Below are 44,566 nucleotides of genomic sequence, written 5' to 3' on the forward strand. Positions count from 1 at the left end.
TAGTCGAAGGGACTCGGAAGCCGCTGATAGCGGTAACGATTGGCCAGGCCGGCACGCTCCTGCAAGCGCTCGAAACGCCCCAGCGCCGTCAGGGTCGCGGAGGTGACCACGGCACCATGGCAACGCCCCCAGAGGGACCTGGCCAGGGTGTGCGCGGCGGAGACCGGGCTGGCCGAGAAGGTCAGTTCCGGCTCGCTGCCGACTCGCTCCAGCGTCAGCCAGCGTGCCCGCGGCGGTTCGTCCGCGGGGTCCGGCTCGGCGAAGGCTAGCCACAGGGCATGAGCCTCCAGAGCGCGGCCATGCAACAGTGCCACCAGCGGCAACCAGGGCTCGGCCTGCTCCCGAGGCAGCCCGGTGGATTTCTCCGGGTCCAGGCTCTCGCGCAGGATATCGCTCATGGACTCCAGAGTCCGCGATAGCTCGGCGAAGATCGTCACCAGGGCCCCGGACGCCTCGCGCAGGGCATCGGGGACACGGCCCATCTCGAGGCGGTGCTGAGCGCCTTCCTCGGCATCGCCGAGCCCTTCCGGCCGGCCGGCCAGCTGGTGGCCCAAAGAGAAAACCTCTCCGAGATGTGGCTCGAGTGCCTCGATGGCCTGTGGCAAACCGGACAGCAGGCGCGCGAGCGTCGGCTGCACGCCAAGTTGCTGGTTCAACTCGGTGAGCGATTTCTTGAGACTGCTCAACCAGCGCAACCCACCGCCCACGGCAAACCGATGGGTAAAGTGGTTGATCGCCTTGTCCGGCAGGTGGTGGCCCTCATCGAAGATATAGAGGCAGTCGCCGGGGTCCGGCAGCACGACGCCGCCCCCCAGGGCGAGGTCGGCCAGCACCAGGTCGTGATTGGCGACGATGATATCGGCGCTGTCCAGATCACGGCGGGCGCGAAAGAAGGCACAGGCCCCGAAGTGCCCGCAACGGCGATTGGTGCACTGCCGATGGTCGACGGTGAGCTTGCGCCAGTGGGCATCGTCGATGGCCTCGGGCCAACTGTCGCGGTCTCCCTGCCAACGGCCATTGCCATAGGCTTCGCCGAGGGACTGCACCAGTTTCTGGAAGTCATCGCCGCCACTGTCCAGTGACTGCTCGAAAAGCGACAGGGTCGCATTGTCCTCGCCGCCATCCATGGCCTGGTCGAGCCGCGCCACGCAGACATAGCGCCCGCGCCCCTTGGCAAGGGCATAGTCGAAGGCCAGTCCACTGTGCGCCTTGAGCGAGGGCAGGTCCTGGTGCAACACCTGTTCCTGAAGCGCCACGGTCGCGGTGGCCACCACCAGCCGTTTTCCCCTGGCCTTGGCCACCGGCAAGGCAGCCAGCAGGTAGGCCAGGGTTTTGCCGGTCCCGGTCCCCGCCTCGAGCACACAGACATGCTCATCGCTGGTGCGCCGTCCGGCCTCATCGGTCTCGATGCCAGCCAGGGTGCGGGCGATCTCGGCAATCATCAGCCGCTGGCCGTAACGCGGCGTGAGGTCGAGGCCCTCGAGCACGCGGCGATAGGCGGTCTGAATCTCGTCCTTCAGGACCTCGTCAAGCATGATGCATCCAAGCTTTAAGCCGTAAGCTGTAAGCTGTAAGAGAAAACCCACCACACGGGAAGTGCGGTAACCTGAGACCGGCAGTACCAACACGTACCAGGTAGAAAACCTGCTCGCCGCTATAAGCCCTGATACTGCTGCCGCCCTCTCGGGCGGCATGGATTTTGATTTTACTTAAGGCTTACAGCTTATCGCTGACAGCTGAATCAGAGCAGCCCTTCCGGCGGGTGCTCGCAGGGCAGCTTGTCATTGATGAAGCGTTCGATCTCCGGCAGCGAGAAGGCGTCCTCCTCGCCCACAAAGCTGATCGACACGCCCTTGGCGCCGGCCCGGCCGGTACGACCGATACGATGGACATAGTCCTCCGGGTCTTCGGGCAGGGTGTAGTTGATCACGTGGCTGACATCCTCGATATGAATGCCGCGGCCTGCCACATCGGTGGCCACCAGTACCTGGATCTCGCCCTCGCGGAATTGCTCGAGGGTACGGATGCGCTGATTCTGGGGCACATCACCGGACAGCATGGCGACATTGATGTCCGCCTTGCGCAGCAGGCCATCGAGCTTGCGCACCAGGTCGCGTCGATTGCCGAACACCATCACCCGATCGAAGCTTTCCTGCTGCAGCAGCTTGACCAGCAGCCGCTCCTTGTCGTCGTCACCGACCAGATAGACACGCTGGTCGATGTCGGCGGCGTTATCGACGGTCACCTCGATATCCACATGGGCCGGCTCATGGGTCCATTGCCCGGCCAGATTGAGGATGTCCTCGGTGAAGGTCGCCGAGAAAAGGAAGGTCTGACGCTCTTCCGTCTTGGGCGTATGACGGATGATGCGCTTGACATCGGGAATGAAGCCCATCGATAGCATGCGATCCGCCTCGTCGAGCACCAACGTCTCGACCTGGGTGAGATCGACATCGCGCTTCTGGTGGAAATCCAGCAACCGACCGGGGGTGGCGACCAGAAGGTCCACCTTCTTGCCCAGACCGTCACGCTGCTTCTGATAATCCATGCCGCCGACGACACTGGCGACATTGAGGTTGGTGAAGCGTGCCAGGGCCTTGGCATCCTTTTCGATCTGCAACGCCAGTTCCCGGGTCGGCGCGATGATCAGTGCACGGGGCGCACCGGGCTTCTGACCATCGGGAGCCTCTTCTTCCAGGAAGTAGGCCAGGATGGAAATCAGGAAGGCGGCCGTCTTGCCGGTCCCCGTCTGCGCCTTGCCCACCACATCGCCGCCGAGCAGGGTGCGGGTCAACGCCTCGGCCTGGATCGGCGTGCAGTATTCGAAGCCCTGGGCATGGATGGCCCGCATCAGCGGCAGCGGCAGGTCGAAGTCGTGAAAGCGCCACTTGCCCGCCACCGCGGGCACCTGGAACTGGCGAAGATCCCAGTTCGACTGGCGGCGGCGCGGCTTGCGGCGGCGACGCTTGGGCTTGCGGTTCTGGGCCGGTGCTGTGGTCTGTTCCGACTCGCTCATAGGCTGTGCTGTCTCGTCCGTGTTGTGGATGGATGCGTGACACAAACGGCCATTGTACCAGTTCTCGCGGCTCGAGGGCGCGTCCATCGCTGTCGATGGTGCGCCCGGGCCTGCTAGAATGCCGACATTATCCAAGGAGCCAAGCGTCATGACACGCCGAAAGAAGACCCGCTCGCTGTCCGACAAGGTGACGATCCGCACCGGACGACGCAAGGACTACAAGCAGTGGCGTCACGACAACCCCGACCAGGTCGGTCCGTCACGGCGTTTCAGTCAGAAGAAACGCCAGCAACGCAAGCTGCAGGCCGCCCGCAAGCAGGCCCGCCAGGAAACGGGTCGAACGATCGACATCCACCCTGATAATTCCCGCAACAAGGACGACTGACGATGCGCCTGGTGTCATTCAACATCAACGGTATTCGCGCCCGCCTGCACCAGCTCGAGGCCCTGGTCGAGCGCCACCGCCCGGCGGTGATCGGCCTTCAGGAAACCAAGGTCCAGGACAGCGAGTTCCCGATCGACGCCGTGGAGGCACTGGGCTATCGCGTCTACTTCCATGGACAGAAGGGGCACTATGGCGTGGCCCTGATGTGTTGCCGAGAACAGTGCCCGGAAGAACCCGAGCTCGTCCAGTATGGCTTTCCCGATGACGAGGAAGACGCCCAGCGTCGCATGATCGGCGTACGCCTGCGCAGTGCCGACGGTGAGCCGCTGACCGTATGGAATGGGTATTTCCCCCAGGGCGAAAACATCGAGCATCCGGTGAAGTTTCCGCACAAACGACGCTTTTATGGCCAGCTCGCCTCGCTGTTGAATGGGCAACACCGACCGGACGAACGCCTGGCGATCATGGGCGACTTCAACATCTCGCCCGCGGATATCGATATCGGCATCGGTGAATCCAACCGCAAGCGCTGGCTGCGCGAAGGCAAGACCAGCTTCCAGCCGGAGGAACGCGAGTGGCTGGGCACCATCAAGGCCTGGGGACTGGCAGACAGCTACCGACATCGCCACCCCGACGTCGACGACCGCTTCAGCTGGTTCGATTATCGTTCGAAAGGCTTCGACCGCGACCCCAAGCGTGGTCTGCGGATCGACTATATCCTGACCACCGCTCCCCTGGAGGCGCGCATCATCGATGCCGGTATCGACTATGATCTGCGTGGCATGGAGAAGCCGTCGGATCATGCGCCGGTGTGGACCGAGTTCGATCTGAGCTGACGCCACGGGAAGGGGCGGCTCGCTCAACCATCCGCTTCTGCGTCGTCCCCTACCCTGTCGTCAGACACATGACGGGGCGTCTCGAGCCCGGATTCTTCGGGCAGTGCCGTCAGCCAGTCGCTCGCCTCGGCGGCACCGCCCTGGCGAGCACGCGTCAGAGCAGTGCGGGCCAGAGCAAGGCGGTTCCAGTCGGCGGCCAGTTGCCCCAGTCGTAACCAATCCTCGGCAGCATCGCTGCGCTTGGCGACCTCTTGCCAGGCGCTCAGTGCCCGGTCACGGTCACGGGCCGCCTGCCAGGCCTCGGCCAGCAGGCGGTGATTCTCCAGAGAATCGTCCAGGCTGCCCGCCTCCAATGCATGATCCAGAATCTCCGCCGCCCTGGCCGGCGTGCCCGCCGCCAGATGCAGTCGAATGCGTTGCATCAGGTCGTCCGTGCCGCTCAGCACACCGCGCCGCCAGGCCGTTTCCCAGAGCGCCGCGGCTCGCCCCGGGTCCCCCATTCGCTGGGCCAGGCCCGCCGCACGGCGCCAGGCTTCGGGGTTCTCCTCGGCCCCTGCCAGCTGACGCTCCAATACCGCCAGGGCCGCCTCCTGACGACCGGCGCGCTGCAAGGCCGTCGCTGCTAACCCAAGACGCTGACGCGATGGTGACGCCTCACCATCCAGGGCGCGCTGCGCCCAATCGGCGGCCTGCTCCCAACGAGAGGCCTCGGCCTGCAACTGTGCCATCAGCCAATGCCCATCGGTATCGCCCTCATGGCGCTGGAGCCAGGCACCCAACAGTTCCCTGGCCCGCTCCGTCTCGCCGAGGCGGGCGCGCAGGCCGGCTTCCTGTCGCAGCCAGCGATCCGCCTGCGCACGCTCGATGCCCTCGATACTCCGTGCGGTAGCCAGGTGCTCGGCGGCCACCCGGGCATTACCACGACGGATCTCGGCATTGGCGGCAAGCTGCAGGTAGAGCGCGCGAGCCCAGCGATCCGAGGCATTGCCCCCCGCGAGCCGTTCGGCCTGGCGCGTCGCCCGGCGCTCGACATCCGCGGCATTGCCGTCGGCCAGGCTCGACTCGAGCCCCTGGAGGTCGTCGATGATCCCGCCGGGCAGTGTCGGCGCCGCCCAGGCCGGCGACGTCAACAACCAGACACCGACGAGTATCGCGCCACCATGGAAAAGATGTCGCATGCGGCTACCTCAACTGAAAATCGAAACGCTGACGGGCGCGTCGAGGCCGGTCGGATGTCTGGAACTGCCATTCGGCGATCGACCGCCTGGCGGCTCGATCGAACATCCGGGGCGGATCCGCCTCCAGTACCTCGACACTGCCCGAGTCCACGCTGCCATCCGGACGAATGATGAACTGCACCACGACATGCCCTTCGATCCCGCGGCGCTGCGCCCGCGGCGGATATGTCGGCTTGCCCCGTCGCGTCGCCTGGGCTGATGTTCCCACATCCACGGGCTCCTGCGAGGCCGCAGAGGCCGCCTTACTGGCCGATTCGGCGGGCACCGACGAGGCCTGTGGAGCCGGTTCAGCCGTCGGCTCCGGCGAGGGCTCCGGAGCCGGCTCGGGTTGCGGGGTCGGTTCCGGTTCCGGTTCCGGTTCCGGCTCAGGCTCGGGTTGTGGCTCGGGCGGCGTCTCCTGAAGTTCCGGCAGCGACTCGTCCATCGGCACATCGGGGACGTCCAGCGGCTCCAGTTCGGGCTCCGGTAGGGCAATCTCGCTGCTGACACTGGGTGCAGGCGCCGGCTGAGGAGGCGGTGTCGGCGCCTGTGCCGGTGGTGGTGGCGCGCTGGCCGTGGGGGCCGGGCTGGGCTCGGGCTCGAGCTCGGCCGGTGCCTCGGCCATGCTCATGGTCATGGTTTCCATACGAGGCTCGGGCTCCGCCTCGGGCGGCACCACCAGCAGTGCGAGCAGCATGAAGAGCACCAGTGCCAGTGCCGAACCGGCAACCAGAGCGAAGGGATGACGCAACATCAGGCCCCGCTCCGTTGCGCCGCCACCGCGACCTGCTCGACATCGGCCTCGCGCAGACGATCCATGACCTCGATCAGCACACCGGTCGTGGCATCACGATCCGCCTGGATCACCACCGACCCCTCGTCGCTGACCATATCGGCGACCCGAGGGCCGACACGATGAATGTCCACGGGCTCGCCATCGACCCAGACAGCCCCTTCCGGCGTGATCGCCACCATGACCTGGGCATCGGGGCGCGGGGAGGCCGCGCTCGATTCTGGGCGCTCGATCTCGACGCCGCTCTCCTTGATGAAGCTGGTGGTGACAATGAAGAAGATCAGCATGATGAACACCACATCCAGCATCGGGGTCAGGTTGACCTCACTGGACTCGTCAACGGTGCCGAGTCGACGTCTACGCATGTGCGTCCTCCGCGGCGCGGGCAAGGCGATCATGCAACCGCTGATCCTCGCGCCGGATGATATGTTCCAGGCGGGTGATGAAGAGCAGGCCCACCACCGACACCGCCATCCCGCTCAGGGTCGGCAGGGTGGCTCGAGCCACGCCGTCTGCCATGGCGCGCGCCTGGTTGGCCTCGCTGACCGACAGGCTGTCGAAGACCGTGATCATGCCAGTCACGGTGCCCAGCAGGCCCAGCAACGGGCAGATGACCACCAGCAGCTTGAGCCAGGGCAAGGGGCCGCGCAGCGAGGCAATCAACTCGCGCACCCAGACCTCGCGCAGGGTCAGTGCACTCCAGCTGGCACGATCGCCTCGCGCGACCCAGCGATCCACCAGGTCGCGACGCGCCGGGCGATAGTGGAAGCGAAAGAACCACCAGCGCTCGAGCGCCACCGAAAACAGCAGCATGGCCACCCCGGCGATGACGACAAGAACCGGGCCACCGGCATCGACCAGCCGGACAAGGGGATCAAGCCAGGGCATCGGCATGGCGCTTCGTCGCCGCGGTTGCCGAGGCGGCGGCCTGATCGGCCTCCAGCCGATCCGCCAGCACCGCACTGGCCCGTCCTTCCATGATGCCGATCAGGGAGCGGCTACGGCTGGAAAGCGCGGTATGGGCGAACAACAACGGCACGGCCGTGATCAGGCCCAATACCGTGGTCACCAGGGCCTGGCTGATGCCGCCGGCCATCAACTGGGGATCGCCGGTGCCGAATACGGTGATCGACTGAAAGGTCACGATCATGCCGGTCACGGTGCCCAATAACCCGAGCAGCGGTGCCACCGCGGCCAGCATCTTGACCAGCGACTGGCCACGCTCGAGACGCGGCTGTTCGGCCAGCATGGCCTCGTCGAGGCGTGCCTCCAGCGCCTCGGGAGCATGTCCTGCGCCGAAGGCATGGAAACGTGACAGCACCCGCCCCAGCGGGTTGTCCTCGCGCAGTCGCTCCAGGTCGCCAAGCTGACGCTTGAGCGTGACCGTGACACGTAACAGGTAGAGGTACTGGCACAACGCCACCAACAGGCCGAGCACACCGAGCACCACCACGACATAGCCCACGGCGCCGCCCTGCTGGAAGCGCTCCAGCAATGTCGGCTGCTGGGCCATGGCCTCGAGCACCTGGCCGTCGGTCGGGTCCAGGGAGATCGTGTCGCCCTGCCCTGCCTGGAAAGCGTTCAGGCGATCGCTGACCGAACCGGGCGTATGCTCGAGCACCGAGAGGTCGCCCTCATTGCCGGTTCGCTGCAACAACTGCCCTTCGCTGAAGGCCAGCAGGCCACCGATTCGCGTCACCGGTCGTTCACTACGCTGCCCGTCCTGTCCGGCCACTGGCGCGGTCAGGTTGACAATCCGAGCCGTCTCGCGCGTCATCCCCATCAAACTGTCCGCCAGGGTTTCAACCTGCCGGGGGCGCAACACCCCGTCGTCATCCAGCCGCGGCGGCAACGATGCCTCGGCCCCCAGTGTGAGCCAGCTCTGGCCCAGATCATCGCGCAGCTCACCACTCGTGCTTGCCACCTCGTCGAAGACCGGCCCGAGGTCGCCGCCCTGCTCATCGATCTGGCCGGCCAGCTCTTGCAACTCGGTGTGTTGCGATTGCTGTTGCGCCTCGAGTTCCTGGCGCCGCTCACGGGCCTCGGCCAACGAGGCTCGCGCTGCTTCGAGGGCGCTTTCAAGGGCCTGCCGATCATCCACCAGTTCAGCCAGACGAGCTCGGTCACGGGCCTCGGCCGCTTCGCGCTCGGCCTGGAATGTCTGTAACGGATCTTCGCTGGCCTGTGCCAGGGCAGCGCCCGATGGCAAGGCCAGCAGAACGGAGAGGGCCAGCGTTCGGATCATGGGATGACGACCGATCATGAGGCATCCTCCGCCACTTGGGAGACAGGCAGATCCAGCATCGCCGGAGCACGTTGTTCGCGCACGATGCGCAGTCCCTTGCGAACTTCGGCCAGGGCCGACTCATCGAGGGATTGCCATTCGCCGGCTTCGACCTTCCAGACGGCGCCCTGATGGCCATCGGGGGTCAGGTAATACCAGCCGACCCGCCCGAGGCGCAGGAAGTCCACTTCCCGAGGGGGCTCACCCGGCAACTCGCCACGCCAGGCATCCAGCTCACGACCGTAGCCGAGCTCAGCACGCCATGCCGCCAGCACACGCTCCAGCTTCTCGGCACTGCTCAGGCCCGACGCCGAGAGCATGGATTCGAGCGATGCCACGCGGGCCAGGCGCTCGTCATGCAGGAACGGCATGTCTCGCTCGACCCAGGCGCGAAGGCGCTCGACCATCTCGCGCATCAGCCCGGGTAGTGCCTCACGCGTTTCGGCCAGCGTCTCGAAGCCGGACCGACGCTCGCCGAGCGTCTCGGTCTGACGTTCCACGATTGGCGCCAATTCCTCGTTGTAACTCTGCAGACGACGGGTCTCTTCCCTTGCCTGGCGCAGCTCGCGCAGTTGCTCCCGAACCACCTCGTCAGCATTGTCGATGCGATCCTGCAACTCAGCCTGGGTACGTTGGGCGTCGAGAGCCTCGTCGCGAAGCGTCGACTGGGCCGACGCCGAGGTCGCCAGGGCCAGGGCGAACCCCACCACCCCCCAGCGAATCCATGTTTGTCTGTACTGCACGCTCGTCTCCCGGAAGGTGCGCTGAACGCAGAGTACGCTACCTCAAACAAGAATTATTATCAATATTCTTGCCGTGTCGGCGACGCCACAAAAAAGGCCGGCCTCCCCGATGGGAAGGCCGGCCTATGAGGCTTGCGGTGGCAATGACCATCGCCTGCCTGGCGCTTTCTACAACTTGCTCTCGAGCTCGGGCGCGGCCTCGAAGAGATCGGCGACCAGGCCACCGTTCATCGAGAGCGCGACCTGGAAGATCACGATCTTCCGCGCTTACAGCTTGCTCTCGAGCTCGGGCACAGCCTCGAAGAGATCGGCGACCAGGCCATAGTCCGCTACCTGGAAGATCGGCGCCTCCTCGTCCTTGTTGATCGCCACGATCACCCGGGAGTCCTTCATCCCCGCCAGGTGCTGGATGGCGCCCGAGATGCCCACCGCAATGTACAGCTCCGGGGCGACGATCTTGCCGGTCTGACCGACCTGCATGTCGTTGGGCACGAAACCGGCATCGACAGCGGCCCGCGAGGCACCGATCGCTGCGCCGAGCTTGTCGGCAACGCCCTCGAGCAGCTTGAAGTTCTCGCCGTTGCCCATGCCGCGCCCGCCGGAAATGACCACCTTGGCGGCTCCCAACTCGGGACGGTCGCTCTGCGCCAGCTCTTCACCGACGAAGGAAGACAAGGCGTTGTCGACCACGGTCTCGACGGCTTCGATGCCGGCATCCGCTCCCTCGCCGACCGCGTCGAAGGCGGTGGCGCGCACGGTGATCACCTTCAGGGCGTCCTCGCTCTGCACAGTGGCAATGGCATTGCCGGCGTAGATCGGGCGCTTGAAGGTATCGGCGCTCTCCACGGCGATGATCTCGGAAATCTGCGAGACGTCCTTCAGCGCGGCGAGACGCGGCATGACGTTCTTGCCGGTGGTCGAGGCCGCCGCCAGCACATGAGAGTAGTCGTCGGCCAGTGCCACCAGCAGCTCGCCCAGCGGCTCGGCCAGCTGGTGAGCATAGACCGCATGGTCGGCCACGCGCACCTTGCCGACGCCATCGAGTCGGGCGGCAGCCTCGGCGATGGCGCCGACGTTCTCGCCGGCAACGAGGACGTCGATATCACCGCCGATGGCCCGAGCCGCGGCAACCACATGGGCCGTGGCCTCGGCCAGCTGGCCCTCATGATGTTCGGCGAGTACCAGAATGCTCATCAGATAAGCTCCTTTCAGAGAACTGTTTTCAAAGAACGGTCTTCACAGCGCTTGTTTCAAAGCACCTTGGCTTCGTTCTTGAGCTTGTCGACCAGCTCGTCCACGGAGCCCACCTTGATGCCACCCTGGCGCTCGGCCGGCGGTTCGACCCCGACCAGCTTGAGCTTGCCGGCGATGTCGACACCCAGGTCTTCCGGTGTCTTGGTGTCCAGCGGCTTCTTCTTGGCCTTCATGATGTCGGGCAGCTTGGCGTAGCGCGGCTCGTTCAGGCGCAGGTCGGTGGTGACCACGGCCGGCAGGGCCAGCGAGAGGGTCTGCAGGCCGCCATCGATCTCGCGGGTGACCTGCAGCGTGTCGCCCTCGACCTTGAGCTCGGAGGCGAAGGTGCCCTGGGCGCGCCCGGTCAGGGCAGCGAGCATCTGCCCGGTCTGATTGTTGTCGCTGTCGATGGCCTGCTTGCCGAGGATCACCAACCCCGGCTGTTCTTCCTCGACCACCTTGGCCAGCACCTTGGCCGCCCCCAGCGACTCGACGCGCTCATCGGTCTGCACGTGAACGGCCCGATCGGCGCCCAGCGCCAGGGCGGTACGCAACTGTTCCTGGGCGGCCTTGGGACCGACGGTGACCGCGACCACCTCGGTCGCCGTGCCGGCTTCCTTGAGCCGGACAGCCTCTTCCACGGCGATTTCGCAGAAGGGGTTCATGGCCATCTTGACGTTGGTCAGGTCGACGTCGGAATGGTCCGGCTTGACCCGGATCTTGACGTTGTAGTCGATGACGCGTTTGACCGCGACGAGTACCTTCATATTGTCCTCGCTTGGTTCCGTCTCGGAACCGGGTTGTGACGAAGGCGAAGCGCCCTTAGGGAAACACTGCTTAAATGCCTGCGCATGCAAATCGCTTCGTTACGCGGTGCTCGAAAGCTCGCCTAACCACTCGTTATGTCTCGCTTTCTGCGCTCCGTGCGCCTCGCGCTTCACTATGCTCGGCGATTTATTCAGCGTTTCGTTAGAACCGATCGGCATGCTTTTAGATGTTTCATGCAAGCGTTTGATAGGCACCGCACCGAAAAAACCCCTTCAATGTGCCACAGCCATGGTAACGGCAACAATCCCGCCATGCCGATCGAGCGTTCTTCTCGTGACATCCCCATCGTAAGGGGTGCCCCTTTACGGCTATTATGCCTATCATGGAGCACCCCTAGAAGCAAACGACCGTTTTAAATTGGCGCGACGTCAGAAGGTGAAGACCGCATGGGCGAATATCGACACCTGCAGGTTCCCTTCCTTGTCTGAAAGGCCGGAGAAGGCTGGCAGTGTCTGGACAGCGCCTCGAGGCCCGGGAAGAGGCACTGACGTCGTCACCATGGGAGGAGACATCAACAATGACAGAACACGTAGAGCGCGACAGCATGGACGTCGACGTGGTGATCGTCGGCGCCGGCCCATCCGGGCTCGCGGCGGCCTGCCGACTGATGCAGCAGGCCAATGAAGCCGAACAGGAATTGACCGTATGCGTGGTAGAGAAAGGCTCCGAGGTCGGCGCCCATATTCTCTCCGGCGCCGTCTTCGAACCCCGTGCCCTGCAGGAACTGTTTCCCGACTGGCAGGAACGTGGCGCGCCCCTGACCACCCCGGCCGTACGCGACGAACTCTACCTGCTCAAGGATGCCGAGAAGGCCCAGAAGCTGCCCAATGCCCTGGTGCCCAAGACCATGCACAACACCGGCGGCGACATCACGCGCTACGTGATCAGTGCCGGCAACCTGTGCCGCTGGCTGGCCGAGCAGGCCGAGGAACTCGGCGTAGAGATCTTCCCCGGTTTCGCCGCTCAGGAGATGATCGTCGACGAGGAGGAGACGGTACGCGGGATCATCGTCGGTGACATGGGCGTGGCCGCCGACGGCACCCCGAAGGACGGCCACATGCCGGGCATGGAGCTGCGCGCCAAGTACACACTGTTTGCCGAGGGCGCGCGCGGCCATCTGGGCAAGCGTCTGATCGAGCGTTTCAAGCTCGATGATGGCAAGGACCCGCAGCATTACGGCATCGGCCTCAAGGAACTGTGGGACGTGCCCGCCGAGCAGCACGAACCGGGCCTGGTACTGCATGGCTCCGGCTGGCCGCTGGACAAGCACACTCATGGGGGCTGGTTCCTCTACCATGCCGAGAACCAGCAGGTGGTGGTCGGCCTGATCATGGATCTGGCCTACCAGAACCCCTGGCTGTCGCCCTTCGACGAGTTCCAGCGCATGAAGCACCATCCGGTGCTCAAACCCAGCCTCGAAGGCGGTTCCCGAGTCGCCTATGGCGCCCGCGCCATTACCAAGGGCGGCATCAACTGCCTGCCGAAGATGAGCTTCCCGGGTGGACTGTTGATCGGCTGCGACGCCGGCACTCTGAACTTCGCCAAGATCAAGGGTCTGCACACCGCCATGAAATCCGGCATGGTCGCCGCCGAGACGGTCTTCGAGGCCCTCTCGAGCGGCGATGAGGGCGGCGTCGAGCTGACCGCCTTCACCGACAAGTGGCAGGCCAGCTGGGCGTTCAAGGAACTCGAGGAAAGCGCCAGCTTCGGCCCGGCGGTCCACAAGTACGGTACCGTCGGCGGCGGCGCCTACAACTTCCTCGACCAGCTCCTCGGCGGCAAGCTGCCGACGGTGCACGACACTACACCGGATCACGCGGCACTGAAGAAGGCCGCCGAGTGCGAGAAGATCGAATACCCCAAGCCCGACGGCAAGCTGTCCTTTGACAAGGCCTCCTCGGTGTTTCTCTCCAATACCAATCATGAGGAGGACCAGCCTTGTCACCTGAAACTCGAGGACCCGGATCTGCCGATCCGCGACAACCTGCCTGAATACGCCGAACCGGCAAGCCGCTACTGCCCGGCAGGTGTCTATGAAGTCGTCGAGGATGACGATGGCAAACCGCGGTTCCAGATCAACTTCCAGAACTGCGTGCACTGCAAGACCTGCGACATCAAGGACCCGGCCCAGAACATCACCTGGGTGGCGCCGGAGGGCGGCAGCGGTCCCAACTATCCGAACATGTAACGCGCTACCCTCCTGCGCCTGACGGCGTATCCAAAAGGCCTCGCTCGGATGAACGGGGCCTTTTTCACGTCATGTTCCGCCTCTCAGTCGCCGAGGTAACGGCGTCCTCCCTTCATGACCGCTCGTCGCCTTCGCTCCTCTTCTCCCTCTTCGGGCGTCGTGACCTCATGCCAGGCGGCCACGTCCAGCCAGCCCCGATCGGCCAGCCAGGCGGCGAGGCGCTCGGGCTCGTGGCCACCTTCCAGTTCGGCACCCGCCGCATCCGCCAGGACCGGCAGGCGCGTCCCGTATATCGCCACCAGTGCGTCACTGTCGGCGACCTCCACCCGTTCGAGCCGCACCTCGATATTGGCCAGTCGGGCCAACCAGGCCTCCAGGGCTTCGCAGAGGTGGCAGCCCGTTGTCGTGTATAGAGTCAGATCGATCATCCTCTTCACGCCTCACGCCTCACGCCTCACGCCTTTCGTCACGATGTCGGATCAGAAAGCAGTGATGCAGGTCCGGGCGACGCTTGAAGTCCGGGTCGAAGGTCTTCGCCGAAATGTCTTCCACGATGAACGCCTCGGCAAGGTCGGCATCCAGCTTGAAGCGTCGCTGGTTGTTGGAGAATACCAGGGTGCCGCCGGGTGCGAGCCTCGCCATGGCCAGCCTCACCAGACGACCGTGGTCGCGTTGAACGTCGAGGGTATCGGTCATCTTCTTGGAATTGGAGAAGGTCGGCGGGTCGAGAAAGATCACGTCGAACCGGCCACCGGCCGTTTCCAGCCAGTGAAAGCAATCATCGCGCACCACGCGATGCCGCGACGGATCCAGTCGATTCAGCCGGAAGTTCTCCCGGGCCCAGTCGAGATAGGTATTGGACAGGTCGACGCTGATACTGTCGCTGGCCCCCTGCCCTCCCTGCTTGCCGAGCGCCGCCTGGACGGTAGCCGCGGCGGTGTAGCAGAACAGATTGAGAAAGCGCTTGCCCTCGGCCAGCTCCGCGAGGAGACGACGCACGGGCCGATGGTCGAGGAAGAGCCCTGTATCCAGATAGTCGCGCAGGTTGACCCAGAGTCGAGCATTGCCCTCCTGGACCTCGAAACGCTCGCCACTGGTGCCCTGCTTCTCGTACTGAGATCGTCCGCTCTGGCGTTGACGTTGCTTGATCACCACCCGAGAAGGGTCCACACCGAGCACTTCGGGCATCACGCCGAGCGCTTCGTGCAGGCGCTTCTGTGCCTGACCGGGATCCACGGAGCGCGGCGGTGCATATTCCTGGACATGCACGCGATCCCCATAGATATCGATGGCCAGGGCATACTCGGGCATGTCGGCGTCGTAGAGCCGATAACAGCTTTCCCCGGAACGCTTCAACCATTTGCTCAGTCGCTTGCGATTCTTCACCAGGCGGTTGGCGAACATCTGGGCCCCTTCACTACGAGACGGCTTGTTCGGTGTCGCCTCTTCTGCCTCATCGGTCGCGGCGGGAACCTCCATCAGCAGCAGACGGGCGTCCAGGGGGCCGTTCTTGAACGCATAGTGCTTGTAAGCGCGCAATCCGGTGCGATGACCGAGGTCGGGGTTCGCCGTGAACAGCGCCAGTCGCCAACCGGGGAAAGCGGCACGGGCCCGTTCGCCCAGTTGACCATACAGCTCGACGAGCTCGGGCAGCTCGCCCAACCGCTCGCCGTAGGGAGGGTTGGTGATGATCAGGCCGGGAGGTGTCTCGTCCAGCCCGCCGGGACCTTCGAGTTCGCCGAGCGCCCCGCCGGTCAGTTCGATCAATGCCGGGATGCCCGCCCGCATGGCGTTGGCCTTGGCCGCTGCCAGCGCCGGCGGGCTACGGTCAATACCGAACAGACGATTGCGGCAACGCTTGCGTCCAATGCTCGCCCGCGCCTCGGCCTCGCGCTTGAGTTCGCGCCAACCGGCTTCATCATGGCCGGCCCAACCATGGAAACCGAAGCGTTCACGAAACAGGTTGGGCGCCATGTCGGCGGCCATCATGGCAGCTTCGATCAACAGGGTACCGGCGCCGCACAGCGGATCGACGAGGGGAGCTCCTTGCCGGGCCATCGCCGGCCAGCCGGCACGAATCAACAGCGCCGCCGCCAGGTTCTCCTTGAGTGGTGCATGCCCCGCCCCTCGACGATAGCCGCGCCGGTGCAGGCTCTCCCCCGATAGATCGATGCCCAACGTCAATCGCCCTCGATGCAGGTGGGCGTGGAGACGCAGATCCGGCTCGTGAGGGTCGACCCGAGGACGTGGCTGTCCCTCGGCCAGCAGTCGCTCGACGACGCCGTCCTTGACGGTCTGGGCACCGAAGCGCGTGTGCCGGATGGCGTCACTGCGTCCGTGGAAGTCCACCGCCAGGGTCGAGCCAGCAGGCAGGTGAGCCTGCCAGCCGATGCCCGCACTGACGTCTCGCAGTCGCTCCGGGGTCTCCACGCCATCTTCCCGAGCCAGGCACAGCACCACACGATTGGCCAGTCGTGACCACAGGCAGACGCGATAGGCATCGGCCAGCTCGGCCTGGAAATACACGCCGGCCACCGTTGTCTTGACCGGCTCGGCGCCCAGCGCCGCCAATTCTTCGGCCAGCAAGGCTTCGAGCCCCTTGGGGCAGGTGGCCAGATACGCCCCGGGGGCGGCGGATTGTCTATCGGTCATGGGATATCCATCGACGTGGCCGGATCTCCGGCGCGTTCATGGCAAGCGTATGTACGCCTTGTTACAAATCATCGGTCGACAGAAGCGACCGGATTGGGCTATGTATTACTCAGTAGCTACTCGATTATAAACGCATGCGTTCCTGTCCATGGGTCCTGCCACCCCCTCGGTTCCGGTCGAGGGGGTGGTGCAAGGGTCCTGCTCACGGGACCGGTGTCGTACGCACCGGTTTCCATATCGGCACCTTCACCAAGAGGTAGTCCAATGAAACGACAGAAACGTGATCGCTTCCAGCGTGCCTATGTTCATGGGTACAAGGCGGGTCTTTCAGGTCGTTCCCGTGACGACTGTCCAAGTCAGGACATCAATCTACGCGAATACTGGATGAGCGGTTGGCGTGAAGGTCGTGGGGATCAGTGGTCCGGCATGACGGGTGTTTCCGGTATCCACAAGAACCCCATGGTGGTCTGATTCCCGACCATCGTTTCGTCAGACACGATGACGACCCGTCAAGCCCATGGTGCTGCCATGGGCTTTTTTCATTTCCCGCTGTCATCCCGCCTTGCCTGAAGCGCTCGTGCACATTCTCCCACCAGGGCCGGCCCACGATAGATGAACCCCGAGTAGAGCTGTACCAGATCGGCCCCCGCCTCCTGCTTCTGCAGCGCAGCCGCACCACTGTCGACTCCCCCCACGCCGATGATCGGCACGTCCGGCAGCCGGCGACGCAATGCTCGAATCACCGCGTTGGAAGGTTCGAACACCGGTCGTCCGGAAAGCCCGCCCTGCTCCTCGGCTCCCGGCAAGCCCGCCACCGACTCCCGTGACACGGTGGTATTGGTGGCGATCGCCGCGTCGATACCATGGGTCTCCAGGCTGTTCGCCACCAGGGCGACCTCCTCTTCGGTCATGTCCGGGGCAATCTTCACCGCCAGTGGGACGCGCCGACCGGCAGCACGGTCGAGCGCGAAACTTTCCTCGCGCAATGCTCCCAGCAACTGATCGAGGTGTTCACCGAACTGCAGGTTGCGCAGGCCCGGTGTGTTGGGCGAGGAGATATTCACCGTGACGTAGTGGGCATGCGCATGCACCTTGCGCAGGCAATGCAGGTAATCATCCACCGCCCGTTCCACGGGCGTCGTCAGGTTCTTGCCGATGTTGATGCCGATGACCCCGCGATAACGCGCGCGGCGCACCCGTTCGACCAGATGGTCGACACCGGCATTGTTGAACCCCATGCGGTTGATGATCGCCTCCCCCTCCGGCAAGCGAAACAGCCGTGGACGAGGATTGCCGTCCTGAGGCCTCGGGGTCACGGTGCCCACTTCGACGAAGCCGAAACCCAGCGCGCCCAGCGCATCCAGGTGGTCGGCATTCTTGTCGAGCCCCGCCGCCAGGCCGATCCGGTTGGGAAACGTCAGCCCCATCAGCGTCACCGGGTCGTCCACGTTCCCCGTACCGAGGTGCTTCGCCAGACCGAGACGATGCGCCAGGTCCAGCGCCGACAGCGTCACGCCATGAGCCTTCTCGGCATCGAGTCGAAACAGCAGCGAACGGGCAAGCGAATACATGACGGCTCCAGGCAAGCGATAGACAAAACGGGCGCGAGTATAGCGCAGCCGCCCTCCGACGACGAAATTCACGACCGTCCCATCCCGCCGATCGTCCCCATATCGCACGCCTTTTATGGTCTACTTGAGACGCGGGCGGGCAACAAGCCCGCTAGCCATGATGACGCGCCGCCAGGGAGACGGACATGACCGATACGACCGAAACGCTGGAACACCGCCTGTCGCGCATTCATCTGGCCCTCGAACAGGAACGACTGGAATGGGTCGATGATGTCATCGCCGACCTCGAGCCCGCCGAGGTCGCCCTGTTGCTGGAATCCCTGCCGCCCAACGAGCGATTCCGGCTCTGGGAGCAGGTTCCCCAGGAAGTCGACGGCGAGGTGTTGCTGCACGTCCACGACGAGGTCCGTACGACGCTGATCGAGGACATGGACCACGCCGAGATCGTCGCCGCCACGGCGGGACTGGACACCACCGATCTGGCCGAACTGTTCGAGGATCTGCCGCGCCAGGTCGCCGAAGACATGCTGCGTTCCATGGACGAACTGCAGCGCACGCGCCTGCAGGAAACGCTGGCCTTCGAGGAAGATAGCATCGGCCGTTTGATGCGCACCGACACCATTGCCGTGCGCGCGGATGTCAGCCTGGAAACGGTACAACGCTTCCTGCGCTGGAAAGAGGCGGTCCCCGACAATACCGACGCCCTGATGGTGGTCGACCGCGATGGCCGCTTCATGGGCGTGCTGTCGCTGGCACGTCTGGTGTCCAATGACCCGGACATGGCCGTGGCCAACCTGATGGACAGCGAGGTGGACAGTATCCAGGTGACCATGAAGTCGCGTGATGTCGCCACCCTCTTCCAGACCCACGACCTGGTCTCGGCGCCGGTAGTGGATGGACGGGGCATGCTGCTCGGCCGGGTCGTCATCGACGATATCGTCGACGTGATTCGCGAGGATTCCGAGCAGGCGTTGATGAACATGGCCGGTCTCGACGAAGAAGAGGATCTGTTCGCCCCGGTGCTGCCCAGCGCCCGGCGTCGGGCCGTCTGGCTCGGTATCAACCTGCTGACGGCCTTCCTGGCCGCCTGGGTCATCGGCCTGTTCGAGAACGCCCTGGAGCAGGTCGTCGCCCTGGCGGTCCTGATGCCCATCGTGGCCAGCATGGGCGGCATTGCCGGCAGTCAGACGCTGACCCTGGCCATTCGCGGACTGGCACTCGGTCAGATCAGTCGCACCAACAGCAACTGGCTGTTGCGCAAGGAGGTCGGCATCGCCGCCTTGAATGGCCTGCTCTGGGCGCTGGTCGTGGCGTTGCTGGCGGTACTCTGGTTCGGCAGCCTGGCCATCGGCGGCATCATCGCCGTGGCACTGATCATCAACATGCTGGCCGCTGGCGTGGCGGGCATCGCCATCCCGCTGCTGCTTCGCCGTCTCGGCATCGATCCGGCACTCTCGGGTTCGGTGGTATTGACCACGGTTACCGATGTGATCGGCTTCATGTCCTTTCTGGGGCTGGCCACGATCTTCTTGCTGTAGGGGGTACCTGAAAAGCCGGAGGGTCATCTGCAACACAAGAAGGGCGCCGCTTCGGCGCCCTTCTTGTGTTCGCAGGTTTCATGGCCAGGGCACCTCCATCGAGGCGCCCTTCGCTCAGAGGGTGTTTCCAAAAGTCACGAGCGACGGCCAGGCCAGGCGAAATCAGCCGAAAAAGCGGAGTTTACGAGCTGGTAAATGAGCATTTTGAGGCTGATTTCAACGCCGCATGGGCGAGCGCAGTAATTTGTAAACACCCTCTCAGTCATCGCTGCTGCTTTCCGCCAGGTCCACCAGCTCACGAACCGCCACGGCGAACAGCGGGAAGCCTCCCTGGCTGCCGCTGCCCACTTCCTCGAGCAGATGGCGCCAGCGCTGGTGCATGCCTTCATGCTGGTTCAGCCAGCGTTCGACGCGCTCGGCACTGTCACGCGGGCCTCCCTGCATTCCCAGCACACTGGCGGTCAAGGCCAGCTGCTGACGATCGATATCGTCACGGAAGGTATCTCGCGCCTTGGCTTGCCACCCGTCGCGGACTTCAAGACGGGTGACCTGCTGGATGATCCAGGGCAGCTCCAGGCGAGCACCGACCTCGTAGAAGATCTCGGCGACCCGCTGGGGCTTGTCATCGGTCTGGCGCGCCGTCTGAATGATACCGAGCGCGGCGTAGAGGCTGCCCGACGCCGCCACGGTGGACGCCAACGCCTCGGGGACACCCGCCTTCACCAGCTCCTGACGACGTGCCGACCATTGCTCCTGTTCCTCGCCACGCAGTCGCTTGCCGATATTTTCCTGAAGTTGCGCCAGCCGCGGAGCGAAGTAGTCGATGGTATCCCGGGTGTTCATGCCGGTGCGCTGGCGCAGGAACCAGCGCGTGGAGCGACGCAGCATGCGCATCAGATCGAGCATCATCGAGTACTGCACCTGGCTCGGCACCTTGTTGTCCAGCGCCTCGATCTGCTCCCACAGGCGCGGCAGCTGGAAGCTGTCGCGAGCGATCACATAGGCCCGCGCGATATCGGCACGATCGGCGCCGGTGGAGTCCATCAGGCGACGCACGAAGACCACGCCCATATGATCGACCAGGTCATTGGCCACCTGCGTGGCGACGATCTCGCGCTTCAGTCGATGCTCGTACATCTCGTCGCGATAGCGCTCGCCCAGCACCGACGGGAAGACACGCTCGACGAAGCGCATGATGGTCGGGTCATCGGGGACGTCCGAGGCGATCAAGTCCCCCTTGAGCACGCTCTTGGCGTAAGAGATCAACACCGACAGCTCCGGCTGGGTCATCCCCTGCTCATGCTGGGTGCGCTCGAGCAGCTCGTCATCGGAGGGCAGGAACTCGAGTTCACGATCGATCTGACCGGCCGCCTCCAGCTCGCTGATGAAGCGGCGGAAGGGGCCGATACCCTGACGCGACAGCAGCTCGGCGAGATCCAGCGCCTGGGTCTGGCGGTAGTTGTCCAGCAGCACCAGTTCGCTGACTTCACCGGTCATGTCGGCAAGCAGCTGATTGCGCTGCTTCTCGGTCATGTCGCCCCGCGACACCACCTCGTCGATGAGGATCTTGATGTTGACCTCATGGTCGGAGCAGTTCACGCCGCCGGCGTTGTCGATGAAGTCGGTATAGACCCGCACTCCCCTGGCAGCGGCCTCCATGCGTCCGCGCTGGGTCAGGCCGAGGTTGCCGCCCTCGCCGACGACTCGACAGTTGAGTTCGCGACCATCGATACGCAGGGCATCGTTGGCCTTGTCGCCGACCTCGGCATCGGTTTCCTCGCTGCCCTTGACGTAGGTACCGATCCCGCCATTCCAGAGCAGGTCGACCCTGGAAACCAGCATGGCGTGGATCAGCTCGTTGGGCGACAGCTTGTCCTCGCGAATGCCGAAGACCTTCTTCATCTGCGGTGTGATGGTGATCGACTTGGCGCTGCGCGGAAAGATACCGCCGCCCTCGGAGATCAGCTCGGTATTGTAGTCTTCCCAGCTGGAGCGCGGCATGTCGAACAGGCGCTGGCGTTCGGCGAAGCTCGACGCCGCGTCCGGGGTCGGATCGACGAAGATATGCAGATGGTTGAAGGCACCTACCAGGCGAATCTTGTCGGAAAGCAGCATGCCATTACCGAAGACGTCGCCGGCCATGTCGCCGATGCCGACCACGCTGAACTCATCTTCCTGGGTATTGATGCCCAGGCCGCGGAAATGACGCTTGACCGACTCCCAGGCGCCCTTGGCGGTAATCGCCATCTTCTTGTGGTCATAGCCGTTGGCGCCCCCGGAGGCGAAAGCATCACCGAGCCAGTGACCGTATTCGGTGGAGATTTCGTTGGCGATATCGGAGAAGGTCGCCGTGCCCTTGTCGGCAGCCACCACCAGATAGGGGTCGTTATCATCGTGGCGCACCACGTCACGGGGCGGCACGACCTCGCCACCGGCCAGGTTGTCGGTGACATCCAGCAGGGCACGAATGAAGATCTGGTAACAGGCGATGCCTTCCTTCTGGGTCGTCTCGCGGTCCGCACCTTCCGGCATGCGCTTGCAGACGAAACCGCCCTTGGCCCCCATCGGTACGATCACCGCGTTCTTGACCTGCTGGGCCTTGACCAGGCCGAGCACCTCGGTGCGGAAATCCTCGTGGCGATCGGACCAGCGCAGCCCGCCCCGGGCGACCTTGCCGCCACGCAGGTGCACGCCCTCGACACGCGGTGAACAGACGAAGATCTCGTAGGCCGGGCGCGGCTTGGGCATGCCGGATACCCGAGAGGGCTCGAGCTTGAAGGCGAGATAGTCCTTGTAGCGACCTTCTTCGGTACGCTGGTAATAGTTGGTCCGCAGAGTCGCCTTGATCAACTCCATGTAGCGACGCAGGAGTTGGTCGTCATTGAGACTCGGCACGTCATCGAGCAGCGCCAGGATGCGCGACTCGCACTCCTCAATGTCCTCTTCGCCGGGGCGCTCGGCCGGATCGAAGCGGAGCTCGAACAGAGACACCAGCTCGCGGGTGATCTCCGGGTGGCTGCCCAGGGTGGTGGCGATATAGTCCTGGGACATGCCGAAGCGAATCTGCTTCAGATAGCGCGCATAGGCGCGCAGCATCGCCACCTCGCGCCAATCGAGATTGGCCCCGATGATCAGCCGGTTGAAGGCGTCGTTATCCGCCTCTCCGGCCCAGATCCGCTGGAAGGCTTCGATGAAGGGGCCACGCATCTCCTGGAGGTTCATTTCCACACTGGTGTGATGCTCCAGGGTGAAGTCGTGAATCCAGTAGGCCGCATCACTGGCCTGAACCTCGTAAGGCCGCTCTCCGAGCACCCTCAGGCCCAGGTTTTCCATCATCGGCAGCACATCGGACAGCGGAATCGGCGCATCAGGGTGGAAAAGCTTGAGGTTGACGCCACTGCCCTCTTCCTCGATCAATCGATACAGCGACAGCGCCAGCGACCCACCCTCATCGAGCTCCCCGATATGCTGCAGGTCATAGACGGCGGTGCGAGCACTGAAGGCCTCGCGGTAACTGGCCGGGAAGGCATCGCGGAAGCGGCTCATCAACAGATTGGCGTTCTCCTCGCCGAACCCCTCGATGGCGGCGTTGAGCAGGTCGTCACGCCAGTTGCGCGCCAGCTTGACCAGCTTTTCCTCCAGGCGCTTGATGTCATACTCCGTCGGCGTTTCGCCGTTGAAGCGCAGGATGAACTGGATACGCGCCAGCACCGATTCGGAGAGATAGGTATTGAAATCGCCGAAGGTGGCATCGAGCTCTTCGCAGAGCAGCTCCTGGAGCCGCACCCGCAGTTCGGTGGAAAAGACATCGCGCGGCACAAACACCAGGCAGGAATAGAACTTGCCGAAGGTGTCCTCGCGAATGAACAACCGCACGCGGCGACGTTCGCGGATATCGAGAATGCCCAGCGCCGTCTGCGCCAGCTCATCGATGTCGATCTGGAACAGGTCATCGCGCGGATAGACCTCGAGAATCTGCAGCAGCTGCTTGCCGTTGTGCCCCTTGGGGCTGAAGCCGGCAATATCCATCACCGCCTGGAGCTTGCGACGCAGGATCGGAACGTTGCGCGGCGACTCGTTGTAGACCGTGGCGGTGAACATGCCGAGGAAACGCCGTTCGCCGATCACCCGCCCCTGATCGTCATAGCGATCGATGGAAATGTAGTCGGGATAGGTCGGCCGGTGGATCCTGGCGTGGTGGGCGCTCTTGGCGAACGACATCAGCTGTGGCATCGGCACGTAGTGATCGCCTTCGACGCCCAGGTCGGTGCGGATGCGCTCGTGATAACGCGGCTGATCCAGGCGGAAGACCCCGAGTTCGCTGTTCTCGACCTTATCGAGGCGCTGGCGCCCCTGGTCTTCGCGCACCTCATACTCGTCGTAGCCCAGGAAAGTGAAGTTGTCCTGGAGCAGCCACTGCAGGAACTCGATGGCTTCCCGGTGATCCGCCGGGTCGACCTGAGAGGGCTTGATGGCCTCGAGCTCCTGGACAGCCGCCTGGACCTGCTCACGCATGGGGTCGAAGTCTCCCACCGCGGTCCGGACCTCGCGCAGCACTTCCTGCAGACTGGACTCGATTTCCTCGAGATCATCCGGGTTGGAGTGCCGGTCGACCTCGATGGCGATCAAGGATTCACGCGCCGCCGGGGCCCCGTCTTCTTCCGGAGAGGCAAAGCGTTGCAGATGCCCTGCGTCGTCACGGGCTACCGACAGCACGGCATTGTGAATGGCATGAACGGTCATGCCGCGTCGGTTCAATTCCACACGCACCGAATCGACGAGAAACGGCATGTCTTCGTGAAGCACGGCGATGAACGTATGAGTGGATTGCCAGCCATGCTCCTCGAAGTCCGGGTTGAGTACCCGAACCTTGGGGGTCGCGGGATCGAACTGCTGGATGAAATGCCACACCGACAGAGTCGCGCCATAGAGATCGTCCAGCCGTCGGTCGGCCAGGTCCTCGAGGGGAACGGCGGCATAGAAGAGGCGAGCGAAGGTGTCGACCGTGATGGCCTTGTCCTTGTCCAGACGGCTCTGCAGCCGTTCCTTGAGCTGCTTGAGAAGATCCAGACGGGTCTCCTCCTGTGCGACGTGTAGCATCAATCACCTCGACTGCCAGGGGCCACCAGCGGTGGCCGAAAATACAAGATGGGGGACGGGCGTTTCGTTCAGTATTTCCCTTGGCCCCGGAGGTTACGCCAATCAACGCCTCATCCCCAGCAACATGCCCCTTTGCTCATGGCGCATGTCGGTTGCGCATCGCGCCTTGACAAGGCCAATGCACTTAAGACAAAGGTCGCAATCAGGCGCGTCGCTCCAGCAGCACCCCGCATTCGCAATGGTGCGTCCAGGGGAACTGGTCGAAGAGCGCGAAACGCGTCACGTCATGTGTCTGCGTCAATGTCTCCAGATTCTGCGCCAACGTATCCGGGTTGCATGAAATATAGACGATACGCTCATACTCGCTCAGTTGGCGACAGCTCGCCTCGTCGAGTCCTGCGCGTGGCGGGTCCACCAGCACCGTGGAAAAATCGTGCTCGCCGAGTGCCCAGGCCTCGACACGCCGGCCTCCCTTCTCGCCCTTGAGGGCCTGGGTGAACTCCTCGGCGGACATGCGCCCCACCGTCACGTTGTCGATGGCATTGGCGTCGAGATTTTCCCGGGCACTGGCCACCGAGGTGCGCGATATTTCGGTGGCCAGGACGCGTCGGAAATTGCCGGCCAGGGCCACCGTGAAATTGGCGTTTCCGCAATACAGCTCGACCAGATCACGTTGCTGGCTGCCGGCGGTGACGTCCCGCGCCCAGGCAAGCATGGCGCGACAGATTTCGGCGTTGGGCTGGGTGAAGCTGTTCTCGACCTGCTGATAATGCAGACGACGACCATCGACCTCGAGACATTCCCAGACATGGTCACGGGTCAGGACTCGCCGCTGCTTGCGGGCGCGCCCGATGATCATGATGTCGAGAGCCTGCTCGAGCTCGCGTGCAGCGTCGTCCCAGGCCTCGTCGAGCTGACGATGATAGATCAGGGTGACCAGCGCCTCGCCGGACAGGGTGGTGAGGAACTCGACCTGGAACAACTTGCGTCGCAGTATCGGTCGATCACGTACCGCATCAAGCAGTTGCGGCATCAGCTCGTTGATGCGTCGGCCGGCGACCGGATAGTCGTCAAGGCGCACCACCCGCTTCTTGCCGGGTTCGTCGGGATCGACTTCGAACATGGCATAGAAGAGGTCATCACCCTCGTGCCAGAGACGAAATTCGCAACGCTGGCGGTAGTGACTGGGCGGCGAGGGATAGACCTCGAGCGCTGGAGGTGCAAAAGGTGCAAAGGTCTCGACGAGACGTGCGCGCTTGGCATCGAGCTGCTCGTCATAGCGGGGAGGATCGACAACGGGAATGGCCACGGTGGCTCCTGATGATCGGAATGGGTAACGATGAGGCGGAAGTGGATGAAACGGCCTGGCGCGCATCAGGCCAACGGCAACAAGCGGGTCTCGGTGAAGCCGAACCCGGACAGTCCCCGAGCCAGGGCCTCGGAGGGTGCGGTGACCCAGCCCGTCTCGCTGCCCCGATGCCGGTCATGGCCGGCCATCACCTGACCGGCGCGACGGGCGATAGCATCCCCTGAGTCGACCCATCGCACGTGTCGCGGAGCCGCCTCGATGAGGCCCTCGCGCAGCAGGGGGAAATGCGTGCAGCCCAGCACCATGGTATCCAGGCTCGGCATCTCCGCCAGCGGTGCCAGCGTCCGAAGCAGAACATCCGGATCGGGACTCGAGCCCATTACCCGACGCTCGGCCTCGGCCACCAGGGGGTCGGCGGCCATGCGCGTCACTCGGCAGTCTCCTGCGAACTCTCGAATCAGGCGCAGGGTATAGGGGCGCGCCACGGTGGCGCTGGTCGCCAGCAGTCCGATATGACGGGTCTCGCTCATCCCGGCCGCCGGCTTGATCGCCGGCACGGTACCGACCACCGGCACCGCCAGGTGTGCGCGCAGTGCCTCGAGTGCCAGGGTACTGGCCGTGTTGCAGGCCACCACCAGTCCGGCGCAACCACTGGCCGCCACCGCGGCGCCGCAGACCTCGAGGATGCGCGCTACCAGCCAATCATCCTCACGCACGCCATAGGGCATCATGGCGTTGTCGCAGGCATAGGCCAGCGCTGCCTCGGGGAGCCGTCGGCGCAGCGATGCCACCACCGACAAGCCGCCCACGCCGGAATCGAACACCAGGATCGGCCCGGACATCAGCGCGCCCTCGCGTCAGCCCCGGCCCTGAAAGGGCCGGGGAACGACAGGATGGCAAGAGCCGGGGGGCTCGGGTGATGGTGCATGGCGTCGCGTCTCGTCATGAAGTGCGACGCATTCTACCTCAGAGCGAGGCAGACGCTGAAGGTGATCAGGTCACCGGCTCTGGTGCATCACGCAACTCGGCGTAGAGTTCCGGATAGGCCGCCTGCAACCGCTCCAGCTCCGCGGCAGCACCGGCCGGCAGGGCTTCGGCGAGGTTGTCGAGGTCCGTGTCGTTGAAATGTTCGCGGATCAATGGAAAGAGTTGCTCGCGCTCCTCGCGCAGATAGTTGCGATGCGCATCGAGATATCCCTTGAGGTCGTCTGCAAAGCAGTCCATCGGCACCACGGCGTCCATCAGGATCATGTCGAGATCATTGGACAGTCGCTTCAGACGGGCGCGAAGGGCACGATAATCCCTGGACAAGCGCTCGGTGACGTCATCGCATTCCGGCGCCCGCTCGCGCAGGCGTTCCGTGCAGATCTCTTCCAGCGGCATGGTGAAACCATCCATGTAATCGAGGATATAATCCACGACTTCGCGCACCAGTTGGAAGTTGGGACGTTCACCGCCAGCCAGGGTCTTCTGCTTGAGCTGCAGAACGTGCAACATGCGCGCCATATTGGCATGATCCTGACGCAGTTGGTTCAGCATGGGCATGGCGAAGGCCTCCTCTGTATCGGACATGGACGGAAGGCACCTTGAGTTGGACGCGCCTTCTCGGCATGGGTTCCCCAAGTCGGGACGACGGAGTTATCAAGCTAGACCCTGGACGCCATCTTTGCCCATTCCCGCCCATCATGTCTTTCAATCGGCAGCCTCAAGGAGCCATTCATGGACTTGTTCCAGCAAGCCGCTTCCGACCAGCATGCGCCTCTGGCCTGGCGCATGCGGCCTCGTCGCCTCGCCGACTACGTGGGGCAGCAGGCACTGGTCGGCCCGGGCAAACCGGTTCGACGCATGGTCGAGACCGGCGCGATACGCTCGATGATCCTGTGGGGGCCGCCCGGCACCGGCAAGACCACCCTGGCGGAGATACTGGCCGAAGAGTCCGGTGCCCATCTGGAGCGACTCTCGGCGGTGATGGCAGGTGTCAAGGACATCCGCGAAGCCGTCGACCGTGCCAGGACCGCCCAGGGCCAGGATCGCGGCACCCTGCTGTTTCTCGACGAGATCCACCGGCTCAACAAGAGTCAGCAGGACGCCCTGCTGCCCCATGTGGAATCGGGCCTGCTGACGCTGATCGGCGCCACCACCGAGAACCCGTCATTCGAGGTCAACTCCGCTCTGCTGTCGCGGGCCAGGGTGCATGTCCTCAAGGCGCTCACCGATGACGACGTGGCCGAGGTACTGCGACATGCCCTCGCCGACGAGCCCCGAGGCCTGGGTGCCCGACGCATCGCCGTGGATGACGAGGTCCTGGGCCTGCTCGCCCGAGCCGCCGCCGGCGACGCCCGGCGTGCCCTGGGACTGCTGGAGACTGCCTGCGACTTCACCGAACCCGCCGGTGATGGTGAGCGACTGCCCCGCGAGGCACTGGAAGACATCATCGGCCATCAGGCCAGTGCCTTCGACAAGCAAGGCGACCACTTCTACGACCTGCTGTCGGCCATCCACAAGTCGGTGCGCTCCTCGCGCCCTGACGCCGCCCTGCTGTATATCGCGCGTTTCATGCAGGGCGGTGGCGACCCCCTGGACGTGATTCGTCGCCTCACCGCCATTGCCTCGGAAGATGTCGGCAATGCCGACCCCCGTGCCCTGCCGCTGGCCATGTCGGCCTGGGACGCCTACCTGCGCCTGGGCGACTACGAAGGTCAGCGCGCCATCGCTCACGTCGCCATCCATCTTTCCGTTGCCCCCAAGAGCAATGCCATCGACCAGGCCTGGAAGCGAGCCAAGCAGTTCGTCGCTGCCCAGCCGCGTCTCGAGGTGCCCACTTACCTGCGCAATGCGCCAACCCGACTGATGGAATCCCTCGGCCACGGCGAGGGCTATCGTTACGCCCACCACGAACCCAACGGCTACCCGGCGGGCAGCCAACATGATTGTTGGCCGGACGAGATCCCCTTCGAACGCTTCTTCGAGCCCAGCGAATATGGCCAGGAAAAGCGCTTCCAGCAAATGCAGGCCTGGCGGGCCAGTCTCGACGAGGCGGCGGATCGAGGAGAGGACTGAATCACAGCGGTGCGGTCAGGAAGTCCACTGCTCTGGCGTCATTGGTATAGGCCACGTTGATCCGCAGCCAGGGCGAGTCATCGGCATCGGGCAGAAAGACCTGGCCCGGCGACAGGCGTATGCCTTGCCGGCGCGCCCGCGTCACCAGCTCGCCGGACGACGCGACGGCCGGGTGACGCACCCACAGGAACATGCCACCCCGGGGCGCGGCGTACATCTCCCAGCCCCCCTCCCGCACCAGTTGCATGGCAGTGGCCATCTGCTCGGCGAGCCTGACCCTCAAGCGCTCCATCAACTTGCGATAGGCACCATTTCGCAGCAGGGCCGTCACCACCTGCTCGGCGAAGGGCGAGGTCGCGATATTGCTCAGCATCTTCACGTCGACCAGTGGCTTGAGCAGCTCGGGAGGCGCGGCGATGAAACCGACACGCAGCGAACAGGACAGGCTCTTGGAAAAAGAGCCAACGTAGATCACCCGACGTATACCGTCCAGCGAGGCCAGCCGGGTCGATGGGCGGTGCTGGAAATCGGCGTAGATATCATCTTCGACGATCCGCATGTCATGTCGCTCGGCCAACTGCAGAATGCGATGGGCCGCGGCAGGGCTAAGCGTGGTACCGGTCGGATTGTGGAAGACGCTGTTGCAGAAGAACAGTTTCGGAGCGTATCGCTGGAGCAATGCCTCGAGATGTTCGGGATCCGGGCCTTCCGCCGTGCGCCGCACCCCGACGATCCTGACACGATGCAAGTGCAGCAGGCCGAACAGGTTGTAATACCCCGGCGTCTCGACAAAGACGGTGTCACCGGGGCGCAGTAACCAGCGCACGATGATATCCAGGGCCTGGCTGCCCCCACCGGTCATGAGCAGCTGGTTGGCATCGACATCGACAGCCAGCCGTCTCAACCGCTCCTGTATCAGGGCACGCAGTTCCGGCGACCCGAGCGGCGTGCTGTAATCGAAGAGGCCGCTCGACGGCCCCCGCGTCACCTGACGCACGGCATGAGCGAATGCTTCCTCCTCCCGCCAGTCACCGGGCAGCCAGCCACAGCCCAGTCTCAGGGAGCCGCCCGCGTCCTGGAACTGACTCCACATCTCGCCCGACACATCCGCCATGCCACTGCGCGCACCCTGCTCGTCCGCATCGATGACGCGTTCGGCAACATAGAACCCCGCTCCCGGACGTGAGCACACCCAGCCCAGGGCGACGAGTCGCTCGTAGGCCTCGATGACGATATTGCGGCTGACGCCGAGCTCCGCGGATAGGCGTCGAATCGACGGCAGCCGTACACCGCTTGTCCCGTGGCGCTCGATCCACTCCCGGGTTCCCTCGGTCACCTGCTGAACCAGCGGCCTGCCCTCGTCCGGGTCGATCTCCAGGCGCATATTCCCTTCCTCCCTCTTCCATCCACCGTTCCGGAAAACGCCTGAACAGTGTCCGCGAAATCGCTCGTGAGTGTCCCTTATCCGCTGCGGGCATCGGTGAGAGCGTGGCGACTGTCATCTCTACCTTCAGGAACCCTCATGCGCTCTTTCAATGCCTGGCGACTCGCCTTCGCTCTTTGCACCATCACCAGTGCCGTCAATCTCCAGGCACCCTATTACGCGGCCCTCGCCGCCCACGATGAACTTGGCGTCGGCGCTACCTCGCTCGCCTTCGCCGCCTATGTGGTCGGGATCCTGCCGGTGCTGATCCTGCTCGGCGGCCTCCCCGATCGAGTGGGCCGACGGCCACTGATCATGGTCGCGCTGTGCCTCTGCGGGACCGCCACTACCTTGACCCTGGTCGCGCCTGGCGTCGCCAGTCTGGGCATCGCCCGCTTGTTGATGGGCATCGCCGCCGCTCTGACCTCGATATCGGCTCCCGCCTACATGCTAGCGTTATTCGGCACCTCGGACAGCCGGCGCCCGACGAATTGGGTCACGGCCAGTACATCCCTCGGCTTCGGACTGGGCGCGGCCGTGACCAGCGCCTTTCTGTTGCATGAGCCGAGCCTGACGCCACCCAGCCTGGGGGCGTATCTCGTCATGGCAGGACTCGCGCTGATACTGCTGCTGGGCCTCGAGGACGCATCGAACGAGGCACCCGGCCGCGCTCCTTTCCTGCGACTTCCCGCCTACCCGACGGGCAGCCTGCCGTTCGGTCTGTCGATTCTGCTGGCCTGGGCCACCACCGGGCTGGTCATCGCCATTCTTCCTGCGACACTCGGCCAGCATGGCCTGTCCGACTGGTCTGGGTTCGTGACCCTGGGCATCTGCAGCGGTGGCGTGCTGTTCCAACCCATGGCGAGGCGCCTGAGCGCCGTGGCCTCCGTCCGGCTTGGCCTGCTCATCCTGCCGCTGGCTTACGCGATGATCGCCTGGGGCGCGCTCGCGGGCAGCCTCGGCAGCGTTCTGGCCGGAGCCCTGGCCGCCAGCAGTGCCTGCTACGGTTTCATCTATCTCGGCGGCCTGAGCGGCGTTCTCGATGCGGCCGATGGTCAGCACGCCCGTGCCAGTGCCGGTTTCTTCCTGATGGCCTATATCGGCTTCAGCCTTCCGGTCGTGGTGACCGGCACCCTGGTGGACCTGTTCGGCCATGCGACGGCCCTGACGCTGTTCGGCACGCTCTTGCTCGTCTCGACACTCGTGCTGAATCGGCACCTCGCATCCCGCACTCGTCGCCGCTGTCACGCGGCCTGACGGGATCGACAATGACATCGCCCCCGCCGGCTGTACCCGACGGGGGCGATGAGGAAGCGGACGATGCGACTCAGGGGGTGTTTACAAAACAGGTGAACGAAGGCAAGACAAGGCGAAATTGAGTGAAAAAGCGCAGTTTACGATGGGTAAATGAGCATTTTGAGGTCAATTTCAACGCCGTATTGCCGAGTGTAGGCATTTTGTAGACACCCTCTCAGGGGGATTCGCGAATCACATCGGTACCTTCGGGCAACTCGAGTGAAAAACGGGAATCCGCCACGTCGACGTTCTGCTGTGCATCATCGAATTCGATGGCGGTGCGCTGGCCCGTGCTGTCGGTCATCTGCAGCCGGCCGAGCGTCTCGCCGTAGAAGGTCATCTTCAAGGACTCGAACAGGGTATCGGCGTCCCGCGGCGTCAGGGTGAAAGTCTCCGCGGTCCCCTGCTGGGCGCGGGTCACTTCGTAACTCTCGGTGAGGTCACCGGTACTGCCGGACAGCAACAGTGCCGGCGTATGGGTCACCCGTTCATCGAGCGCCTGGACCGTGGCCTGTTGCAGGTCCGGATCGTAGAGCGTGACCTCGTCACCATCCGATACCACGATCTGCTCGTAGGGCGCATCCACCTCCCAACGGAAGCGCCCCGGACGCGCCAGCCACATTCTCCCGCTCGCTTCCTGGAGTCGCTGCCCCCCGCTGTCGAGAATCTCCTGGTCGAAATCGGCCACATAGGTCTTGACCGGCTCGAGCATGCGCGTCAGCCGCTCAGCCCCCTCGTCGGCCACCGCCGAAAGCGGTGCCAGGACCAGCAGGGCGCTGGCGGCGAGGCGTTTTTTCACTGTCATATCATCGTCTCCCTGAAAGGGTCCTTGGTGGCATCCTGTGGCATTCGGACCCCGGTGGCCCGGGCGAGTTGCACACCCGCCCGACCTTGCATGGTGCTTGCACGATGGCACTCAATCGCCGACGGGGGGCGGCGCCAGCACCTCGCGGGCGCCGTTGGTCCCCATGGTCGAGACCACGCCGGCCGACTCCATGGCCTCGACCAGCCGTGCGGCACGGTTGTAGCCAATCTTGAAGCGGCGCTGAACCGCCGAGATCGAGGCCCGCCGACTCTCGGTCACGAACTGCACCGCCTCGTCGTAGAGGGCATCCTGCTCGGCATCGCCGCTATCGCCACCGCCCTCGGCCTCCAGCCCGGCCAGGGCATCGGCAGACACGCCACCGGACAGGATCTCGTCGATATACTCTGGCTCACCGCGCCGCTTCCAGTCCTCGACCACCCGGTGCACCTCGTCGTCGTCGACGAAAGCACCGTGCACCCGGGTGGGCATACCGGCGCCAGCGGGCAGATAGAGCATGTCACCATGCCCCAGCAGATTCTCGGCACCGCCCTGATCAAGGATGGTGCGCGAATCGACCCGGGACGAGACCTGGAAGGCCATGCGAGTGGGAATGTTGGCCTTGATCAAGCCGGTCACCACGTCCACCGAAGGACGCTGGGTCGCCAGGATCAGGTGAATGCCGGCGGCCCTGGCCTTCTGGGCCAGACGCGCGATCAGCTCTTCGACCTTCTTGCCGACGATCATGAACATGTCGGCGAATTCGTCGATCACCACCACGATGTAGGGCAGTTTCTCGAGCACCGGCGGTGCCTGATGCATTTCCCAGGGCTGCGGCTCCCACAGAGGATCGGCAACCTGGGCGCCGGCCCGCCCCGCTTCGTCGAGCTTCTCGTTGAAGCCGGCGATATTACGCACCCCCATCGCGGCCATCAGCTTGTAGCGACGCTCCATCTCGGCCACACACCAGCGCAGTGCGTTGGCGGCTTCCTTCATGTCGGTGACCACAGGCGCCAGCAGGTGCGGAATACCGTCGTAGACCGACAGCTCCAGCATCTTGGGATCGACCATGATCATACGCAGCTCGTCCGGCTGGGCCTTGAGCAGCATGGAGATCAACATGGCGTTGACCCCCACCGACTTGCCCGACCCCGTCGTCCCGGCCACCAGCAGGTGCGGCATCTTGCCGAGATTGGCCACCACGGCCGCCCCTCCGATGTCCTGGCCCAGTGCCACGGTCAATGCCGAGGCTTCGTGCTGATAGCGATCGGAGTCGATCACCTCACGCAGCCGGATCATGGCACGGTGGGGATTGGGAATCTCGATACCCACGGTAGGCCGCCCGGGAATCACTTCCACCACCCGAACACTCTTGACCATCAGCGAGCGCGCCAGGTCCTTGGCCAGGTTGCTGATCTTGGAAACCTTCACCCCCGCCGCCGGCTTGATCTCGAAACGCGTGATCACCGGCCCCGGCCAGGTATCGACCACCTCGGCCTTGACACCATACTCGCGCAATCGCGTCTCGAGCAGCTCGGCCATCTCGGTCAACTGCTCGTCGGTGTAATTGGGCTGGTGCGGTTCCGGTGGCGTCAGCAGTCGCAGGCTCGGCAGCTCGCCATCCGGCTCGGAGAACTCTTCGAACGATGGACGCTGATTCTGCAGGTGCTCCACGGTCCAGAGGGCAGGGCCCTCATCGTCGGCGGCATCCCGAGCCTGATCGGCGGTAGCGACCCGCGGCGTCTCATCATCAGCCTCGCCGAATGCCGTGGCCGCTCCCTCTCCTTCCATCGTCGACGCCGTCGGCGATGGAGGCTCGACCGCTTCGGTCGCTCTGGGCTCACCGGCAAAGGGCCCGCCGGTTTCTTCCCTTGGCTCGTCGGGCGCCACCGGCTTCGATACCACCGATTCCCGGGGCGTCCCGACCGGGCGCGATGCCATTTCATCGTCTTCCGGCCTGTTCCCGGAAGGCGATGCGTCGGGGGACGGCCGTATGCCGGGCGGAATCTCGTCGTCATCCGGCAATATCGGCTCTGGCACAGTCTCGGGGACCCGGCGCGACGCCGGTGTTTCAGGCGGTGACGTGGGCTCGCTCACCGCGTCATCCCCCGCTCCGGCCCCCGAGGGCGCCTCTTCCCTGGACGAGACCGGCGCTGCAGCAGGAGTCGGCTCGTCGGACGGTGGTGCAACGAATGCCGACGCCCGGGGTGACGGACGCTCACTAGGCTCACGCTCGGCCGTCGGCGTCGACAGCGACGAATTGCCTGGCGACAGCGACAGGGTCGGCTCCTTCGGCCCCTCGGCTGCCCGAGCGGTATACGCCGCCTCGGGGCGCTTGGCCGAGGGCGTACGATCGGGCACCTCCCAGGGAATCTCGGTCTTGCCGTCATCGCCGAAGCCCGGGTCGCGGCGGCCCGCACCTGCCAGTACCGGTGACTCACCGCTGTCGAGTCCCGGCACCAGGCGCCGCCACCAGGTCCCGCGCTGTGATGACTCGTTCTCTTCTTCCGTCGCTTCCGCCGCCTCGCGCTTCGTCGTCTCTCCCTTCGTCGTCTCTCCCTTCGTCGCCACTTCGGTCTCGGACGACGGCGAGTGCAGACTGTCGGCTCGACGCGTCTCGGGCGCGGCACTTTCGGTATCAGGGGCCTCGCGCTTCAGGGCGAACCGACTCGCAGCCCAACGCCACAGGACCACGGCGCGCAGCCCCAGTTCGTCCATGATGGTCAACCAGGACAGGCCCGTGAACAGGGGTACCCCGCACAGCATGGCGGCCAATGCCAGCAACGAGGTCCCGCCACTGCCCAGCATGGGCCGCAAGGCACCGACCAATCCTTCTCCGAGAATTCCTCCCGCCGCATAGGGCAAGGGACTGTCGGGACGATAGAAGTGCAAGGCGCCCAGTGTCGTGGTGCCCAGCAGCAGCAGCAACAGCCCGCCACAGCGAACGGCCAGCAAGGTGGCATCCCATTCGAAATTCACCTGTCGCGAACGCATCAACCACCAGGCGGCAAACCCGAGCATGGCGGGCCACCACAAGGCACTGGCACCAAACAAGGAATACAGCACATCGGAAAGCCAGGCTCCGAAGGCCCCCATCCAATTGGCGACCTCCGTCTCCGGCCCACTTCGCGACCACCCAGGATCGCCGGCATCGAAACTGAACAAGGCCAGCAGCAGAAACACACAGGCTGCCAGCAGCAGGATCACCACGCCCTCGCGCGCCGACCCCTGCAGACGCAGACCGAAGCGCCTGGCCGTTTCCTTGGCATTCGCCGCACGACCGTGCGACGCGGACTTCTTCTTGGCAGTCAAGCGGCCATCCCCTTGCGCCACATGGCGTCTTCCAGATTCCATAAAGGCCAATCATACCGAGCCTGGCCCCACCGTCACAGGGGCCCGAGGCCAATGCCGCAGGCCTGTCGACGGATCAGCCCGAGCGACACCGCTTGACGGCGATAGCCCCGCACCGGGGCTTCGATGGCTTGAGTGGCGCCCCGGAGCCCGTCACACTATATCGCCCCAACGCAAGGAACGACCCCGCATGCTCCCCTGGCTGCCCGAGCGTCCCATCGACTTCCCTCCGGTCGACACCGCCCTGGATGATCCCGGCGGTCTATTGGCCGCAGGTGGCGACCTGAGTCCGGCCTGGCTGCTGGCCGCCTATCGACGCGGCATCTTTCCCTGGTACAGCGAGGGCCAGCCAGTCCTGTGGTGGAGCCCGGACCCTCGCATGGTGCTCGTGCCCGGGGAGGTCCGGGTACGCCGCAGTCTTGCCAAGCGTCTGCGCAATGGCGGTTTCCGCGTCACGGCCGACACTGCTTTCGATGCCGTGGTCAGTGCCTGCGCGGCCCCCCGTCGTGACCAACCCGGGACCTGGATCACCGACGAGATGCATGCGGCCTATGGTCGTCTCCACGATCTCGGGGCGGCACATTCAGTGGAAGTCTGGCGCGATGGCGTCCTGGTCGGCGGCCTCTACGGTATCGCCCTGGGCCCCGTCTTCTTCGGCGAGTCGATGTTCTCCCGCGTGGCCGATGCCTCCAAGATCGCCCTGGTGACGCTGGCCAGGAGCATGGCCCGTGAAGACGGACGCCTCATCGACTGCCAGATGCATACTGCCCACCTGGCCAGCCTGGGCGCCCGGGATATCGCCCGGGCCGAATTCATCGGCTATCTTGAACAGTGGCTGGGTGATATGCCGGATGGCGAGCAGCTGCTGGAACCGAATGCCATCACCCTACCGACCTGGTCGTTCACACGGCTCGGCGAGACACCATGACGGAGCCACGGACGAGAGGAGACGGCAGCCTTGAGCAGTAATACTCCGCGGCAGCCGATACGCGACCTGCGGTTTTTTCTGACCGTGCCGCACTCATGCAGTTATCTGGAAGGTCGCGAGGCGACCACGCTGTTTCTCGACCCCCAGCAATCCCCAGGGGGCGGCGTCTATGATGCCCTGACGCTGCTTGGATTCCGGCGCAGCGGCCATCACCTCTACCGGCCCCACTGCGAGGGATGCCGCGCCTGTATCTCGGTGCGCATTCCGGTGGACGACTTTGTGCCGAACCGTACCCAGCGCAAGCTCGTGCACCGCAATGCCGATTTGACCGAACACGTGCGCCCCGCCGTCTTCGATGCCGAACACTACTCGCTCTATGCCCATTACATTCGCACCCGACACAGCGACGGCGACATGTATCCGCCCAGCTATGATCAATACCGCACTTTCCTGACCCTGGACCAGGATTACGCCAAGCTGCTCGAATTGCGACTCGGCGATCGGCTGCTGGCAGTCTCCGCCTTCGACCAGCTCGAGAACGGCCTGTCGGCGATCTACACCTTCTTCGACCCCGCCAGCCAGTTCGAACGCCGCTCCCTCGGCACCTATGCGGTCCTCAGCCTGGTCGAGCGCGCCCGTCAGCTCGGGCTCCCCCACGTCTACCTGGGATACTGGATCCAGGAATGCCGCAAGATGGCCTACAAGCAGAACTTCCGGCCCCTGGAGCAGCTCGACGGCCGGCACTGGCGACGCCTTATCCTCGATTGAGCGGCCGCACCTTTTGCCTTGACGGGCGGCATGCGGCACAATATCGCGCTATCCTTATCGGCATGGCCGGCATTTTGCCGAGTATCGTGCCGCTTGTTTGTTCGTCATCACCAGCGAGGAATCGCCTATATGGCACGCGAAGACCATATCGAAATGGAAGGCGTCGTCGTCGATACCCTTCCCAACACCATGTTCCGGGTCGAACTCGAGAACGGACACGTGGTGACCGCTCACATCTCGGGCAAGATGCGCAAGAACTATATCCGCATCCTGACCGGCGACAAGGTCAAGGTCGAGCTGACCCCTTATGACCTGTCCAAGGGGCGTATCGTCTACCGCTCCCGCTGAGGAACTCCCCGGGCCAACCCTGGCACCCATGCGCTCGCCGGTCGGCAGCCCTTCTTCTGCCGGCCCTTGTCGATGCCTTGGAAAGAACGACGCCCCGGAAAGAAAGACGCCCCGTCCGAAGACAGGGCGTGGGTGGGGTCACGGGAACGGGTGACGCGCCACTTCAGGGCGCGTCGGCCAACTCCGACTCCGATGCCAGGTGCAGTTCGTCGTCCTCGACACTGACATGCACCACACCACCGTGTTCGGCCAGCTCCCCGAACAGGATCAACTCGGCCAACGGCTTCTTGAGCTTTTCCTGGATCAAGCGTGCCATCGGGCGTGCGCCCATGTCCGGGTCATAGCCGCGTTCGGCCAGCCAATCGCGAGCCGCCTCGTCCACCTCGAGCTGCACGCGCTTCTCGTCCAGCTGGGCCTGAAGTTCGACCAGGAACTTGTCCACCACATTGCGCACCACCTCGGTGGGCAGGGAGTGGAACTGGATAATGCCATCCAGGCGATTGCGGAACTCCGGCGTAAAGGTCTTGCGGATCTCTTCCATGGCATCGGTGGAATGATCCTGAACCTGAAAGCCGATGGAGCGACGCGTCGTCAGTTCGACGCCGGCATTCGAGGTCATGATCAGGATCACGTGACGGAAATCCGCCTCGCGACCGTTGTTGTCGGTCAGCTTGCCATGATCCATGACCTGCAACAGCAGGTTGAAGACCTCGGGATGCGCCTTTTCAATCTCGTCGAGCAGCAGCACGCAGTGGGGCTGCTTGGTGATCGCCTCGGTCAACAGACCGCCCTGGTCATAGCCGACATAGCCCGGGGGTGCGCCGATGAGCCGCGACACGGTGTGGCGCTCCATGTACTCGGACATGTCGAAGCGCACCAGGTCGATGCCCATGATGTGGGCCAGCTGGCGGGCCACCTCGGTCTTGCCGACCCCGGTGGGCCCGGCAAACAGGAAGCTGCCCACCGGCTTGTCCGGTGACTTGAGCCCGGCCCGCGACAGCTTGATCGCTGCCGACAGGCTGTCGATGGCCTCGTTCTGACCGAACACCAGCATCTTGAGGTCACGATCGAGGTTCTCGAGCAGCTTGCGATCCGAGCTGGAGACACTCTTCGGCGGAATCCGCGCAATGGAAGCCACCACCGCCTCGACCTGGTCCACGTCGATGCAATCGACCCGCACTTCCGGCGGCAACAGGCGCTGGTGTGCGCCCGCCTCGTCGATGACATCGATGGCCTTGTCCGGCAGGAAACGGTCATTGATGTAACGGTCCGCCAGTCGCGCGGCCGTCTCGAGCGCCTCGTCGGTGTACTTGAGCTGATGGTGCTCCTCGAAGCGGGAACGCAGCCCCTTGAGAATCCGCACGGTGTCATCCACCGACGGCGCCATGACATCGACCTTCTGGAAGCGGCGCGCCAACGCCCGGTCCTTCTCGAAGATGCCCCGGAACTCCTGGAAGGTGGTGGACCCGATGCAGCGCAGCTCTCCCGAAGAAAGCAGCGGCTTGAGCAGGTTGGAGGCGTCCATCACGCCCCCCGACGCTGCACCGGCGCCGATCACCGTATGGATCTCGTCGATGAACAGGATGGAGTTGGGCTGCTTGCGCAGCTCGGCCAGCAACCCCTTGAGACGCTTCTCGAAGTCGCCTCGATACTTGGTGCCGGCGAGCAGCGCGCCCATGTCCAGTGAGTAGACCACGGCATCACCGATCACGTCGGGCACGTCTTCCTCGACGATGCGCTTGGCCAGCCCCTCGGCGATGGCGGTCTTGCCGACACCGGCCTCGCCCACCAGCAGGGGGTTGTTCTTGCGCCGACGCGCCAGGATCTGCACGACCCGCTCGAGCTCGTGATCACGACCGATCAACGGGTCGATCTTGCCGATGCGCGCCTGCTCGTTGAGGTTGGTGGCATAGCCGGTCAACGGGTTGCTGCTGGACTCGCTGCCGGCCTCTTCGGCTTCCTCGGCATCGGGCGACGGCGAGGATGACGCATTGTCGTCATGGCCGGAAACCTTGGAGATGCCATGGGCGATATAGTTGACCGCATCCACCCGAGCCACGTTCTGCTGCTTGAGAAAGTAGACCGCCTGGCTCTCCTGCTCCGAGAAGATCGCCACCAGCACATTGGCACCGGTCACCTCGCTCTTGCCGGAGGACTGCACATGAAAGACGGCACGCTGCAGCACTCGCTGGAAGCCGAGTGTCGGCTGCGTCTCGCGATCCCCCTGGTCTTCGGGGATCAGCGGCGTGGTGGAATTGATGAAGTCCTGCAGGTCGGACCGCAACTTGTCGATATTGGCCCCGCAGGCCTTGAGCACATCCGCCGCGGAGGCGTTATCCAGCAGAGCCAGCAGCAGGTGCTCCACGGTCATGAACTCGTGACGCTTGGAACGCGCCACGGTAAAGGCCGTGTTGAGGGTCAGTTCAAGTTCTTTGCTCAGCATGGCAGTCCCCTTCTCGCCGCGTAGGGCTTGCGTCGGATCTTTCTCGGTCCGGCATCATCAACATCGGGTACAAATGGCAACGTTGCAAGTGAGGCCACCAACGTTATTTCGCCATCCGCCCCTGGACCATGCCGATGCTCAATCGTCCGTCGCCTCGATGTCGCACAGCAACGGATGCTGGCACTCTCGTGCATATTGATTGACTTGATGGCTTTTGGTTTCCGCGATATCCCGGGTAAAGATGCCACAGGTGGCCTTGCCCTGGGTATGTACCGCCAGCATGACCTGCACCGCCGTCTCGCTGTCCATGTGGAAGAAGGTCTGCAGCACCTCTACAACGAACTCCATGGGGGTGAAGTCATCATTATGCAAGACCACCTTGTACATCGGAGGACGCGCCAGCTCCGGCTCGGACGACTGCACCGCAACATCGCCGTCGCCCTCCTCATCCGGCTCCGAGGGCCGCGTCATCCCCGCTCGATACGGGACCAGGCGGTCCGTCATCCAACTCTCCTCTCTATTGAACATAAGCACCACTTCGCTTCTCGACAAGCCGCCGGCGACGCTCCTCGACGGACATTGGACGTCATCGGCGCACGCGGGTTCATCGCGGGCTTCTCACCCTGCTATAACGCCGTGCGGCCCTCAATGCAACGGCCCCGCCATTGAATCAGGCGGGGCCTCGGTACCGATGACTAGAGCCGGGCTGGATCAGCGCCTGGCCACCAGTTCCAGAGCGGCATTGAGGGTTTTGCTGGGGCGCATCACGGTATCCGCCAGCTTGCCATCGGCATGATAATAGCCGCCGATATCCATCGACCGCCCCTGCACGCCATTCAGTTCCTCGACGATGGTCGCTTCCTTGCCTTTCAGTTCCTCGGCCAGCTTGCCGAACAACGCCTTGAGCTCGGCATCCTCGTCCTGGGCCGCCAGCGCCTCTGCCCAGTACATGGCCAGGTAGAAGTGACTGCCGCGGTTGTCGAGCTCACCGACCTTGCGTGACGGCGACTTGTTGCTGTCCAGGAACTTGCCGTTGGCCTCGTCCAGCGCCTTGGCCAGCACTCGGGCACGGGCATTGTCGAAGGTCTTGCCCAGATGCTCCAGAGAGGCGGCCAGGGCCAGGAATTCACCCAGAGAATCCCAGCGCAGGTGATTCTCCTCGAGGAGCTGCTGGACGTGCTTGGGGGCGCTGCCGCCGGCACCGGTCTCGAACAGGCCCCCACCGTTCATCAGAGGAACGATGGAGAGCATCTTGGCACTGGTGCCCAGTTCCATGATCGGAAACAGGTCGGTCAGATAATCGCGCAGCACGTTGCCCGTCACCGAGATGGTGTCCTCGCCCTGGCGAATACGCGCCAGCGAGAACTGCATCGCTTCCATCGGCGCCATGATACGAATATCGAGGCCACCAGTGTCGTGATCCTGGAGATAGGTCTCGACCTTCTTGATCAACTGGGCATCGTGGGCACGCTCGGCATCGAGCCAGAAGACTGCCGGAGCACCGCTCTCGCGGGCGCGGGTCACGGCCAGCTTGACCCAGTCCCTGATCGGCGCGTCCTTGGTCTGGCACATGCGCCAGATGTCGCCCTGCTCCACCGCGTGCTCGAACAGCAGCTCGCCGGCCTCATCGGTCACGCGCACGGTGCCGTCGGCCGGGATCTGGAAGGTCTTGTCATGGGAGCCGTACTCCTCGGCCTTCTGGGCCATCAGGCCAACATTGGGCACACTGCCCATGGTGGTCGGGTCGAAGGCGCCATGCTGCTTGCAGTCATCGATGGTGGCCTGGTAGATGCCCGCATAGCAGCGATCCGGAATGACCGCCTTGGCGTCGTGCAGGGCGTCATCGGCCCCCCACATCTTGCCGGAGTCACGGATCATCGCCGGCATGGAGGCATCGATGATCACGTCACTGGGCACGTGCAGGTTGGTGATGCCCTTGTAGGAATCGACCATGGCCAGGCTCGGACGCTCGGCGTAGAGCGCCTCGATGTCGGCCTCGATCTCGGCCTGCTTGCCGGCCGGCAGCTTGGCGATGGTGGCATAGAGATCGCCGATGCCGTTGCTGGCATCGAAACCGACCTCTTCCAGGACATCGGCATGCTTGTCGAGCACGTCACGGTAGAACTCGTTGACCACCATGCCGAACATGATCGGGTCGGAGACCTTCATCATGGTCGCCTTGAGGTGCAGGGAGAACAGTACATCCTGCTGCTTGGCGTCAGCGATCTGCTCGGCCACGAAGGCGGAGAGGGCCTTGCGGCTCATCACTGCCCCATCGACGACCTCGCCGGCCAGTACCGGCGTCTGCTCCTTGAGCACAGTGATGTTGCCATCCTGGCCGACCAGCTCGATCTTGACCGTGCCATCGGCGGCGACCAGGGCCGACTTCTCGCTGCCATAGAAGTCCCCTTCGCTCATGTGCGCGACATGAGAGCGCGAATCGGCCTGCCACTCCCCCATGCGATGAGGATACTTGCGGGCGTAATTCTTGACCGAGCGCGGCGCACGACGGTCGCTGTTGCCTTCGCGCAGCACCGGGTTGACCGCACTCCCCTTGACGCGATCATAACGGGCCTTGATGTCGCGCTCGCTTTCGTTGCTCGGCTCGTCCGGATAGTCGGGAAGCGAATACCCCTGACCCTGGAGCTCCTTGATGGCCGCCTTGAGCTGCGGCACCGAAGCACTGATGTTGGGCAGCTTGATAATGTTGGCTTCCGGTGTCTTGGCCAGATCACCCAGTTCGGCCAGGTGATCGCCCAGTTGCTGCGCTTCCGAGAGGGTGTCGGGGAATTGCGAGATGATACGCCCGGCCAGGGAGATATCACGGGTCTCGACGGTGATGCCGGCGGAATCGGTATAGGCATCGATGATCGGCAGCAGGGAGTGGGTCGCCAGGGCCGGCGCTTCGTCGGTCAGCGTATAGATAATCTTCGGCGTTTTGGACATGTTGGCGTAGATCTCTCTGGTCACTGCGGTGCATGAAACGGGATCGGTAGCGCTCGCTCACGATGTCTGGACGACAGGGACCATGGTGAGAACAGCCCAGCACAGCAGTCGCAACGAGGCATCGGCCACCCCTCCGGGGCTGGTCACGCCAGATCCAGAAATGACGAGGGCGCTCCGGCGAGCGAGGCGCAGTATACCAGCCTGCCGTCGGCAACGCATGAACCCGTGGTCGGGTGTCATGATGCGAGGATCCCTGCCATCCCGACGCCGAGGCCGGTAAGATACCCCCATGAGCCGCCTATACCTCTTTCACAAGCCTTATCGCGTCCTCTCGCAGTTCACCGACCGTGGCGATGCGACGGGCCGACGCCGCGCCACCCTGGCAGACTACCTCGACGTGCCGGGCATCTACCCGGCCGGCCGGCTCGATCACGACTCCGAAGGGCTGTTACTGTTATCCGACGATGGCGATCTGATTCACCGCATCAGCCACCCGAAACACAAGCAGCCCAAGACCTACTGGGTCCAGGTCGAACGTCATCCGGATGATGCGGCCCTCGCGGCGTTGCGCGATGGCATTGAACTCAAGGACGGGCGTACCCGTCCCGCACGGGTACGCCGGCTGGATAGCGTTTCTCTGCCCGACCGCCAGCCACCGGTGGACCCGCAACGCCACCCCGTCACCCAATGGCTGGAGCTCATCATCACCGAAGGACGCAACCGCCAGGTCCGCCGCATGACCGCGCATGTCGGGCACCCCACCCTGCGATTGGTGCGGATGGCCATCGGCCCCTGGTCACTCGACGGTCTCGCGCCGGGGCAATGGCGCCACGAGACGCTCAACGCGCCACGCAGCAAGCCCCGACGCCGCTCTAGCACGAGGAGGCGCCCATGAGTCGCTGGCACCCTTTCGTCAGCGTGGCCACCGTGGTGGAACGCGCCGGCTGCTACCTGATGGTCGAAGAGGATCGCGGTGGTCCGCAATCCCTTTTCAATCAACCCGCCGGGCACCTGGAGCCCGGCGAGCGCATCCGCGACGGCGCCCTGCGCGAGCTGCGCGAGGAAACCGCCTGGCAGGTAGGCATCACCGACTACCTGGGGCTCTACGTCTACCAGGCATCCGATGGCAAGACCTTTCACAGCCACGGCTTCCACGGCATGGCACTCGCCCACCTCGGCAACGAACTGGACCCGGCCATCCGGGCGGTTCACTGGCTGTCGCTGGAAGAACTGGAAGCCCTCGAGCGAGAAGGCCGCATGCGCAGCCCCCTGGTCATGAAACGCATCCGCGACGCCATCGCCCAACGCTTCTACCCCATGGACGTGATCCACGAGCGCTAGCCGCGCTTCGCTCGAAGCTCGAAACCCAAAGCATACGAGCGGCGAGCGGCGAGATACGAACCCCGAAAACCCAGCTCGTGGCTCGTGGCTCGTGGCTCGAAGCTCGAAGCTCGAAGCTCGAAGCTAGGATAAGGTATAATCCTGCTCCATTTGCGACCCATTCAACC

The 44,566-nt window shown here is 64.2% G+C and carries 35 protein-coding genes (1 of these 35 cut by a window edge); 12 read left to right on the plus strand and 23 right to left on the minus strand.

The genetic code is table 11. From position 1 onward, the window contains the following. Together dinG and RSO41_RS05320 are read right to left on the minus strand one after the other, a co-directional pair. Positions 1-1,535 carry the 5' portion of an ATP-dependent DNA helicase DinG gene (gene dinG, locus RSO41_RS05315; protein ID WP_315618025.1) on the minus strand. It extends 607 nt beyond the left edge of the window, so only the first 1,535 of its 2,142 coding nucleotides appear in the window; it begins with the start codon at positions 1,533-1,535; the stop codon falls past the left edge of the window. A 206-nt stretch (positions 1,536-1,741) separates the two neighbouring features. Then, positions 1,742-3,016, minus strand: coding sequence for a DEAD/DEAH box helicase (locus RSO41_RS05320; protein ID WP_315618026.1), 1,275 nt, complete (start codon positions 3,014-3,016; stop codon positions 1,742-1,744). 148 nt (positions 3,017-3,164) lie between these two features. Between RSO41_RS05320 and RSO41_RS05325 the strand changes: the two genes are divergently transcribed. Together RSO41_RS05325 and xthA are read left to right on the plus strand one after the other, a co-directional pair. Further along, positions 3,165-3,401, plus strand: a complete 237-nt coding sequence (locus RSO41_RS05325) for a hypothetical protein (RefSeq protein WP_315618027.1) — start codon at positions 3,165-3,167, stop codon at positions 3,399-3,401. Positions 3,402-3,403: 2 nt separating this feature from the next. Continuing rightward, entirely contained in the window at positions 3,404-4,237 is an 834-nt protein-coding gene (xthA, locus tag RSO41_RS05330; protein ID WP_315618028.1) for an exodeoxyribonuclease III, read from the plus strand. 23 nt (positions 4,238-4,260) lie between these two features. On the opposite strand, the gene RSO41_RS05335 is transcribed toward xthA, so the two are convergent. The 8 genes from RSO41_RS05335 to RSO41_RS05370 all read right to left on the minus strand — a co-directional run bounded on the left by RSO41_RS05335 (position 4,261) and on the right by RSO41_RS05370 (position 11,274). Beyond that, the gene (locus RSO41_RS05335; RefSeq protein WP_315618029.1) at positions 4,261-5,415 is read right to left on the minus strand and encodes a hypothetical protein; all 1,155 of its coding nucleotides are present in this window, start codon (positions 5,413-5,415) and stop codon (positions 4,261-4,263) included. 4 nt (positions 5,416-5,419) lie between these two features. Further along, positions 5,420-6,208 carry a TonB family protein gene (locus RSO41_RS05340; protein WP_315618030.1) on the minus strand — a complete coding sequence of 263 codons (789 nt, stop codon included), beginning with the start codon at positions 6,206-6,208 and terminating at the stop codon, positions 5,420-5,422. Beyond that, entirely contained in the window at positions 6,208-6,612 is a 405-nt protein-coding gene (locus tag RSO41_RS05345; RefSeq protein ID WP_315618031.1) for a biopolymer transporter ExbD, read from the minus strand. Before RSO41_RS05345 ends, RSO41_RS05340 begins: the two co-directional genes overlap by 1 nt. Further along, positions 6,605-7,141, minus strand: a complete 537-nt coding sequence (locus RSO41_RS05350) for a MotA/TolQ/ExbB proton channel family protein (RefSeq protein ID WP_315618032.1) — start codon at positions 7,139-7,141, stop codon at positions 6,605-6,607. The genes RSO41_RS05345 and RSO41_RS05350 overlap by 8 nt, the downstream gene beginning before the upstream one ends. Next, positions 7,122-8,510: a MotA/TolQ/ExbB proton channel family protein gene (locus RSO41_RS05355; protein ID WP_315618033.1), complete on the minus strand. Its 1,389-nt coding sequence runs from the start codon at positions 8,508-8,510 to the stop codon at positions 7,122-7,124. Before RSO41_RS05355 ends, RSO41_RS05350 begins: the two co-directional genes overlap by 20 nt. Continuing rightward, a complete protein-coding gene (locus RSO41_RS05360; protein ID WP_315618034.1) occupies positions 8,507-9,274 on the minus strand; it encodes a DUF3450 domain-containing protein in 768 nt (255 codons plus the stop codon). The genes RSO41_RS05355 and RSO41_RS05360 overlap by 4 nt, the downstream gene beginning before the upstream one ends. 267 nt (positions 9,275-9,541) lie before the next feature. Continuing rightward, entirely contained in the window at positions 9,542-10,468 is a 927-nt protein-coding gene (locus RSO41_RS05365) for an electron transfer flavoprotein subunit alpha/FixB family protein (protein ID WP_315618035.1), read from the minus strand. A 56-nt stretch (positions 10,469-10,524) separates the two neighbouring features. Further along, a complete protein-coding gene (locus RSO41_RS05370) occupies positions 10,525-11,274 on the minus strand; it encodes an electron transfer flavoprotein subunit beta/FixA family protein (RefSeq protein ID WP_315618036.1) in 750 nt (249 codons plus the stop codon). 578 nt (positions 11,275-11,852) lie between these two features. Here RSO41_RS05370 and RSO41_RS05375 point away from each other — a divergent pair. After that, entirely contained in the window at positions 11,853-13,523 is a 1,671-nt protein-coding gene (locus RSO41_RS05375) for an electron transfer flavoprotein-ubiquinone oxidoreductase (protein ID WP_315618037.1), read from the plus strand. Positions 13,524-13,606: 83 nt separating this feature from the next. Here RSO41_RS05375 and RSO41_RS05380 read toward each other — a convergent pair whose 3' ends face one another. Together RSO41_RS05380 and rlmKL are read right to left on the minus strand one after the other, a co-directional pair. After that, the gene (locus RSO41_RS05380) at positions 13,607-13,951 is read right to left on the minus strand and encodes a glutaredoxin family protein (protein ID WP_315618038.1); all 345 of its coding nucleotides are present in this window, start codon (positions 13,949-13,951) and stop codon (positions 13,607-13,609) included. Between the two features lie 19 nt (positions 13,952-13,970). Continuing rightward, a complete protein-coding gene (gene rlmKL, locus RSO41_RS05385) occupies positions 13,971-16,175 on the minus strand; it encodes a bifunctional 23S rRNA (guanine(2069)-N(7))-methyltransferase RlmK/23S rRNA (guanine(2445)-N(2))-methyltransferase RlmL (protein ID WP_315618039.1) in 2,205 nt (734 codons plus the stop codon). 264 nt (positions 16,176-16,439) lie between these two features. Between rlmKL and rmf the strand changes: the two genes are divergently transcribed. Beyond that, the gene (gene rmf, locus RSO41_RS05390; RefSeq protein ID WP_073292025.1) at positions 16,440-16,646 is read left to right on the plus strand and encodes a ribosome modulation factor; all 207 of its coding nucleotides are present in this window, start codon (positions 16,440-16,442) and stop codon (positions 16,644-16,646) included. Between the two features lie 68 nt (positions 16,647-16,714). Here the strand turns inward: rmf and RSO41_RS05395 are convergent, their stop codons facing one another. Then, positions 16,715-17,746 (minus strand): quinone-dependent dihydroorotate dehydrogenase, encoded by a 1,032-nt coding sequence (locus tag RSO41_RS05395; RefSeq protein WP_315618040.1) that lies wholly within the window; start codon positions 17,744-17,746, stop codon positions 16,715-16,717. 185 nt (positions 17,747-17,931) lie between these two features. On the opposite strand from RSO41_RS05395, the gene mgtE reads away from it, so the two are divergent. Then, on the plus strand, positions 17,932-19,284 hold the full coding sequence (mgtE, locus tag RSO41_RS05400) for a magnesium transporter (RefSeq protein ID WP_315618041.1): 1,353 nt from the start codon (positions 17,932-17,934) through the stop codon (positions 19,282-19,284). A gap of 258 nt (positions 19,285-19,542) precedes the next feature. On the opposite strand, the gene RSO41_RS05405 is transcribed toward mgtE, so the two are convergent. From RSO41_RS05405 to RSO41_RS05420, 4 genes are all read right to left on the minus strand, one after another. Next, positions 19,543-24,384 (minus strand): NAD-glutamate dehydrogenase, encoded by a 4,842-nt coding sequence (locus RSO41_RS05405; protein WP_315618042.1) that lies wholly within the window; start codon positions 24,382-24,384, stop codon positions 19,543-19,545. Between the two features lie 202 nt (positions 24,385-24,586). Further along, positions 24,587-25,693: a tRNA (uridine(54)-C5)-methyltransferase TrmA gene (gene trmA / locus RSO41_RS05410; RefSeq protein ID WP_315618043.1), complete on the minus strand. Its 1,107-nt coding sequence runs from the start codon at positions 25,691-25,693 to the stop codon at positions 24,587-24,589. A 65-nt stretch (positions 25,694-25,758) separates the two neighbouring features. Next, positions 25,759-26,535 carry a glutamate racemase gene (gene murI, locus RSO41_RS05415; protein WP_315618044.1) on the minus strand — a complete coding sequence of 259 codons (777 nt, stop codon included), beginning with the start codon at positions 26,533-26,535 and terminating at the stop codon, positions 25,759-25,761. 151 nt (positions 26,536-26,686) lie between these two features. Next, entirely contained in the window at positions 26,687-27,232 is a 546-nt protein-coding gene (locus tag RSO41_RS05420; protein ID WP_315618066.1) for a hemerythrin domain-containing protein, read from the minus strand. A 180-nt stretch (positions 27,233-27,412) separates the two neighbouring features. Between RSO41_RS05420 and RSO41_RS05425 the strand changes: the two genes are divergently transcribed. Beyond that, on the plus strand, positions 27,413-28,753 hold the full coding sequence (locus tag RSO41_RS05425) for a replication-associated recombination protein A (protein ID WP_315618045.1): 1,341 nt from the start codon (positions 27,413-27,415) through the stop codon (positions 28,751-28,753). Position 28,754: 1 nt separating this feature from the next. Here RSO41_RS05425 and RSO41_RS05430 read toward each other — a convergent pair whose 3' ends face one another. Next, entirely contained in the window at positions 28,755-30,137 is a 1,383-nt protein-coding gene (locus RSO41_RS05430; protein ID WP_315618046.1) for a PLP-dependent aminotransferase family protein, read from the minus strand. Between the two features lie 138 nt (positions 30,138-30,275). On the opposite strand from RSO41_RS05430, the gene RSO41_RS05435 reads away from it, so the two are divergent. Further along, positions 30,276-31,433, plus strand: coding sequence for an MFS transporter (locus RSO41_RS05435; protein WP_315618047.1), 1,158 nt, complete (start codon positions 30,276-30,278; stop codon positions 31,431-31,433). A 214-nt stretch (positions 31,434-31,647) separates the two neighbouring features. Here RSO41_RS05435 and lolA read toward each other — a convergent pair whose 3' ends face one another. Next, positions 31,648-32,277 carry an outer membrane lipoprotein chaperone LolA gene (gene lolA / locus RSO41_RS05440; protein ID WP_315618048.1) on the minus strand — a complete coding sequence of 210 codons (630 nt, stop codon included), beginning with the start codon at positions 32,275-32,277 and terminating at the stop codon, positions 31,648-31,650. A 111-nt stretch (positions 32,278-32,388) separates the two neighbouring features. Further along, positions 32,389-35,586 carry a DNA translocase FtsK gene (locus RSO41_RS05445; protein WP_315618049.1) on the minus strand — a complete coding sequence of 1,066 codons (3,198 nt, stop codon included), beginning with the start codon at positions 35,584-35,586 and terminating at the stop codon, positions 32,389-32,391. Positions 35,587-35,815: 229 nt separating this feature from the next. Between RSO41_RS05445 and aat the strand changes: the two genes are divergently transcribed. The 3 genes from aat (at position 35,816) to infA (ending at position 37,669) form a co-directional block, all read left to right on the plus strand. Continuing rightward, entirely contained in the window at positions 35,816-36,553 is a 738-nt protein-coding gene (gene aat, locus RSO41_RS05450) for a leucyl/phenylalanyl-tRNA--protein transferase (protein WP_315618050.1), read from the plus strand. A 30-nt stretch (positions 36,554-36,583) separates the two neighbouring features. Then, positions 36,584-37,321 (plus strand): arginyltransferase, encoded by a 738-nt coding sequence (locus tag RSO41_RS05455; protein ID WP_315618051.1) that lies wholly within the window; start codon positions 36,584-36,586, stop codon positions 37,319-37,321. Positions 37,322-37,450: 129 nt separating this feature from the next. Further along, on the plus strand, positions 37,451-37,669 hold the full coding sequence (gene infA / locus RSO41_RS05460; protein WP_013332816.1) for a translation initiation factor IF-1: 219 nt from the start codon (positions 37,451-37,453) through the stop codon (positions 37,667-37,669). Between the two features lie 163 nt (positions 37,670-37,832). On the opposite strand, the gene clpA is transcribed toward infA, so the two are convergent. The 3 genes from clpA to RSO41_RS05475 form a co-directional block, all read right to left on the minus strand. Further along, positions 37,833-40,112 carry an ATP-dependent Clp protease ATP-binding subunit ClpA gene (clpA, locus tag RSO41_RS05465; RefSeq protein WP_315618052.1) on the minus strand — a complete coding sequence of 760 codons (2,280 nt, stop codon included), beginning with the start codon at positions 40,110-40,112 and terminating at the stop codon, positions 37,833-37,835. Positions 40,113-40,250: 138 nt separating this feature from the next. Continuing rightward, the gene (gene clpS / locus RSO41_RS05470) at positions 40,251-40,616 is read right to left on the minus strand and encodes an ATP-dependent Clp protease adapter ClpS (protein WP_315618053.1); all 366 of its coding nucleotides are present in this window, start codon (positions 40,614-40,616) and stop codon (positions 40,251-40,253) included. 207 nt (positions 40,617-40,823) lie between these two features. Further along, the gene (locus RSO41_RS05475; protein ID WP_315618054.1) at positions 40,824-43,058 is read right to left on the minus strand and encodes an NADP-dependent isocitrate dehydrogenase; all 2,235 of its coding nucleotides are present in this window, start codon (positions 43,056-43,058) and stop codon (positions 40,824-40,826) included. A 289-nt stretch (positions 43,059-43,347) separates the two neighbouring features. Here RSO41_RS05475 and RSO41_RS05480 point away from each other — a divergent pair, with 289 nt between their 5' ends. Both RSO41_RS05480 and RSO41_RS05485 read left to right on the plus strand, forming a co-directional pair. Further along, complete coding sequence (locus tag RSO41_RS05480; RefSeq protein ID WP_315618055.1) at positions 43,348-43,953, plus strand: pseudouridine synthase; 606 nt, start codon at positions 43,348-43,350, stop codon at positions 43,951-43,953. Beyond that, the gene (locus RSO41_RS05485) at positions 43,950-44,399 is read left to right on the plus strand and encodes an NUDIX domain-containing protein (protein WP_315618056.1); all 450 of its coding nucleotides are present in this window, start codon (positions 43,950-43,952) and stop codon (positions 44,397-44,399) included. Before RSO41_RS05480 ends, RSO41_RS05485 begins: the two co-directional genes overlap by 4 nt. Positions 44,400-44,566 lie beyond the last annotated feature (167 nt).

Source organism: Halomonas sp. I1, from assembly GCF_032334135.1.
GTDB lineage: Bacteria > Pseudomonadota > Gammaproteobacteria > Pseudomonadales > Halomonadaceae > Halomonas.

Bases quoted from the DNA above. Each gene is read 5' to 3' on its own strand.
- RSO41_RS05320 (WP_315618026.1), bottom strand. From the start codon at position 3,016: ATGAGCGAGTCGGAACAGACCACAGCACCGGCCCAGAACCGCAAGCCC.
- RSO41_RS05325 (WP_315618027.1), top strand. From the start codon at position 3,165: ATGACACGCCGAAAGAAGACCCGCTCGCTGTCCGACAAGGTGACGATC.
- xthA (WP_315618028.1), top strand. From the start codon at position 3,404: ATGCGCCTGGTGTCATTCAACATCAACGGTATTCGCGCCCGCCTGCAC.
- RSO41_RS05335 (WP_315618029.1), bottom strand. From the start codon at position 5,415: ATGCGACATCTTTTCCATGGTGGCGCGATACTCGTCGGTGTCTGGTTG.
- RSO41_RS05340 (WP_315618030.1), bottom strand. From the start codon at position 6,208: ATGTTGCGTCATCCCTTCGCTCTGGTTGCCGGTTCGGCACTGGCACTG.
- RSO41_RS05345 (WP_315618031.1), bottom strand. From the start codon at position 6,612: ATGCGTAGACGTCGACTCGGCACCGTTGACGAGTCCAGTGAGGTCAAC.
- RSO41_RS05350 (WP_315618032.1), bottom strand. From the start codon at position 7,141: ATGCCGATGCCCTGGCTTGATCCCCTTGTCCGGCTGGTCGATGCCGGT.
- RSO41_RS05355 (WP_315618033.1), bottom strand. From the start codon at position 8,510: ATGATCGGTCGTCATCCCATGATCCGAACGCTGGCCCTCTCCGTTCTG.
- RSO41_RS05365 (WP_315618035.1), bottom strand. From the start codon at position 10,468: ATGAGCATTCTGGTACTCGCCGAACATCATGAGGGCCAGCTGGCCGAG.
- RSO41_RS05370 (WP_315618036.1), bottom strand. From the start codon at position 11,274: ATGAAGGTACTCGTCGCGGTCAAACGCGTCATCGACTACAACGTCAAG.
- RSO41_RS05375 (WP_315618037.1), top strand. From the start codon at position 11,853: ATGACAGAACACGTAGAGCGCGACAGCATGGACGTCGACGTGGTGATC.
- RSO41_RS05380 (WP_315618038.1), bottom strand. From the start codon at position 13,951: ATGATCGATCTGACTCTATACACGACAACGGGCTGCCACCTCTGCGAA.
- rlmKL (WP_315618039.1), bottom strand. From the start codon at position 16,175: ATGACCGATAGACAATCCGCCGCCCCCGGGGCGTATCTGGCCACCTGC.
- rmf (WP_073292025.1), top strand. From the start codon at position 16,440: ATGAAACGACAGAAACGTGATCGCTTCCAGCGTGCCTATGTTCATGGG.
- RSO41_RS05395 (WP_315618040.1), bottom strand. From the start codon at position 17,746: ATGTATTCGCTTGCCCGTTCGCTGCTGTTTCGACTCGATGCCGAGAAG.
- mgtE (WP_315618041.1), top strand. From the start codon at position 17,932: ATGACCGATACGACCGAAACGCTGGAACACCGCCTGTCGCGCATTCAT.
- RSO41_RS05405 (WP_315618042.1), bottom strand. From the start codon at position 24,384: ATGCTACACGTCGCACAGGAGGAGACCCGTCTGGATCTTCTCAAGCAG.
- murI (WP_315618044.1), bottom strand. From the start codon at position 26,535: ATGTCCGGGCCGATCCTGGTGTTCGATTCCGGCGTGGGCGGCTTGTCG.
- RSO41_RS05420 (WP_315618066.1), bottom strand. From the start codon at position 27,232: ATGCTGAACCAACTGCGTCAGGATCATGCCAATATGGCGCGCATGTTG.
- RSO41_RS05425 (WP_315618045.1), top strand. From the start codon at position 27,413: ATGGACTTGTTCCAGCAAGCCGCTTCCGACCAGCATGCGCCTCTGGCC.
- RSO41_RS05430 (WP_315618046.1), bottom strand. From the start codon at position 30,137: ATGCGCCTGGAGATCGACCCGGACGAGGGCAGGCCGCTGGTTCAGCAG.
- RSO41_RS05435 (WP_315618047.1), top strand. From the start codon at position 30,276: ATGCGCTCTTTCAATGCCTGGCGACTCGCCTTCGCTCTTTGCACCATC.
- lolA (WP_315618048.1), bottom strand. From the start codon at position 32,277: ATGACAGTGAAAAAACGCCTCGCCGCCAGCGCCCTGCTGGTCCTGGCA.
- aat (WP_315618050.1), top strand. From the start codon at position 35,816: ATGCTCCCCTGGCTGCCCGAGCGTCCCATCGACTTCCCTCCGGTCGAC.
- infA (WP_013332816.1), top strand. From the start codon at position 37,451: ATGGCACGCGAAGACCATATCGAAATGGAAGGCGTCGTCGTCGATACC.
- clpA (WP_315618052.1), bottom strand. From the start codon at position 40,112: ATGCTGAGCAAAGAACTTGAACTGACCCTCAACACGGCCTTTACCGTG.
- clpS (WP_315618053.1), bottom strand. From the start codon at position 40,616: ATGACGGACCGCCTGGTCCCGTATCGAGCGGGGATGACGCGGCCCTCG.
- RSO41_RS05475 (WP_315618054.1), bottom strand. From the start codon at position 43,058: ATGTCCAAAACGCCGAAGATTATCTATACGCTGACCGACGAAGCGCCG.
- RSO41_RS05480 (WP_315618055.1), top strand. From the start codon at position 43,348: ATGAGCCGCCTATACCTCTTTCACAAGCCTTATCGCGTCCTCTCGCAG.
- RSO41_RS05485 (WP_315618056.1), top strand. From the start codon at position 43,950: ATGAGTCGCTGGCACCCTTTCGTCAGCGTGGCCACCGTGGTGGAACGC.